The sequence below is a fragment of the Thermotoga sp. 38H-to genome, from assembly GCF_011057665.1.
In the GTDB taxonomy this organism is placed as follows: Bacteria; Thermotogota; Thermotogae; order Thermotogales; family Thermotogaceae; genus Thermotoga.
On record NZ_LNFZ01000001.1, the window covers coordinates 1 to 57,006 of the forward strand.

The window sequence follows — 57,006 nt, forward strand, 5'->3', positions numbered from 1 at the left end:
TGTTGAATTAATCAATAAACAATTTCCACACCTTTTTCCCTGAATATTTCATATTGATTTTCTGGAGGTTTTCTGTCGGTGATGAGATGATCGATTTTTTCTGCGGGTATCAGATGTGCCAGCGATCTTTTTCCTATTTTGCTGAAGTCAGCGAGTACGAAGATCTCTTCCGCTCTTTCCACGAAAATTCCTTTTATTCCCATTTCCATGGTGTTTATTTCGTAGGTTCCTTCTTCCGCAGTCACTCCTCTACAGGAGACAAAGGCTTTTTTCACAGAGAATTTTTTTCCACACTCTATCGTCAGAGAGCCTTCCACAGCCAGGTTCTCCGGATTCACCTTTCCTGTGAGCAGAACAACGCTTATATCGGAGTTCTTCGAGAGCTCCATTGCAGTGAGCAGGTTGTTTGTGATGACATGAACGGACTTTTGAGACGAGGCCAGGTGTTTGGCAAAGATATGCGCAGTGGTGCTTGCGTCCAGAAAGATAATGTCTCCATCTTCAACGAAGTTCAACGCAAGTTGGGCAATTTTTTCCTTTGCTTCTCTGTTTATTGAGAGCCGTTTCATGAAGTCTGTTTCCTTTTCAAAATAATTCACCTTCCTTATGCCACCATGTACTTTTTTTACCAAATTCCTTTTCACCAGTTCTGCCACGTCTCTTCTCACGGTGATCATCGAAACGCCGAGTTGTTCCTGAAGATCCTTCATGCTGATGAAACCGTTTCTGTCAACGATATCGAGGATTTCTTTCAATCTTTCCTCTTTCATATCAACACCTCCTTTCCTTTCGAAAAATTTTATCACAAATATCGTTGACTTTTGTGATTAATTTATGATAACTTTATGTATGAATTCGTACCCAGAGGTGATGAATAATGAACGGTGCCAGAAAATGGTTCTTTCCAGATGGTTACATTCCAAACGGCAAAAGAGGATATCTTGTTTCTCATGAATCTCTGTGTATCATGAATACGGGTGATGAAACAGCAAAAATAAGGATCACGTTCCTCTTCGAAGACTCTAAACCAGTTGTTCATGAAGTAGAAATTTCACCAATGAAGAGTTTGCATCTGAGACTGGACAAACTTGGTATACCAAAATGTAAGCCTTACAGCATAATGGCGGAAAGCAACGTACCTGTTGTCATGCAGCTTTCACGTCTCGACGTTGGAAAAAACCACTACACTCTTATGACAACCATCGGTTACTGGGAGGAGTGATAAACATGGAAAGGATTTTTAAGGAGCTGGACGAGTTGAAGTTCGAACTTCCCTCCTGGGCGTTCAGCGATGCAGGAACAAGGTTTGCTGTCTTCCACGAAGAAGGAGCCGCCCGGAACGTTTTTGAAAGGATAGAAGACGCTGCTCTCGTTCATCGTCTCACAGGTTGTTGTCCTTCCGTTGCCCTTCACATTCCCTGGGACAAAGTGGAAAACTGGGAGGAACTGAGAGAGTTTGCTGAAGAGAAAGGCTTGAAGATAGGTGCCATCAACCCGAATCTGTTTCAGGATCCTGATTATAAGTACGGAAGCCTCACGAATCCCAGCGAAAAGATCAGAAAAAAAGCGATCGCTCACGTAATGGAGTGCGTGGACATAGCCGAAAAAACTGGTTCAAAGGTGATCAGTCTGTGGCTCGCGGACGGAACGGACTATCCCGGTCAGGACGATTTCCGCTCCAGGAAGAAAAGGCTCGAAGAGTCCCTGAGGTACATCTACGAGAACATGCCGGCTGATATGTACCTCCTCATAGAGTACAAGTTCTTCGAGCCCGCTTTTTATCACACTGACATTCCAGACTGGGGAATGAGCTATCTCCTTTCGGAAAAATTGGGAGAACGTGCTCTTGTACTCGTCGACCTGGGGCATCATCCCCAGGGAACGAACATAGAGTACATCGTTGCAACACTTCTGTCTGAGAAGAAACTCGGTGGTTTTCACCTGAACAACAGGAAATACGCAGATGACGATCTCACGATCGCCTCCATAAATCCGTACGAGGTGTTTTTGATCTTCAAGGAGATCGTCTTTGCGAAGAGAGATCCTGAACTCTCTGATTCTGCAAAGAAGGTGGTTCTCATGTTCGATCAGGCCCACATCACAAAACCGAAGATCCTCGCGATGATACAATCTGTTTTGATCGCCCAGGAACTTTTCACAAAGGCACTTCTCATAGATGAAAATCGACTGAGAGAGGCTCAGAAAAACTACGACGTGGTTGAAGCAGAAGAAATTCTTCTCGATGCGTTTCGAACAGACGTAAGGCCGATTCTGAGGGAGTACAGAAGGCAGAAAGGTCTTCCGGAGGATCCGCTCAGAGTCTTTCGGGAAGAAGACTACATGGAAAAAAGAAGGAGAGAGAGACGATGAGAGAGACGATAAGAGAGATTCAAAAAGTAGCTTACTGGCTTGCCATAAAGGGCCTTTCCGAGGCGAACGCAGGGAACATCTCTGTCAGACTGGATGAAAGACCAGAAGGATACGAGGTCAAGAGTGTGAACGAATACGGGTTCGACTACGACGGGCCTGAGATGTACCTTCTGATCACGGCAACGGGCTCGAGAATGAGAGAAATCTACGAAGACGACAGCAAGATCTGTCTTCTTCACGTCCTTCCGGGAAAACACTACGAAATACTCCACGGGGACGGAAAGCCCACCAGTGAGTTTCCCACACATCTCATGATCCACGCAAAGTTCAAGCAGCTGTGTCCGGAAAAGAAAGCCATCGTTCACACTCACCCTCTGAACCTGCTCACTCTGATGAACCTGGAGGACTTCCAGGAGCTTCTTCCGAAGATGATGAAGATCCACCCTGAAGTTTTGATCTTTTTCCCGCAGGGAATCTCCGTCGTCGAGTTCGAAAAGCCCGGCAGTGTAGAACTCGGCCTGAAGACGGTGGAGAAATCAGAAGGGAAAGATGCAGTTCTCTGGGACAAGCACGGTGTTGTGGCTTTCGGAAAAGATGTCGCAGAAGCGTACGACAGGGTTGAGATCCTGGAAAAAGCGGCGGAGATCCTTTTGAGAGTGCTCAGCCTCGGGAGAAACCCCACGGGCGTTCCGGAGGGATGGCTGTGAAGGTGCTCTCGATCGATCTTGGGGCGACGAACGGAAAGATCTACGAGGTGGAGTTGAAAGACAGGTTGACGGTGAAGGAGATAAAGAGGTTCAGAACGGAAGGAATTTTCTTGCCCGGGAAGGATAGAGAGCACTTCGTGTGGGATCTTCCCGGGTTCTACGAGGAGATAAAGGGTGTCCTTGAGGCCTCTGATGCACTATCCGTTGGGGTGGACACCTGGGGTGTAGATTTTGCCTTACTCGACGAAAATGGAAGACTCGTATCTCTTCCCTATCACTACAGGGATGTGAGAACGAAGGGAGTCATGAAAAAGGCCTTCGAAGTGGTTCCAAAAGATGAGATATTCCAGAGAACGGGTATACAGTTCATGGAGATAAACACGCTCTATCAGCTTTACTCCATGGTGCTCTCGAACGATCCGTTCTTGAAGACGGCAAAGCACCTTCTGATGATCCCGGATGTGTTCAACTTCTGGCTTTCTGGAGAGACGGTGAGTGAGTACACCATCGCTAGCACTTCCCAGTGCTACAGCGTGCCGGACCGGGAATGGGCGTTCGATCTTCTCGAAAAACTCTCCATTCCCACTGAGATCTTTCCAAAGGTGGTTCCACCGGGTACCATCCTGGGAAAATGCAGAGTGAAAAAAGGAATGAACGTGATCGCCACCACCTGTCACGACACCGCTTCCGCCGTCGTTGCCGTACCGCTTGAAGGGGAAGGAATCTACATCAGCTCAGGAACGTGGTTTCTTGTGGGAACGGAGCTGGAAAGACCACTTTTGAGCAAACAGGTGCTGGAGAGAAATTTCACGAACGAGGGTGGGTACGGGAAGATCAGGTTTCTAAAAAACGCAACGGGCATGTGGCTCCTGGAAGAGTGTAACAGAATCTGGAAGAAGGATTATTCGGAGATCATCGAATCGGCCAGGAATGCCCCTGGTTTCCAGGCGTTTCTCGATTCCGATAGAGAAGAGTTTCTCCACCCCGGAAACATGCCGGAGAGGATCAGAAATTATCTTGAAAGAACGGGCCAGAAAATCCTGGAGGGGATCGGAGAGCTTTCCAGGCTCATCTTCGAATCCCTTGCGTTCAACTGCAGATGGATCGTGGAGCAGATCGAAGAACTCACCGGCAAAAGATACGGGAAGATCCACGTGGTGGGTGGAGCTGTGAGAAACGATCTTTTGATGAGTTTCATAGCCAGTGCGACGGGAAAGACGTTGGTGGCGGGTCCTGTGGATGCCACTCCCATTGGGAACGCACTCGTTCAGCTGATCACCCTGGGAGCGATAGCAGACATCAGCGAAGCCAGAAGGATCGTGAAAGAATCCTTCGAATTGAAAACGTTCGAGCCGGAAAATATGGAAGAGTGGAACGAGGGCTACGAAGAGTGGAAGAAATACAAAGAGGTGGAAATATGAACCTGGAAGAACTGAAAAATCCGAGTGTGTGGTACAGACCCGCTCCCTTCTGGAGCTGGAACGACAAACTGTGCGAGGAGGAACTTCTAAGGCAGATAGACGAGATGCATGAGAAGGGTTACGGAGGCTTCTTCATGCACTCGAGAGTGGGGCTTGTAACGGAATACCTCTCTGAGGAGTGGATGAGACTTGTGAGAAGCTGTGCAGAACACGCCAGAAAACTCGGGATGCTCGCTTGGCTTTACGACGAGGACAAATGGCCTTCCGGATTCGCTGGAGGAATCGTGCCCCTCGAAAAACCGGAATACAGGCACAAATACCTCATACTCTTGAAAAAGGATCGGCTCGAACCAGAAGATGAGATCCTGAAAAAGATAGAAAGAGACGGTGAAGAATTCTACGTGGTAAAACGCGTTATGAAGCTTGGTGATCCATGGTTCAACGGAACCTGCTACGTCGATCTGCTCTCAAGAGAGACCACAGAGGCGTTTCTCAGATCGACACACGAGAGGTACAAAAAATCGTGTGGTGATCTTTTCAGAGTCTCCATCCCCGGGATCTTCACCGATGAACCCACCTATCTGAGAGTGCATCACCCCAAAGAACCCACACTCCCCTGGACAGAAAGATTTCCAGAGGAGTTTTTGAGGCGAAAGGGATACGACATCAGAGACCACTTAGAAGAACTCTTCTTCAACGTGAAGGACTACATGAAGGTGAGGTACGATTTCTTCGATGTTGCGACGAGTCTGTTCATCGAAAACTTCACGATCCCGTACGCGAAGTGGTGTGAAGAAAACGGTATCTTCATGACGGGACACTACATGGCGGAAGACACACTCAGAGGACAGGTGGAGTGGATAGGTGCCGCGATGCCACACTACGAATACATGCAGATACCGGGAATAGACAAACTCGCCAGACACCTGGAACAGGTGGTCACGATAAAGCAGGTTTCATCGGCGGCAGAGCAGTTAGGGAAGAAATGGGTGCTCTGCGAAACGTTCGGTACAACGGGTCAGCACGTGAGTTTTCTGCACAGAAAATGGATAGCGGACTGGCAGGCGGTTCTCGGTGTCACGTACATAAACCCGCATCTCAGTCTTTACTCGATGAGAGGAGAGAGAAAGAGAGACTACCCACCGAACCTCTTCTATCAACAACCCTGGTGGAAGAATGAAAGATTCCTGTCGGATTACTTTGCAAGACTGAACAACATCGTCACACAGGGAAAGAGAGAGGTCAAAGTGCTCATGATACATCCCATCTCCTCAGCGTGGTGTGTGTATTCTAAGTTCGATGACGAGATCGACAAACTCAGCGAGCTCTTCGATACGATCACAAAGGAACTCGTTGCGAACAAGATAGACTTCCACTTCGGCGACGAGATGATCCTCTCAAAATATGGAAGAGTGAAAGAGGCAAAACTGAGAGTAGGAGAGTACGAATACGAAGTCGTGGTGCTGCCACCGCTCCTGAATCTGAAAAGTTCAACTGTGGAACTTTTGAATTCACTGGCAGAAAACGGCGGTAAGGTCTTTGTTTTGAAGGATTTCAGGTACGGCAGGTTCTTCCCGGAAAGAGTGGAAGGAAAGAAGGGAAGAATCGAATTTCTCAAGAAAGCTCGTGTTTTTGAAACGCTCGAAGATCTCATCGAAGAACTCAAACCCTTCTCTTCTGTGGATGTTCTGGATACGAAAACGAAAGAGAATGCAAAAGCGGTGATCGCGCAGAAGAGAGTGCTGGAAGACGGATCTTATCTTCTCTTTCTTGCGAACACGGACATCGACCGGGAAGTGCACTGCCATCTGGAACTGAAGGAAAAGAGAAAACACACGTACGCGATAGACTTGTTCGATTTCAAAATGGTGGAGCTGAAGGAAAACGAGTTTGTCATGTTCCCGGCGTCGAGTGTTTGTATCTGGGTAACGAACGAGGAGGTTCCTGCGGAAGATGAGAAAGTGGTTTCAACAGGAGTTCTTCTGGAGAAAGAGTTCGATTTCGAGACGGCACTGAACGATTTCGAAGTGAAGATGAATTCTTTCAACGTTCTTCCAGTGGACAGGGTGGAGTATTTTGAAGCGGGTGGAAGGGTTTTCAGGAACGAGTTCGTCTCGAAGATCTGGTACGAGTTCTACAGATTACCGGATGGTACACCGTTCAGGGTGGAGTACTCTTTCGAAATCAGGAAAAAGCCTCAAAAACTCTTTCTCGTCGTTGAGTGTGCGGAAAATCTCGACAGAATCACGGTGAACGGTCGAGAGGTGAGGTACGAAAGAAGAAGTTGCAATTTCAACGAGGAACAGAATTTCCTGGATGTGAACTTCGGAAAGATGGAGATCACAGATCTCGTCAGAGAAGGAAAGAACACGGTTGTTCTGGAGGGAAGAAAAGAAAACAACATCACAGGCCCGGGGTGTCACACGAGGGTGAAAGATCCAGAGAATCACAGACCAACAGAGGTGGAGACGATATATCTTGTGGGAGATTTTTCACTTTTGAACGTGGACGAGACGAGGTACGTGATCGGTGCACCCAAGGTACCGATTCACAGGGACATCACACGGGATGGGTACCCGTTCTATGTGGGATCCTTCACGCTCAAGAAGATATTTGAGTGTAAAAAAGACCCGGAGAGAAGATACTTCCTCAAGCTGAACGGTGTGGAGGCGGCCTCGGTCGAGGTGATTCTGAACGGAAAGTTCCTGGGTGTTCTCTTCTGGAGACCTTTCATGATAGATATTACAGATGCTCTGAGAAACGGAAAAAACGAACTCCAACTCGTTCTCACAAACACACTGTTCAATCTGGTAGAGGCGAACCACAAGGCAGACGTTCTCGAGGAGACCTTCAGAAGGCCGAAGAGCTTCATAGATTTCGAGCACCACACGGACAGATACATCCTACTGCCCTTCGGCCTGGAAAACGTCGTTGTTCTCAGCTCTTCTTCACGATGAACTTCGGTTTTCTTCTGAACTTGAATATCTTTCTCAGAAAAATCAGAAGAGGACATCTGAACGCCACAGTCTCACTCCTTTTTGGCATCGATCACCTGGAAGGTGCGGAGCCTGTTGTTTTTCGATTCTCTCCACTCGATCTCAATGGGGAAGGCGAACTCCGGCTGGAGCCTTCCCTCTTCTATCCATTTTCTTGATTCTTCATTCCTGTAGATCGCGGGACTGGCGAGTACCACGAGTTTTACGGGACTGTCGACCACGATGACCTCGTCTATCGTCTCTTCTGAAGAGAGTTTTTCGACGATCTCGTTCATCACCTCTTCTGGTGGAAGAGGTTTCACGTTCACGAGGGCGATGTTTCTGGAAAGCGGTCCGATGATCTTCACGTTGGCAAGTTCTGGTTTGAAATTGTGTTTTTCGAGGACCCTCAGAAGGATCTCGTTTGCAACGGAAACGGCTCTTCCGTGGTAATCAGGGTTTATGAGCATCTTCAAAAGATGCTTCAGTTTGCAGCCCTCTCTTCCCGCAGACTCACCGATCTTCTTCACTTCCAGTCCGAGGAACTTCAGCATCTCGTTTATCTCTTCTTTCCCGACCCTGTAGAGTGGTGAGTAGACACCGTCGAAGACCTTCAGGCCCGTTTTTCCCCAGCTGTCGGAGGCGTTTGCACCGCTCGCAACGAGGTGACCCTGAGCGTATCTCTTCACCAAAACGGTCTTCACGTCGCGGGTGCAGGCGTTGCAGGACGGCCCGTGTTTCCAAACCTTCTCCTGCATCCTGTTAGAAGGAATGAAAGTGTGCCTCAGGCCGTGTTTTTCTGCGAAGCTTCGAACAATCTCTCTCGATCTCTCGTAGGTGTAAGGGCCCCAGTCCACGGTGACGAGCTCCACCCTTTCTTCTCCGAGGGCCATCTTCGCCAGGATTGCCACCAGCGAACTGTCCTTTCCCCCGGAGAAGGCAACATAGAGCTTCCCGTCTTTCACGGTTTCTCTTATGTCCTCGACGATCTCTTTTACAAGGTCTTCAACTCGAATCGTACTTCACCCCCGTCCAGTTCAAGGACGGCGTAAGAGCCTTCAGCGAGGCTTCCCGGGTTCAGAAATCTCACACCCGATTTCACCGTGTCCTCCGGTTCGTGGGTGTGTCCGAAGAGGATCACCTGAGGTTTTTCGTTGAAGACCTTCAAAAGACGGTCTTTCAGATCCCACGGAGCGCCCCATCCGTGACACATTCCTATGGTGACGCCTTCTACAAGCAGGACTTTCGAGAACGGAAGGTGTTCTTTCACGTCTGGATAATCCATGTTTCCGTAAACTCCGTAGAACTCTTTAGAAAATTTCTCAAGAAGGATCACCGTGTCCAAATCCACATAGTCTCCAAGGCCTATCACGCCATCGTACTCTTTCAAAGAGTTCAGTATCTCATCTGGAAGACTGGCCATGCGCACGGGAACGTGTGAATCGGAGATCAAAAGGAACCTCTTCACGTTCTCACCCCAGGATCGTGTTATCTATGAGTCTCGCACTTCCAACCCAGGCAGCCACCGCGACGATCACCTTTCGATCGATCTTCTCAACCGGCTCCAGAGTCTCCTCGTCCACGATCTCCACGTAGTCTATCTTCACCTTATCGAACCTGGAAAAGTGCTTTATCATCTCTTCTTTTATCTTTTCTGCGTCTCTTTCACCGTTCAGATAGAGATTCTCTGCTATCTTCAGGGATTGATAGAGCGACAGCGCCTGCTGCCTTTCTTCGGGCGACAGATACACGTTCCTTGAGCTCATCGCGAGGCCATCCGGTTCTCTCACGATGGGACACTCGATCATTTCCACGTCCATGTTCAGATCTCTCACCATCCTCCTCAGAACCCTGAACTGCTGTGCATCTTTTTGACCGAAGTACGCCCTGTGGGGTTTCACGATGTTGAAGAGCTTCGTGACCACAGTGCACACTCCGCGGAAGTGACCAGGACGAGATCTACCGCACAGATGTTTTGAAAGTTTCGTCTCTTCAACGTAGGTGGAAAAATCGGGTGGATACATCTCCTCGACCGATGGATGGAAGATGCAGTCCACGTTTTCCTTTTCGAGGAGCTTTCTGTCTCTTTCGAAATCTCTCGGATATCTTTCGTAGTCTTCGTTCGGTCCGAACTGAGTGGGATTCACGAAGATACTCACCACAACCACATCGTTCTCAGCTCGCGCTCTCCTCACAAGAGATAGATGCCCCTCGTGGAGGTATCCCATGGTGGGGACGAATCCTATCGTTTTTTTCTTCTCTCTCATTTCCTCGGAGAATTTCTTCATTTCCTCTACGGTTTCTATGATTTTCATTCTTTCGCCTCCCCGATTTTGCAGAAAACATCATCACAGAATTTCTTTTCGATGAGATTCCACACGGTTTCTCCAACAGGATTTCCAACACCTGCCAGGTAATCCGCCAGGTGAAGGTGGAGGCACTTCACTTTCGAGAAATCTCGAATACCACCTGTTCCTACCTTTTCCAGAATTTCGCGGAAGGGATGTTCCCCAGTGAGGAGCCTTTTCCTTCTTTCTATCACTTCCAGGTGTGCCTTCCTCATCTTTTCTCGAAACTCCACATCGGACGCTATTCGATCTTCGAGTTTCTTTATGAGCCCTGCGCTCTCGAGTTTGGATACTTCTCTTTTCAAGTGAAGACAGGTGAGCCAGTAGAGAGTTGGAAAGGGCTTTCCATTCTTGATGGGCAGACTTTCGATCACAACCGGATAGCCGTATGGACAGCGATAAGCCACCCGATTCATGTTCGTGATCTTTCTTCCAATCTGCCACTCTACGATCTTTTCATCACGAGAGTTACCCATTCTCTCTCCTGCTTTCTCTCCAGAACGCTCCATCCGTGTTCACTGGCTTTTCTTTTCACCATGTCTTCTTTCATATCGATGATTCCTGATAGTATGAGCATAGAATCTCTGTGTGTGACTCGATTCACATCTTCGAGGAGTTTCATATGAATCTCCGCCAGAATGTTGGAGACCACAATATCGAAAGTTCCTTCCACCTCTGAGAGAAGATCAGACCATTTCACCAGTACATCTACATCGTTCTTTCGAGCGTTCTCCTCAGCCACTTCAGCGGCTTGCTCATCCACATCGACCGCTACCACCTGAGACGCACCGAGCTTTTTGGCAACGATGGCGAGTATTCCCGTTCCACACCCAACGTCGAGCACGCTGTTTCCTTTTTTCAGATACTTTTTCAGGAAAAATACACTCATTCTCGTGGTAGGGTGGAGCCCTGTGCCAAACGCCACACCGGGGGACAGTTTTATCACTATCGCATCGTTTTTGTTGATCTTTTCAGTTGGATCTATGAACACTCCCTCGACGATTTCGAAGGGTTCGAGTTCAACGATCCAGTCTCTGGGAGTGGTGATTCTCTCATCAACAATCTCCCAATCCTTCAAAAAATCAGGAAGGGGATCACCCTCCCGAAGGTAGATCTTCAACATTCTGTTTCCCTTCCCATCTTCTTCTATCGCGAAATTGAAGAAACCCTCTTCGTAAAATTTTTCTACGAGTTCCTCCTCTTCAATTTTCAGAGGAAAGATCAGCTCTTTAAACCTCATCGATCTTCCTGATTCTCCTTTCGTGTCTTCCTCCATCGAAGGGTGTTGAAAGGAAAGTATCCACTATCCAGAAAGCGAGCTCTGATCCAATGAGTCTTCCCGGAAGAACAAGGATGTTTGCATTGTTATGGGCTCTTGCAAGTCTTGCCATGTCCGGGAAAAGACAGAGAGCTGCCCTTATACCCCTGTACCTGTTCGCGGCAATCGACATTCCGAGCCCTGTCCCACACAAAAGAATTCCAAAATCTACTTCGTTCGACAAAATGGATTGAGCAACCTTTTTCGCGTAGTCCGGATAATCAACGGATTCTTCGGAATAAGTGCCGTGATCTTCCACTTCTATTCCCTTGCTCAGAAGGTAGTTCTTCACCTTTTCTTTCAGTTCAAAGGCTGCATGGTCCGATGCAATGGCAATCTTCACTTCCTTCGCACCTCCTCCATGGCCTCCGATATCGTATCGTATATCTTCACTATACGATCCAGATTCGTCAGAGAAAGGACTCGCTCTACCTTCTCGTTTGGAGACACCAGTGCAAAGAAACCACCACTGCTGCTGATACTCTTCAAGATGTTTACAATGACACCCAAACTGAAGCTGTCTATGCTCTCCACATCCGAGAGGACCAGAAATACCTTGTTGTAACCCTTGTTCAAAAACTCGTCAAAAACCCACCTTTTGAACAGATGTGCGTTCTCTATGTTGAGCTCTTTGTTCGGCATCAATATCACCACGTCATCCACAATCTTGTAAGGAAACATTTTATCCCCCCTTATAGTTTTCTGAAAACCCCCACCACTTTACCCAAAATTCTCACCTTTTCCGCCCTGAAAAACATCGACGACATCTCTCTGTTAGCGGGCCTCAACTCTACCGTATCACCCCTCTGATAGAACTTTTTTAGCGTCACCTCTCCGTCAACCATCGCCGCCACGATATCCCCGTTCTGCGCCCAATCCTGTCTTCTCACAAGAACTAGGTCCCCATCACAGATGTGTTCTTCTATCATGCTTTCTCCTTTCACTTTCAACAAAAAGTGATCGTAGCCGTTCGAAAGAAAGCTCTCGGGAATTTCTACGTAATCTTCCAGGTATTCGATGGCTTCTCTCTTTTCGCCCGCACGAATCTCTCCGATCAGAGGTATTTTGTTCCTTATGCTTTTTGATACTCTCAGTGCCCGTGGCTTTCCGTTTTTCCTTTCGATGTAACCCTTTTTTTCTAGAGCGATCAAATGAAGAAGAGCACCACGTGGGGTGATCCTGAAGCGCCGCGCGATCTCCCTCACCGAAGGAGGATATCCATTTTTCTCTATGAACTCTTCTATGAACAGAAGCACTTTTCTCTGCTTTTCCGTGAGATCTTTCAAGTGTCGAACACCACCTTCGTTTTCAGAACATCGCCATCGTGCTCGAACTTCAGAAGATGGTATGTGAGGGCTTTTATTTCGGTCCCCTCTTTTTTTCTGATCTTCCTGAAAGTTACTTTTAGCTCGTTTCCTTCCCTTTTAATCCTCCAGGGAGCCCATCCTTTCGATATCTCAAGAATCCAGTCGTTCACCGTGTCAAAGAAAACGTCTTCCATCTCTTCAAGAGGATAAGTTTTCTCTTTCTCTTCGTTATCGAGGACAATCCCTTCTTCTTCGAAAAGGATGTTCCTCGCTTCTTCCAGAAGTTCTTCGTAAGAATTCCCGGATATCTCGTAAGCAATGTCAGCAGTGTGCTCTATGGGTTTCCTCAATCTTTCACCACCGCCACCTTCGATATGGTATCGTCTCCAAGTTCGATGAGTTTCACGCCTTTTGTCACACGACCGATGACACCGATTTCAGACGCGGGAAATCTGATCATCATGCCGTTTCTTGTGACCACCACTATCTCTTCGTCGCCCCTCACGTATCTCACGGCTACTACGTACCCTGTTTTGTTCACATCGGAGATGTTTCTGAGACCCGTTCCTCCTCTTCTCTGAATCCTGTACAGCTGAACGGGTGTTCTCTTGCCGAATCCCTTCTCTGTCACGGTGAGAATCTCTCCTTCGTCACCTGGAGGTATCACGTCCACACTCACCACTTCGTCTCCTGGCTGAAGTTTTATCGCCTGAACTCCGGCTGCATTTCTTCCCATCCTGCGAACATCGCTCACCGGGAATCTGACGGCCATACCCATCTTCGTTGCCACTATGAGTGTTTCTTTTTCGCTGTTAACAACCCTGGCGCTGACGATCTCATCTCCAGGTTCTATCTTTATGGCTCTGACACCGCGGTTGCTGGTGGCGTTTTCAAACTCTTTGAGAGCGGTTCTTTTGATCTTCCCAGATTTTGTAACGATCACAAGATCATTTCCATCACCGTTCAGAGAAGCGAGTGCTACGATCTTTTCTGTGTCTTCGAGATTCAGAAACGCGGTGATGTGCCTTCCTCTCGTGTTTCTTCCGGTGGTTTCCAGCTGATAATTCTTGAGAACATACGCCCGTCCGAGGTTCGTTATAAACAGGGTCGATGCGGTGTTTTTCGCGACCACAACGAACTCGACCTCGTCATCTTCAGTGAGTTTCGAGACGGTGATTCCTTTACCCCCGCGCTTCTGCGATCTGTAGCTGTTCAGCGGTGTGCTCTTTAAATAGCCGTTATGACTCAATGTTATCACCACGTCTTCTTCGACAATGAGTTCCTCTTCGTTGTACTGGATACTTTGATCTGTTATTTCTGTTCTTCTGGGATCCCCGTATTGTTGCTTCAAGTAGAGGAATTCTTCTTTCATTATCTCCTTTACTTTTTCGTCCTTCTCGAGTATTTCCTTCACTTCTGAGATCTTCCTGACCAGATCGGAGTATTCGTTTTGAAGGTTCTCTATTTCGAGGGAAGTCAGCCTCGAAAGTCTCATGTCGAGAATGGCTTTTGCCTGTTCTTCGGTGATTTCGAGTGTTTCCATGAGTGATTGCTTCGCACTTTCCACATCCTTGCTGTTCCTCACGATGTCCACAACAACACCTATCGCTCTTGCCGCCTTCAGGAGACCCTCGACAACGTGTGCCCTCCTTGTGTACTGTTCGTATTCGTACCTTGCTCTTCTTCTGATGACTTCAAAGCGGTGCTCAAGGAAAGCCTCCATCAATCCTTTCAAATTCATCAACCTGGGTCTTTTGTGTTTGTCTATGACCAGCATCTGAACGTTGAAGTAATCCTGAAGAGCAGTTCTCTTGTAGAGATTGTTTATTATGACCTCTTCGCTGGTGTCCTTCGGGATCTCTATAACTATCCTCATTCCGCGTTTATCGGATTCATCTCTTATGTTCCTGATTGGGAGTGATTCGTCGTCTTTCGCTATTTTTGCTATTTGTTCTATGAGACCCGCTTTACTGACTCCGTACGGAATCTCCGTGATGACGATTCGCTTTACTCTCTTTCCATCCTCGACGTGCACCTTTCCTCTGACGATGATCCTGCCTCTTCCCTCTTCGTAAACCTTCTTCAATTCAGAAGCGTTCACTACCACGGCTCCTGTGGGAAAATCCGGTCCTTTTATGAACTGCATGAGTTCTTCAACCGTGGCTTCTGGATGATCGATCAAATAAATCAGGGCATCCACGGTCTCGGAGAGATTGTGTGGAGGTATGTTTGTGGCCATTCCCACCGCTATACCGGAGGCACCGTTTATTATGAGATTTGGCACCTTGGATGGGAGGACTTCCGGCTCCTTCAGCGTGCCATCGAAATTGTCGACCATGTTCACCGTGTTCTTTTCTATGTCTTCGAGCATTTCTTCGGCAAGCTTCGTGAGTCTCGCTTCCGTGTACCTCATCGCGGCCGGAGGGTCTCTGTCTATGGAACCGAAGTTTCCCTGACCCTCTATGAGTGGATACCTCATCGTGAACGGCTGAGCCATCCTCACGAGGGCATCGTACACGGGTGCGTCACCGTGAGGATGGTACTTACCCATCACTTCACCGACGATTCTCGCACTCTTCTTGGTGGGTGAGTTGTGTTTGAGACCGAGTTCGTACATTCCATAGAGAATTCTCCTCTGAACGGGTTTGAGGCCATCCCGAACGTCCGGAATGGCCCTTCCCACTATAACGCTCATCGAGTACAGAAGATAAGACTCAACAAGTTCATCCTCTACGGGTTTGTTTATCAGGATCTCTGGCATTCACATCCCTCCGTCAGGACACCTTCGCACCTGGTGTGATTTCTCCATCTACAGTCAAAAGTCTCAAGGTATCGCCGGACTTTGCGGCGAGGAGCATTCCCTGAGACTCTATGCCCATGAGTTTTGCGGGTTTTAAATTAGCGACAACGACGATCAGTTTTCCTACGAGTTCTTCGGGTTTGTAGTGTTCTGCAATTCCCGCCACTATCTGTCTCTTTTCCGTTCCAAGATCGATTATCAATCTGAGAAGTTTTCTGGAATTTGGAACCTTCTCCGCTTCGAGGACCTTTGCAATTCTGAGATCTACTTTGGAAAAATCATCTATTGTGATCACGTTCTGTTCGACCGACACCGTCTCCACCACCTTTTTGAAGTCTTTCGCGTCGATTTTTCTGAAGAGAGGTTCGCCGTGGATCACTGTGGAACCAGACTTCAGAACTCCCCAGTTTTCCAGATGTTCCTTCGAAGGCTTTTCTTCAAAGGACACTCTCCTGAACACTTCTTTGGAGGTGTCTGGCATCACCGGGAGTGTCATCAGAGCCACCTTGAACACGGCCTCCAGTGAGTTGTACAGCACCGTTCCGAGCCTTTCCATATTTCCCTCTTTTCCAAGTATCCAGGGCTTCGTGTCATTGAAGTACTTGTTCACATCTGCTATGAACTCCCATATCTTGTCCAGGGCTTCTGTGAGCCGGTAGGAATCCATGAGTTCATGGTAAGCGTCTTTTGTTTCGAAGAATCTCTCCTTCAGCCAGCTATCGAGCCCTTCCTGAGCAGAAGGAGAAGGAAGTCTTCCGTTGAAATACTTCTTTATCATAGCCGTGATCCTGTGAAGGAGATTTCCGTAGTCGTTCGCGAGATCGGAATTCAATCTGTGGACGAGCCTTTCCTCCGAGAAATCGCCGTCTTTTCCGAACATGATATCCCGTATCAGGTAATACCTCACCACGTCGTTGCCGTATCTCTTCACGAAGAATCTGGGGTCTATAGCGTTGCCGAGGGACTTACTGATCTTCTGGCCGTTCACCGTGAGCCACCCGTGTGCGAACACCTTTTTTGGAAGTGGGAGTCCAACCGACATGAGCATCGCAGGCCATATGATGGAGTGGAATCTGTTTATTTCTTTTCCTATCAGATGCAAATCTGCAGGCCACCATTTATTGAACATCTCATCGTTCCAGCCGTATCCTATAGCGGATATGTAATTTATGAGCGCGTCCACCCACACGTAGATCACGTGTTCCGGATCGTCCTTCATGGGAACGCCCCATTTGAAGGTCGTCCTGGTGATGCTCAGGTCTTTGAGACCACCTTCGAGAATCTTCAGCATCTCGTTTCTTCTGAAGTCCGGTTCCACAAAATCGGGATGCTCCTCGTAGTACTTCAGGAGAGGATCTCTGTATTTCGAAAGTCTGAAGAAGTAATTCTCTTCCTCCACCCATTTGACGGGTCTTTTACACTCCGGACAGAAACGTTCTTCTCCTTCCTTTATAACCTCGTCCTCGTTCCAGAACGTCTCACAGGGGACACAGTACCATCCCTTGTAGATGCCCTTGTAGACGTCTCCGTTTTCTTTCATCTTCGCAACGAATTCCTGGACGGTTTTCATGTGCATTTCGTCTGTGGTTCGGATGAAATAATCGTTCGTGATCTTCAGTTCTTTCCAGAGCTGTTTGAACTTTTCAGCCAGTTCGTCACAGAATTCCTGCGGGTCCTTTCCAGCCTGCTGGGCTGCCTGCAGGACCTTCTGGCCGTGTTCGTCCGTTCCCGTGAGAAAGAACACATCGTAACCCATGAAACGTTTGTAGCGAGCGATGATATCGGCTACAATAGTGGTGTAGGCACTTCCTATGTGAGGCTCAGAATTCACGTAGTAGATTGGGGTGGTGATGTAAAATTTCAAAGTGTCACCTCCTTGTTTTCCCTATCTACTCAATGATACCACACACTGGAGGTGAGATTTGTGAGAACTAACAAAGACAGACTCGTTCGAATTTCGGTTGTTGGAGAGATCGCTCCAGCGAAAATGAGGTCTCCTTACAGTGTAACAACCGAAGGGACAGTGAGGGTAATTCCAGTGCTTGGGGGCATCACCTACAACGTGAAAGTGGGTGACAGTGCTTACGGATGGGCAGGAGACCACGTAGAACCGGGTGTTTCTGTCATGGCAAGGAATAAGGAAGAGGAAATACCGCTGATGACCCTTTCGTGTATAGGAAACGAAGTGATCGTGATGTCTGGAGACGCGAAGGGAAGCAGAGGGTTCGTCACGGGAAAACACGGAGGTGTGAACCACGTTCTCGTTTATTTCGAAGAAGAAGTACTCGGAAAGCTTATGGTGGGGGATAAGATATTGATAAAGGCCTGGGGGCAGGGACTGAAGCTTCTGGATCATCCGGATGTGAAGGTGATGAACATCGACCCAGATCTCTTCGAAAAACTTGGGATACAGGAAAAGAATGGGAAAATCCATGTACCTGTTGTTGCGAAGATTCCAGCGCACATGATGGGATCTGGGATTGGCGCTTCGAGCAGTGCTTCCACCGACTACGATATAATGGCATCGAATCCTGAGGATCTTGGAGTAGCGGATCTGAAACTTGGAGACATCGTCGCAATTCAGGACCACGACAATTCCTATGGAGTTGGAAAGTACAGAAAAGGGGCAGTATCGATAGGTGTTGTGGTACACTCTGCCTGCGTTTCAGCAGGACACGGTCCGGGCGTGGTTGTGATCATGACGGGAGACGAATCGAAGATATTACCGGAAGTGGTGGAAAGGGCGAACATATCTGACCATCTGATGAGGTGATATCGTGTTTCCTCTTTACGATGTTCTCCCAAGTAGAAAGAAGCCTTACGTAACGATAGCTTTGATTTTGATAAACGTGGTTGTTTTCGTGTATGAACTCATGTTGAACGACAGAGAACTTCTCCTGTTCATGTACAGATATGGCCTCGTGCCAGCTCGTTATACGGTTGAGAGAGTAAAAGAAGCGCTCGGCTTTTCCCTTCTTCCTTTCATAACTCACATGTTTCTCCACGGAGGGTTCTGGCACATCCTGGGTAACATGTGGTTTCTCTGGATATTCGGAGACAACACAGAAGACGAGATGGGCCATGTTGGCTACACTCTGTTTTATCTATCTGCCGGTATTTTTGCCGCACTCACCCAATTCGTTTTTGCGTTTCATTCAACAACTCCCATGGTTGGAGCATCCGGAGCGGTGTCCGGCGTTATGGGAGCTTATTTCGTGCTGTTTCCGTACTCGAGGATCGTGACTCTGTTTCCAATTTTCTTCTTCCTCACACTCGTGGAAATACCGGCGTTCTACTATCTGATGATCTGGTTCTTTATCCAGGTTCTGAACGGCCTTGTTGGATCCTACGGAATAGCGTGGTGGGCACACATAGGTGGATTTGTCTACGGGATGATTTGGGGATATATTTTAAAGATGAGAAGGATTCACAGGTACAGATATTGAAGGTGAGGGAGTTAACAGTATGTCAAAAAAACAGAAAAGCAAGTACATCGTGATATTCGGCTGTGGAAGACTTGGATCGCTGATAGCAAATCTTGCTTCCTCTTCGGGACACAGTGTCGTGGTCGTGGATAAAAACGAATACGCGTTTCACAGGCTCAACTCCGAGTTTTCCGGTTTCACCGTGGTGGGAGATGCCGCGGAGTTTGAAACTCTGAAAGAGTGTGGTATGGAGAAGGCAGACATGGTGTTTGCGTTCACGAACGACGACAGTACGAATTTCTTCATCTCGATGAACGCAAGGTACATGTTCAACGTGGAGAACGTGATCGCCAGGGTCTACGATCCGGAAAAGATAAAGATTTTCGAAGAAAATGGAATAAAAACCATCTGTCCCGCCGTTCTCATGATAGAGAAAGTAAAGGAGTTCATCATAGGGAGTGAAGAAGATTGAAAGTCATAATAATCGGTGGAGAAACGACGGCGTATTACCTTGCGCGTTCCATGCTGTCACGAAAGTACGGTGTAGTGATCATAAACAAAGACAGGGAACTCTGCGAAGAGTTCGCCAAGAAATTGAAGGCGACGATCATACACGGAGATGGAAGTCACAAAGAGATACTCAGAGACGCCGAGGTTTCGAAAAACGATGTGGTGGTGATCCTCACTCCAAGAGATGAGGTCAATTTGTTCATCGCACAGCTTGTTATGAAGGACTTCGGGGTAAAGCGGGTAGTGAGTCTTGTCAACGACCCGGGAAACATGGAAATATTCAAAAAAATGGGTATCACAACCGTCTTGAATCTCACCACTCTCATAACGAACACGGTGGAGGCTCTCATCTTTCCAGATGAGTTCTCCAGCATCATACCGCTGGAACAAGGTATTGAGTTTCTAAGTGTGAACGTGGAAGAAGACAGTCCGGTTGTGGGAAAGAAGTTGAAGGATCTTCCGCTTCCAAGGGATAGTATCATCGCTGCCATCGTCCGCGGTGGAGTGCTTGTGGTTCCGAGAGGAGATACGGAGATCCTCTCCGGTGATAAACTGTACGTGATCGTAAGTGCAGAAGCCAAAGAAACAGTCGAAGAGACACTGCTTGGAAGGTGAGAAAAATTGGAAGACCTAATGACCAGTACCAAATACAGACTCAAGGTGATTTTCTGGTACGTAGGTCAGCTTTTGATATGGTTCCCTGCGATCCTTCTTCTGCCAACAATTTTTGTGATTTTCTATCCTGAAGAGTGGATATACATCGAGTCTTTTTTGGTTCCCTCAATCATTTCCTTTGCCTCTGGTGTTGTTCTTAAAAAAGTTTCAAAATTGAACGAGACTCGTGTGGTGGGATACCAAGAAGGAGCGGTGATAGTTGTCACAACGTGGTGCGCCGCGGTAGTCCTTTCAGCACTTCCGTTCGTTATAGAGGGTCTTTTGAATTTTCACCAGGCAGTATTCGAGGCCACAAGCGGCTGGACCACAACGGGGCTCACCATGTTTTCTGACGTGGAGAGTCTTCCCCATGTGTTTCTGGTGTGGAGAAGTGTCATGCAGTTCATTGGAGGTGCGGGATTTGCCGTCATAATGCTCGCCACATTGATCGGACCTCTCGGAGCTTCCCTTTACAGTTCCGAAGGTAGGGTGGACAACATACTCCCAAATGTGACCCACTCCACGAAGGTGATCATGGTCATATACGTGGCGTACGCCGCCGCTGGTATGTTCTTTCTTCATATGGCCGGTATGCCCTGGTTCGATGCCTTCAACCATTCTCTCACGGCTCTCGCAACGGGTGGTTTCTCGGTGAAAAACGCGAGTATTGGATACTACAACAGTGTATCGATAGAAGTGATAACCATCGTTCTCATGCTGCTCGGTGGAACGGGTTTTGGAATCCATTACACCCTCTGGAAGGGAAACTTCAAAGCCTTCGTCAAAAACGGGGAACCCTGGATCATGGGATCCACCATTGTCATCGCATCGCTGTTTCTACTGCGACCAGCCAGGAAGGTTTTTCACGAAAAGGCGCTCAGATACGTGGTGTTTCAGGTGGTCTCCGCAATAACGGGTACCGGGTTCTCCAACGCCGATCTTGTTCCGTGGGTTACTCTCTTTCCAATCGGCGTGTATCTTCTCACCGTTATCATGATGCTCGGTGGAATGATGGATTCAACGGCTGGTGGTTTGAAACAGTTCAGAGTGTTCGTCACACTGAAATTGATATATCGATCTATCATCAATTTCATGGGACCGAGGCGAAAGGTTGAAAAGATCATAGTTTGGAAAGGTGAAAACAGGAAAACCATAGACGATGGGATCATAAAGGACATGTTCGTCTTCTTTGGTGTCTACGCTCTGACCTATCTGGTGGGAACCTTGATCCTCATGAGTTACGGATACGATCCACTGGTTTCCATGTTCGAATTCTCCTCCGCAATGAATGGAGTAGGTCTCTCGGTGGGGCTCACCAGTCCGAATCTTCCGGTGGGTGTAATATGGACCATGACGGTGGGCATGTTCCTCGGAAGACTGGAATTCCTCGTCGTCTTTTACGCAATTGTGAGAATCATAAGAGATGTGAAGATTCTTCTCGAGGAAAGGGGAGGTGTGAATAGTTGAAATACAGAAGGATAAAGGGAACAAACGATATCTTCGGTGAAGAGATATGGTACTGGAGGTACGTCGAGGAAACCTTCAGAAATGTGTGCGAAAGCGCGGGAATAGAGGAGATCAGAACTCCCATATTCGAACAGACGGAACTTTTCGTTAGAAGTGTGGGAGAAGAATCGGACATTGTTCAGAAAGAGATGTACACCTTCCAGGACAAAGCGGGAAGGAGCATCACTCTGAGACCAGAAGGTACCGCGCCCGTCGTCAGGGCTTTTCTGGAGAATTCTCTGATAGACAGGGGGTTTCAGCAGAGATACTACTACATAGGTCCCATGTTCCGATACGAAAAACCACAATCGGGGAGATTGAGACAGTTTCACCAGGTGGGTTTCGAGATCATCGGCCCCGAATCTCCAAAAGCGGATTTCGAGGTGATCATGCTGGTTGATACCTTCTTGAGAAGGCTCGGACTCACGAAATACAAGATTCACCTGAATTCCATAGGCTGTCCGGTGTGCAGGAAAAACTATCGCGAAGCCCTCAAAGAGTATTACGGTCAAGTTCTGGACAATCTCTGTGACGACTGCAAAAGACGTTACGAGACGAACATTTTGAGACTGCTCGATTGCAAGGTGGACCACGAATACTCTCTGAATGCACCAAAAAGCGTCGACTATCTCTGTGATTCCTGCAGGGCACACTACAAGAAGTTGAAAGAGTACCTCAACACTTTCGAGATCGAATACGTGGAAGATCACACCCTGGTCCGCGGGCTCGACTACTACACCAGAACGGTTTTTGAGGTGAGGCACGAAGGTCTTGGAGCCCAGAGCGCCATCGCGGGTGGTGGAAGGTACGATGGCCTTTTTGCGGAACTTGGGGGCTCTTCCGTACCCGCCCTTGGTTTTGCAGGTGGTATAGAGAGAATTATACTCGCTTTAAAAGCAGAGGGAATAGAAATCCCGATGAAAAATGTTCATCTTGTTTACATCGCAACTCTTGGTGAAAAAGCCTTTATGGATGGTGTCCAGCTTGCGGGTGAATTGAGAAAGAAGGGCCTGAGTGTGGATGTGGACATCATGGATAGAAAGCTCTCCGGTCAGCTTAAGCACGCCAGCAGAATGGGATCGAGGTATGCGGTCATTATTGGTGATGAAGAACTGGAAAAAGGAATCGTCATTCTCCGCGACCTCGAGACGGGAGACCAGGTTGAAATCGATCGGGACTTCGCCGCTGACTACATCGCTGAAAGGGTTTCAAAAGATTGATGCTATACTTGAAATGGGTGGATCAAGTTGAAAATTCTGGTTGGATCACCCGTATCTCTTGAGGAGTTTGAAACAATAGACCTTTTCATATCATGGCTGGATGTGATTCCAGACAACGCCAGATTTTCCATTGTGGGTACCAGCAAATTTTTCATCATCGGAAAGAACGGAAGGGAATGGAAGAAGGGTTACGAATTCGGAATCGTAGATGCTGACATAAATATTTTTGTGGTGGGTGGGGATCTTGCTCTCTACCCGGAAGTCTTTTACATTGCAAAAGAGAACGGTGCGAAACTGGTGGTTGGTTTCTGTGAGATTCAAAACTTCATAGATTTTAATTTTGTAAAGGCAAAGTTCTGGGCACACACGCAGGAAACATCTCTGGCCTCCATAGTCTTGTTGAATTTCCTGGGAAAGGTTCACAACAATATCTACTTTCCTCTCGAAAAAACAAAAAACCAAACGGGGGTCGTGGCAGAGGGAGTAGCTCCCGTTTTTCTGGAGTTGAAAAAGAATTTCTTCTCTTCGGAGGAAGCCGAAGATGTTTGAGAACATTCTCTGGAAGATGGTGAAAAAAAGGTTGATCCCGAAAAGAAAAATCTCAAGAGTGCACCGAAGCAGAAAAGGTGTAAAAAGGGTAGTGTGCGTCGCGTTTCCTCTGGACCAGATGTTCAAATCCGCGGACGATTTCATAGATGCTCTGATGGAAATCTTGCAGGAGGATCTTCCTTTTGTGGACCTTCTCATTTTCCCAAGACTGACAGGTAATCTCCTCGCCGGGGTTTCTCCGATAAGAATAGAGAATTTTGAAAAACTCGATCCATTTTACACAGATCTGCTTCGATACATTTCGAAAGGACTGGACGTACCAATTGTCGCTCCAGGTGTGGAGACTTTTCGAACATCTCCCGATGTGCTGGTGATAGAAAACGGTGAAGTGTTACATCGATACACCCTCAGAGAAAGGTTCGCAGTTGCGGATTTTGGGGAATGGTACGCCGCAGTTCTCAGAAAGGAAGACACACTCTCTTCAAAGGCTCTGAGGCCGCTCGTGGAAAAGAACGTCTTTGCTTTCATCCACTTCGATCTGGAAACGGAAGAAAACGACTGGTGGAAAGAGAAAAAAGGTCTATGGGCACGTTCCCAGAGTCTCGAGGTTTTTGGAATCAAAGTTTCTCCAAGAGGAACTTTTCTTGGAAAAACTTACCGAGGGAAAAGCTACGTGAGCGCACCTATCCCGCTCACCCCGAACCTGACGGGTTTTCTGCGACAGGATTGTGGTGTGAAAATGTCCGTGGACCTCGAACTGGATCTTCTAAAGGGAAAGAGGCACAGGATAGATACGGTGAAACACATTCTCTTCAGAGGGTAACAGATCAGCAGAATCCGAAACATGGAGGTGCGGTAGAGTGCTGGTGAACGCGATCAGGCAAAAGGTGTCCGAAGTCATCTCTAAAGCGTACGGTTCAGAAATCGAATTCGAGGTCGAAATTCCACCCAGAAAGGAATTCGGAGATCTGTCCACCAACGTTGCTATGAAGCTCGCAAAAACTTTGAAGAAAAACCCGCGGGAGATAGCTAAAGAGATCGTAAAAAGTCTCGATGAAGATCCCTCGTTTGACAGGATAGAAATCATGGGACCCGGTTTCATAAATTTCTTCCTGTCGAACGAACTGCTCCGTGGAGTGGTTAAAACCGTGCTGGAGAAAAAAGACGAGTACGGGAGAGAAAACGTTGGAAATGGAATGAAGGTGCAGTTCGAATACGGAAGTGCAAACCCAACGGGACCATTCACCGTTGGACACGGCAGACAGATCATCATAGGTGACGTGCTTTCCGAGGTTTACAAAGAGCTCGGTTACGATGTGACGAGGGAAATGTATATAAACGACGCTGGAAAACAGATAAGGCTTCTCGCTCAGTCGCTCTGGGCAAGGTACAATCAGCTTCTCGGAGTTGAAAAAGAAATTCCCGAAGGGGGCTATCGCGGGGAATACCTCGTGGACATCGCGAGGGATCTGGTGAACGAAATCGGAGATAGATACAAAGATCTGTGGAACGAAGAAGTGGAGGAGTTTTTCAAACAGACAGCGCTGAACAGAATGCTCTCCTCCATGAAAGATACCCTTGAAAAGATTGGTTCTTCGTTCGATGTGTACTTCTCAGAAAAGAGTTTGATAGAGGATGGGACTGTCGAAGAGGTGCTGAAACTCCTCAAGAACAAGGACGTTGTTTACGAAAAAGACGGTGCTGTGTGGTTGAAAGTCTCTGCCTTCATAGATGAGGAAGACAAGGTTCTTGTGAGAAGCGACGGTACATACACGTACTTCATGACGGATATCGCGTATCACTACAAGAAATACAAGAGAGGTTTCAGGAAGGTTTACGACATCTGGGGTAGTGACCATCACGGCCACATACCAAGAATGAAGGCAGCGATGAAAGCCCTCGACATTCCCGACGATTTCTTCAACGTTATACTGCATCAGTTCGTTACTCTGAAACGTGGTGGGGAAATCGTTCGCATGTCCACGCGAGCGGGAGAATTCGTCACTCTGGACGAACTTCTCGACGAAGTGGGAAGAGACGCCACCCGATATTTCTTTGCGATGGTGGACCCCAATACCCACATGGTGTTCGATATCGATCTGGCGAAGGCCAAATCCATGGACAACCCAGTTTACTACGTTCAGTACGCACATGCCAGGATCCACAATCTCTTCTCCAACGCGGAAAAGAAAGGTGTGAAGTTTGAAGAGGGAAAACACCTTGAACTGCTTGGAAACGAAGAAGAAAGGGTTCTGATGAGAAACCTCGGTATGTTCAACACCGCTTTGAAAGAGGTCGCGCAGATGTTCGCACCGAACAGGCTCACGAACTATCTCCAGTCGCTCGCCGAGTCCTTCCACGCGTTCTACACCAAACACGTGATAGTGGATCCTGAGAATCCCGAACTTTCGAACGCGCGACTCAACCTTGCCCTCGCAACGGGTATCGTTTTAAGAAAGGGTCTGAAACTCATAGGAGTTTCCGCACCAGAGAGGATGTGAAAGATGCTGGAGCAGGTGAGGATACAGAAGATGATCAACGGAGGTTACGGCCTTGCCCATCTTTCGAACGGCAAGGTAGTTCTCGTAGAAGGAGCGTATCCCGGTGAGGAAGTCCTGATAAAAACCTACAGAGAGAAAAGGGATTTTTCTTTTGGAAAGGTAGTTTCCCTTCTGAAAGAATCCGAAGATCGAACAAAACCACCCTGCAGATACTTTGGAAGATGCGGTGGCTGTCACTGGATGGATGTGAAGTATGAAACCCAGCTTCGTTACAAAAAGGAGGTATTGATCGATCTTTTCGAACGCTCAAATCTGAAGGTAGAAGTGGAAGATGTGGAGCCGAGTGATCTTGTTTTTCACTACAGGACGAAAATGGAGTTTCATTTTCAGGGAAGAAAATTGGGGTTGAAAAAGAGAAACTCCGATTTTGTGATTGACATAAAAGACTGTGAGGTGGCACCGGAAGGCACGGGTGAGATTCTGAACACTGTAAAAGAGGCCGTTCAGGTACTCAACATTCCTGTTTACAACTGGGAAACGAGGAAGGGAGTGCTCAAGCACCTCGTGATCAGGTACGCATTCAGCACGGACCAGTTCATGGTGATCTTTGTGACGAAGACGGAATCCTTTCCCTGGGGAAGGGATCTGGTTCGTGCTGTATTGAAGAGATTTCCAAAGATTCACTCCATCATCCATGTGATGAACTCCAAAGATTCTGTGGTCCTAAGGGGACCGTACAAAACTCTCTACGGTGAGGGTGTAATTGTAGAAGAGTTCGACTGGGAAAGGTTTCAAATTCCACCGACCGCCTTTTTCCAGAGCAACTACTCCATCACATCCAAACTGATAGATCACGTGTACAGGGAACTATCACTTCAGGGTAACGAGATGGTGCTGGACCTGTATGCGGGTATCGGTACGTTTTCCATGAGGACTTCCTTTTCGGCAGCGAGGGTGATCTCTGTTGAATCCAGCAGAGTCGCCGTGAAAGCTGGAAAGGCGAACGCAAACATAAACAGCAGAAGGAACATAGAATACGTGGAACAAGATGTGCTGGACTTTCTGAGAAACTACAGCGGAAGGGCAGACAGGATAATACTGGACCCACCGAGATCAGGTGCGGGTCCAGAAGCGATGAAAGAGATAGTTAGACTTTCACCCGAAAGGATTGTTTATGTTTCCTGTGAGCCCTCTACTTTAGTGAGAGACCTCAAGGTGCTGGTGGAAAACGGCTACTCTATTGTCAGGGTGAAGCCCTTCGACATGTTTCCCCAGACTTATCATGTGGAAACTGCCGTGACTCTTGTGAAAGGGGATCGATGATGTTAGGCCTGGGACTTTCACTGATCTTCGCCGTTCTTTCGTGGGAAGACAGCGCTTTTGTATCGATACTCGCTCTTATCGCTTCCGTTGTTTTCTTCTTCACCAGAAGTGAGAGAGAAAAGACCCTGTTTCATGTGAGTCTGATCTTTCTCCTTGTCCTCGAGGGGTTCGAATATTTGAAAGGGACAAATTACGATCGAGCAGAGTTGTTTCTGGTGCTGTCCTTTTTTCCTCTGATCGTCACCAGTTTTGCGAAGAAAAAAGCTGCAAACGTACCTTTCAAATCGCTTTTCTGGTTTCTCGTTGCGATGGCGTTGTGGAAGGTGGCAAGTATTAAATATCCAACGGCTTCTTATCTTGTTTTTCCTGTTGTTGCGCTTGTGTTCATAAGAGATCTGTTTGGGAGGGAAAAAGATGGTAGAAAGGTATTCGCTGTCACCGATGAAGGATCTTTGGACGGAGGAAGCGAAGTACAGAAGATGGTTGGAAGTGGAACTGGCAGTGACGAAGGCCTACGAAGAACTGGGAATGATTCCGAAGGGAGTGACAGAGAGGATAAGAAGCAACGCTAAGATAGATGTGGAACTGTTCAAGAAAATAGAAGAGAGAACGAGCCACGATGTGGTGGCGTTCGTCGAAGGAGTCGGCTCGATGATAGGAGAAGACTCGAGGTTCTTCCACTACGGTCTCACCTCGTCAGATGTTCTCGACACCGCAAATTCCCTCGCTCTTGTGGAAGCGGGAAAGATCCTGTTAGAGTCTCTAAAAGAATTCTGCGATGTGCTCTGGGAAGCTGCAAATCGATACAAACACACTCCCACCATTGGAAGAACACACGGAGTCCACGCGGAACCCACCTCTTTAGGCTTGAAGGTCCTCGGATGGTATTCCGAGATGAAAAGGAACGTCCAACGCCTTGAGAGGGCGATAGATGAAGTTTCTTACGGTAAGATCAGTGGTGCCGTTGGAAACTATGCAAACGTGCCACCGGAGGTGGAGGAGAAGGCACTTTCGTACCTGGGATTGAAACCTGAACCCGTCTCCACACAGGTTGTTCCGAGGGACCGCCATGCTTTCTACCTGTCCACACTCGCGATCGTGGCAGCGGGAATAGAAAGGATCGCTGTCGAGATCAGACACCTCCAGAGAACGGAAGTGCTCGAGGTGGAAGAACCGTTCAGGGAAGGTCAGAGGGGCTCGAGCGCCATGCCCCACAAGAAGAATCCCATCACCTGCGAGCGCCTCACGGGACTTTCCAGAATGATGAGGGCGTACGTCAATCCTTCCCTTGAAAACATCGCTCTCTGGCACGAGAGAGACATCTCACACTCCTCCGTTGAAAGATACGTTTTTCCTGACGCCACACAGACTCTTTACTACATGATCGTCACGGCTACAAACGTAGTGAGGAACATGAAAGTGAACGAAGAAAGAATGAAGAAGAACATAGATCTCACAAAGGGACTCGTGTTCTCCCAGAGAGTCCTGCTGAAACTCATAGAGAAAGGACTCACGAGGAAAGAGGCTTACGATATCGTCCAGAGGAACGCTCTGAAAACCTGGAACTCCGAAAAACACTTCCTCGAGTACCTCCTCGAGGATGAAGACGTTAAGAAACTAGTTACCAAAGGGGAGCTCGAAGAACTCTTCGATATCTCTTATTACCTGAAACACGTGGACCACATTTTCAAACGCTTTGAAAAGGAGTGAAGCGAATGAACCGCGTTGTGGTGGGACTTCAATGGGGAGACGAAGGAAAGGGCAAGGTGGTAACGTATCTTTCCAGATACCACGATATTGTGGCGAGATTTTCAGGCGGAGCGAATGCCGGGCACACCGTGAATTACGGAGATTTCAAGGTGATACACCACCTCCTCCCTTCGGCTGACTTCACGAAAAACAAAGGAGTCGCTATAGGAAGCGGAGTGCTTTTGGATCCTCAGGTGCTGACAGAAGAATTGAGGGAATTGAAAGAGAAATTTCCCGATTATTCGGGTGAAATTTTCATCTCTGAAAGCGCACACGTGGTTCTTCCAGTGCACAAAGAAATGGACAGGATAATAGACGAAGTGTTGAATATAGGTACTACGAAAAGAGGGATAGGTCCTGCCTGTGCCGACAGGGTTATGAGGGTGAATGTGAGAGTCGCAGAGCTCGGCAACGAAGAAAAACTCAGATATTTCCTCGAAAAGAACCTCTCTTTGAAGAAGATCTACGGGGTAGATTTCGCCGCAGAGAAAATTATGGGAGATCTTTCCACCTTTTATGAAACGATAAAAAACTTCGTCGTTTCACCGGTCCAGCTGAAAAGAATCCTCGAAGGGAAGAGCGTTCTCTTCGAAGGAACACAGGGGGTTCTTCTGGATCTGGACGTGGGAACGTATCCGTATGTCACGAGCATGAACTGTTCCTCCTCGGGTGTGAGTGCGGGAATGGGTTTTCCTGTGGAAGTAGATGAAGTTTTAGGCGTCTTCAAGGTGTACACAACGCGGGTTGGAGAAGGCCCCTTCCCGACGGAGCTCACAGGAGAGGAAGGGGAGAAGTTGAGAGAAGCGGGACACGAATACGGTTCCACGACCGGTCGGCCGAGAAGATGTGGTTGGCTCGATCTGCCGCTCCTCAGGTACGCCATTGAAATCTCCGGTGTCGATTCTCTGGTCATGACCAAGGCAGACGTGCTGAACGGTTTTGAAAAGATCAAGGTCTGTGTGCGCTACTCCGATGGAAGAGATCTCGTTTCACTCAGGGATCTAGAAAAGAAAGAGCCCGTCTACAAAGTCTTCGATGGCTGGAAATCCCTGGAAGACAAGAACTTCGAACGCTTTGTTGATTTCATAGAAAGAGAGACAGGAAGACCAGTGAAATACATATCCACAGGCGAAAAACTCGAGGATATAGTGGAGGTGTGAAGTGTGTCTGTGAATCTGAAAGGGAGATCTCTTCTCACTCTTCTTGATTTTTCTCCTGAAGAGATCAGATACCTTCTCGATATCTCAAAGCAGGTGAAGATGGAGATCAGATCCAGGCTGAGAACCGAAAGGTTTAAAGGACTGACTCTTGCCATGATCTTCGAGAAGAGGTCAACAAGAACGAGACTCGCCTTTGAAACCGCTTTCGCAGAAGAAGGAGGGCATCCGATCTTTCTCTCACCGAACGACATACACCTTGGAGCGAAGGAATCTCTCGAGGACACCGCGCGCGTTCTTGGAAGAATGGTGGACGCCATCATGTTCAGAGGTTACAAACAGGAGACTGTAGAAAAGCTGGCTGAGTACTCCGGTGTTCCCGTGTACAACGGACTCACCGACGAGTTCCACCCAACACAGGCGCTCGCCGACCTGATGACCATAGAGGAGAATTTCGGTAGATTGAAGGGTGTAAAGGTTGTTTTCATAGGGGATACCAGAAACAACGTTGCGACCTCCCTCATGATCGCCTGCGCAAAGATGGGGATGAATTTCGTGGCGTGTGGTCCCGAAGAACTCAAGCCTAGATCTGACATATTCGAAAGGTGTCAAGAAATAGTGAAGGAAACCGCTGGGAGCGTCTCTTTCACATCAAATCTGGAAGAAGCACTCGCAGGTGCCGATGTCGTTTACACGGACGTGTGGGCATCCATGGGCGAGGAAGACAAAGAAAAGGAGAGAATAGCTCTTCTAAAACCTTATCAGGTGAACGAAAGAGTGATGGAGATGACAGGTAAATCGGAAACTATCTTCATGCACTGCCTCCCCGCGGTGAAGGGCCAGGAAGTCACCTACGAAGTGATCGAAGGAAAACAGAGCAGGGTCTGGGATGAAGCGGAGAACAGAAAGCACACCATAAAGGCGGTCATGATAGCAACACTGCTGTGAGGTGAAGCTGTGAGCGTTTTCTATTCGATAATAGCCCTTGCTTTGTATCTTGCGTTCATGTTTTCAATAAATCTCTTCAGGATACACCGATTCGAGAAGGCGATCTTCTATCAGTCCCTGCTGGGACTCGCCGGTGCTGTGACGGTGTGTGCGGCCTTTCGATACGTTCCATCGTTCAGAGTAAGCTTTGTCGATCTACACTGGTTCCTGATTCTCCTCTTTGTGAACGTGTTTTTCTTGGGGGGCAGTGAAGCTCGGTTTCCACCCTTCATGAACCGCTTCATCGTGATGGTTTCGGTGGTGTTTCTGTCTCCTTTCTCGGAGGAGTTGTTCTTCAGAGGAGTTTTTTTGAAACTGAACGGAAATGACATATGGACCAACGCACTCGTTTTTTCTCTTCTTCACCTCTTCAACGTGATCGTGGGCTTCGAAAGATTTTCCTTTGCGAACCTCGTATACAGATTCATAGTTGCGCTCATATTCGCTCACAGCGTGGCTGTCAGTGGATCTCTGTTTCCTGCTGTTCTGTACCACACCTCCAACAATCTTGTCGCTTTCATCCTTATGACCAGGAGGGAAAGGAATGTTCATAACGTTCGAAGGAATAGACGGATCCGGGAAGAGCACACAGATCAGGCTTCTGGCTCAATACCTGGAAAAGAAAGGAAAGAGAGTAATCCTGAGAAGGGAGCCGGGCGGAACGGAAACGGGGGAGAAGATCAGAAAGATTCTTCTGGAGGAAGAAGTGACTCCCAAAGCTGAGCTCTTCCTGTTCCTTGCCTCAAGAAATCTCCTTGTGACAGAAATAAAACGGTATCTTTCCGAAGGGTGCGCCGTTCTTCTTGACAGATATACGGACTCCAGTGTTGCATACCAGGGTTTTGGAAGAAATCTGGGAAAAGAGATCGTGGAAGAGCTGAACGATTTTGCCACGGATGGTCTGATTCCTGACCTGACTTTCTATATAGACGTGGACGTCGAAACGGCCCTCAAAAGAAAAGGAGAACTCAACCGCTTTGAAAAAAGAGAGTTTCTCGAACGTGTGAGAGAAGGTTACCTCGTGCTTGCCAGAGAGCATCCTGAAAGGATCGTGGTGCTGGATGGAAAACGCTCCATAGAGGAAATCCACAGAGACGTGGTGAGGGAGGTTGAAAGAAGGTGGAAACTCGATGTTTAGGATAACTGTCGTGGAACTGAAGAGGATTTTGAAGAAAAGATCTTCACTGATGATGATCATCACTGCACCCGTTCTGGTTGTGCTGATCTCTCTTCTCTTCATGCAGGGCTACAACCTTCAGACGATGAAGCTTGGAATATACAACGAAGACAACAGCATATGGTCTTCCCTCGTCATGAGATTCATTGGAACCATCCTGAGACAGGAAAACATAGTGAAAGTCGATCAAAACTACGAAAAACTTTTGAAAGAAGGAAAGCTGAACGCGGTCATAATTATTCCAAAGGGCTTCGCGGCGAAACTGTATTCCAAACAGCCAACCCAGATGATCTTCATCCCGAGTCCCATCGATCTTCACCTCGCCGCCGCGATATACAACGTTCTCGATTCCGTTCTGGCAGATTTCCAGGGGAGTGCCTTCTTCGATCCCAAGGTGCTTCGGTACATATTCACAGAGTCCGATTATCCCGTACCCAGATTGACATTGAAAGATTCAGAACTCAGATTTTCCGATCTCATCTCCCCGTTCGTCGTCTTTTTCACGGCAATTTTGATAACCGTATCACTAGCGAGTGTCTCCACCTTTCTCGACAGAGAGAAGAACCTGCACGAGATGTTCCTCGTGTACAACCTTCCGGCATGGAAATACGCCTGCGGGAAGATACTCGCTTACACCGTCGTTGGAGCATCCGTTTCTTTCATAGCCTACACCCTGACGGTGATACTGACAGGAGACAGCCTGGGTTTCCTCATTACGTCTGTACTCATTCTTCTCAACGCGCTTCTTCACACGTCTGTGGGTTTTCTGGTTTCTTCCATTTCTCCTGACAAGAGCCTTGCAAACATACTTGGTGTTTCTGTTATAGGAATATCCCTGTTCTCGAGCGGTTTCGCCATTCCTGTAAGCAATTTGCCAGATATCCTTCGAAGAATCACCATGTCAACGCCTGTGTTCAGAACCATGTACGCCCTCAGGGTGCATCAGCTGGAACACACTGTCGATAATCACTCGATCTTTGTCGTTTTGCTCTGGACGGTTGTTTTGTTCTCCATTTCCGTTTTATCTGGAAAGTTCGTTATCAGGAGGGGTTGACTTTGAGGATTCTTGTGATATCGGATACCCACGGTTCACTGTCTCTCACAGAGAAAGCCTTGAAGAGTGCGGAGAATTTCGATGAAATCTGGCATCTTGGTGATGTTCTCTACCACGGTCCTCGGAATCCACTTCCCGAGGGATACAGTCCAAAGGAACTCACTTCATTTTTGAAGAAACACCGTGTGAAGTACATACGCGGAAATTGTGATGCGGATGTGGACATAAGGGTTCTGGAAATTCCGGAAATGCCCAGGATTGGAATGGAATTCCTGGGAGATGTGAAGATACTCCTTGTTCACGGCGACCAGTTCGAATACGAAGGAGGAGATCCTGTGAGCCTGGCACAGGCTCATGGATGCAGTGTAGTTCTTTTCGGTCACACTCACGTTCCTCTGGCAGAAAGGTGCGAAGGGGTGCTGCTTTTGAATCCGGGATCGGTTTCTCTTCCAAAATCTGAGGCCGGTCCGACTTTTGGTATCATCGATATGGATGAGAAAAAATTCTACCTCTGCTCGCTGGAAGGTGATGTTTTGAAAGAGGTGATGCTCGTTGAACGAGAGTGAGAGAAAGATCGTGGAGGAGTTTCAGAAAGAAACTGGAATCAACTTCAAGAACGAAGAACTTCTCTTTCGGGCTCTGTGTCACAGTTCTTACGCGAACGAGCAAAATCAAGCGGGAAGAAAGGACGTGGAATCGAACGAAAAGCTGGAGTTTCTGGGGGACGCCGTTCTAGAACTCTTCGTGTGCGAAATACTATACAAAAAGTATCCAGAAGCGGAAGTGGGAGACCTGGCCCGGGTGAAATCCGCAGCGGCGAGCGAAGAAGTTCTCGCCATGGTTTCCAGGAAGATGAATCTTGGCAAATTCTTGTTTCTTGGAAAGGGAGAGGAAAAAACTGGTGGACGTGATAGAGATTCCATACTCGCCGACGCGTTCGAAGCGCTTCTGGCTGCCATATACCTCGATCAGGGCTATGAGAAGATAAAGGAGCTATTTGAGCAGGAATTCGAGTTCTACATAGAAAAAATCATGAAGGGTGAAATGCTCTTCGACTACAAAACGGCTCTCCAGGAAATAGTCCAGAGCGAACACAAAGTGCCTCCGGAATACGTGCTGGTGGGAACGGAAAAGAATGATGGTGACAGGATTTTTGTTGTGGAAGTGAGGGTGGATGAAAAGCCCATCGCCACGGGCAGAGGCAGAACGAAGAAAGAAGCGGAAAAGGAGGCCGCAAGAATCGCCTACGAAAAACTTTTGAAGGAGAGATCATGAAGATAATTCCCATTTTTCTTCCATACGCAGGTTGTAAGAAAAGATGTGTCTTCTGTGATCAAATAAAAGCCACGGGACAGACAAAAATCCCGTCTCTTGATGATATTGCACGAATCATAGAAGAGTACTCCAGAACGTCGAATGAATACGAACTGGGATTCTACGGAGGATCGTTCACCGGTCTTTCAGAGGAAAAGATGGAAGAGTACCTGAGATTCGTGAAGAGATTCCCTGTGGTGAAGTCGATCAGAGTCTCGACGCGCCCGGACGAGATAAACGAAAGAAAACTGAAGATTCTGAAGAAATACGGTGTGAACATGATCGAAGTGGGAGTACAGTCTTTCTTGGATGAGGTGCTCGAGAGGTCGAAGAGAGGATACACCTCCGAGGAAGCTGAAAAAGCCTGCAAACTCATCAAAAAGAACGGATTTATTCTCAGTGTTCATCTGATGGTAGGACTTCCGGGAAGTGATCGAAAAGGGGAAATTCTGTCCGCGCTGAGGACCGTGGAATGTGGAGCGGATATGGTGAGAATACACCCGACACTCGTTTTTGAAGGAACGGAACTCCACAGGGTGATGGAAGAAGGAGAGTACACACCTTTGAATGTCGAAGAAGTGGTAGATATTTGTTCTGATCTAGTCTGCATTTTTGAGGGCTGGGGGACAAAGGTGATCAGAATAGGATATCACGTTCCTGTTGAGCTGAGAAAGTACGTGGTCGCGGGGCCATTCGATCCATCTCTCGGTGACAGAGTGCGGAAGAAAACGATGAAGAAGGTGATTGAAAGTTTGAAACCATCGAGGATTTTTGTTCCGGAGAATTACCTCGTCTGGTTCGAAAGTGCAGAAGTAGAAGTGGGAGATGAATTCAGATTCGATGACCTTTCTTACGCGGACGCTCTCTTCTTTACTGGAAAAGAGGTGATCGAGAAGTGGCTGAACGGTTGACTCTTCTTCTTGTCCTGATTGGACTCTTAGGAGTTCTGATCAACAGAGATCTGATAAAGAAAATCATCTCGCTAGATATCATGGGAACGGGTGTTGTCAGCTTCTTTGTCCTCATCTCCAGAAAGCAGGGGGAAGCTGTTCCGATACCGTTTCAACAGAACTCAGCCGACCCTGTCCCACAGGCTCTGATCATCACATCGATAGTGATAGGGTTCGCCACCGTAGCGCTCCTTGTCACCACTGCGAGCGTGATCGCTTCCAAGTACTCTTCTGTTTCTTCCGACAGGCTCGACAGAGAAGGAGGAGGAAAGAAAGAGTGATCTTTCTCGTTTACAATTTCCTCATTGTATCGCTTGGGATTGTCTTTTTCTTCTTGAAGAGGAAAGCTCCTTGGTGGGCAACACTGGTGAATCTTCTTTTCGTAGTCACGATGATGCTTTTAGGATATCGTTTCGATCTTGTTTTGACCGGAAATTTCGGCGTTCACCTTCTGTTAGATCAGACATCGTATTTCTTTCTCATCCTCACAGCTGTGGTTCTTCTTGCAGTTTTCACGAAAGACCTGAACGTCAGTCTTTCGAACCTTCTTCTGATACTTCTTGGAGCGTTGAACCTTGCGTTCGTGAGTTACGATCTTTTCAACATATACGTTACAGTTGAGGTGATATCCCTCATTACCTTCCTTCTCGTCGTGGAGGGAAAAAAGAAGATTCAGTACTGGTCCGCTTTCAAGTATCTGATCCTGGGGACTGTTGGTATGAATTTGTACCTGATAGGAATCGGTGTTCTATACGCGGAAAACGGCACACTCTCGATCTCTGACATCTTGAAGGTTGATTCGTTTGCCTCCGCTCTCGTTGCGGTTGGACTTCTTTTGAGAGCTGGTGTGTTCCTCTTCAGTATGTGGCTTCCACAGGTTCATTCGGAGGCAGAAACACCCGTTTCAGCGGTTCTATCCGGTGTCGTTGTGAAGAGTGCTGTGTACGCGCTCGTTCGGCTGGAACACGTGGTGAATTGGAATGTGGTGAAGATCTTTGCCATTTTTTCGGCGCTTTCAGGTGTTTTGTTTGCCTTTCTTTCGAAAGATTACAAGAGGATTCTTGCTTACAGTACCCTTTCACAGATAGGGATCGTCCTTGCGTCCCCCATCACCGCTTCTGTATACGCCCTCGCACATGGAATTTTTAAATCCTGGCTTTTTCTTTTGAAAGATGAACTTCCAGAAAGGGATGTGACGAAGTGGAAAAGGCTCGATTTCTGGACGTGGCTGTCACTTTCACTGGCAAGTCTTTCGATCATGGGATTTCCAGGCCTTGCGGGTTTTTCGAAGAATCTGGTTCTCGAACAGCTTCACAGATGGGAGAAGATCTTGATGGAAGTTGTTTTTGTTGGCACCGCGGCTTCTTTCTGGAAATTTCTTCTGAAACCTTTTGAATTCAAAAGAAAGAAATTACCAGGGGTGTACAATCTCGTTCTGTTCATTGCTTCTCTGACGATAGGACTCTACTTTGCAAATTGGGGAAAGGCTCTTGAAAGCTGCCTCTTAATGGGTGCGGGGGTTCTGGTTCATTTTCTCTTCAAGAATTTGAAGATAGAAAAATATCCGCTTGAAGACTTCGAGTCCATGCTCGGGGTCTATCTTCTGGGGGTGGTGGCTTGTCTTTTCTTGTCGCTGTGATAACGGGAACCGTTTTCTTCATGGTTTTGTCTCAGAAAGCGACTCTGACAACAATCGTACTTGGAAGCTTGATGAGCGTTGTCACGTACATCTTCACAAGGCCCATCCACTTTGAGAAGTTTCCCTTTCTTGTGTTGAAACTCTTCTACAACGTTCCAAAAGCGGTTTTTGAATCGATCCTGGTTTTGCTCTTCCACAACGAGGCTAAAAAGGCTTACGAAGTTCCGGTGAAAGATGAGTGGGAGGAACTCGAAAAAACACTTACTATCACCCTCACTCCGAAAACACTGGTGATCGTCTCAGAGGAAGGTTATATGGTGGTCCATCAGGTGGGAGAGAGAAAACCATGAGATGGCTTCTCATTTCTCCGTTGATCCTGAGCGTTCTTCAGGTGCTTCTGGGGAAAAACCAGTGGGAAAAGCTCCTGGGGATTTCGTCGCTTTCAACGAAGGTCGGTGTTTTTATCTACGCCCTTTCGTACCTCGTTCCGGGGCTATCTCAGGTAAGGGATGTCGCGGTGTTCTATCTGCTCGCTGGTGGAAGCGGAATTATTCTGTTCTCCTACTTTCTGAGGAGGAACAGAGGATGATCTACATCGGTTTAGTTTTGATGTTTCTCGGCACTCTTCTTTCGCTTTTGAAAAAAGACTTCTTTCTGAAGATTCACCTTATAGGAATCTCAGACACAATGGGCTCCCTTTTCATCGTACTCAACTTCTGGGAAGACGCTTCGAGAACAATCCTCATGGTGGTACTCCTTCTTGTATGGGGGCCTTTCGTTTCACACGTTATAGCGCGCATGTACACGGAGGGATCGTCTTGATAGAAAATCTGGTACTGATTCTGATGGTCTCTGTCTCTCTGTACACGATCTTCACCTCGATAAGATTGAACGCAGTCATTGGAAGAACGGCTTTGAGCGTTCTGGCGGTTCTTTTGTACACACTCTTTTCTTCTCCCGATGTGGCCATAGCGGAGGCACTTCTTGGGGCACTTCTCACCACTCTTGTTTATCTGATTGCTCTAAAGTCGAGGGATCGAGTGAGGATCGGTTTCACACCTGTCAGACTCCTGTTCGAGAAATTGGGAGAGGCGTTTATGGGTTTCGAATATGAACTTCTGAAGAGATTCTGTGAGAAGTACGACTACAGATCAGAGTTCGTCGAGTTTTCTTCTCTGGAAGATCTCCTTGAAGCTTTGAACAACGGAAGGGTAGATGTTGCCTGTGGCGGAGTGTTCAGTGAAGACAAAAAAGGCTATCTGGAAACAAAGATCTTCTACCTCGAGGATGAAAAACTCGATCTACTGAGGTACACAGAGAGGGTGTACAGGGGCGAACGATTGAACCACGTCTTACACAGAGATGGTAGCTACCACATTCTTTTCGCGGACGAGGAATTGAGAATGAGATTCAGAGAATTTCTCAGAACCGAAAAGGAGTTCGTAGAAGAATTGAAAAAGAAATACTTTGGGGAGGAGATCGGATGAAATGGATGTGGATCACCATCTTCGTTGTTTTTTGTTTTGTTGTTCTGTTGAACGGAAGTTTCGAAAAGGTTCAAGTGAACTTTGAAAACCCCGTGGTGAAAAATCCCATCACCCAGATCTACCTTCTGAACAGGGTGTACGATACTGTCTTCGAGGTTCTTGTTTTCTCGCTCGCAGTGCTTGGAGTTTCTCTCCACATGGCCTACCTTCCTACTCCAGAGGAGATAAAAGGCATATCGGACGTCACTATCAGGATCTTCGCCAGATTCATAGCGTTCTTTCTCCTCGTGGGATCGCTGTACCTTGCCCTCGAAGGCCATGTGAGTCCAGGCGGTGGATTCTCTGCTGGGGTTGCGGGTGGAACGGCGCTCGCTCTGATCGCCATGGTGGAAGATTTTGAAAACTTCGAGAGGAAGTTCGAAAGAACGCAAGCGTACTTTCTGGAGAAGTTCATCATGATCGTTTTTCTTTTCCTCGTTGTTCTGATAATCCCGGGAAGAAACCTCATAGTTCCGGCGAACATGGTGGTGTACCTGAAAGTGATGCTGGGTAGCTGGATCATCGTCTACTACTTCATAAAACACAGAGGGCTACTCTGAGATCCCAAGGTCATAGATAGTGTCTCCTATTGTTACGGAGAATACCTTCCCTTCCTGTGAAAAGTGAATTTCCTTTTTTGTTTCTATCAGGTAGTTGTTTCCCTCTCCGCTCAGACCGAAACGAACGATTTTGTACAGGCCGTCCTTGAACATCACAAGATAAGAAATCTTTCCACTCTTTTTATCGTAGTTCGCGTTAAAAATCAAACTGTTCAATGTGACAGAAACAGAAGAAGACGCCGCGGCTTTCACCTCGTATTCGTGTCTCATAAAATCCACCGCGTAGAATTCGTCGGTTAGAAGATCGATGTCGTAAACGAGGCGGGCGCGTGTTTTCATGGCAAGAGACAGGGAGAAAAGGCCTACCATCACAACCGTGCAGATGCAGAACATGAGGGCTAACGTTTCAACGAGGGAGTAGCCAGAAGAAAAATGCACCACGCACCCACCGTCGACTTCTCCAGACCGGGGCGTGCGTGATCGGAAAGCTCCGACCGGGCTCCCCCACGGCACACGGAGACACCTGCTTATGGCTGCTCCCTTCCGGGCCTGACCAGGTTCACAGGGCCCCGTTGCGTGGGACCCGGTCTTCACCGCCCCCGAGTCACGCCGTTTCCCGACCCGAAGAGCCTCGGGTGGGAATTCGGCCCCGCGTACGGCGGATTTCGGGTACAGGGGACCGCCAGCCCCCCGCCTAGCGTGGTGCATCAGTATTCTACAACACTTTCCGGAAGGTTTCAAGTTCAGAAGAGGTTGTAGTGCTTTCTGACTGGCTCTATAACCTTCCACCTGCACCTCAAACCTTTCGGGAAGGTGACAAGGTCACCCTTCTCTATGACGTACTTTTTTCCATCTTCTGTTATGACTTCCACCTTGCCTTCCAGTATGTAGCAGGTCTCGTTTGTGTCGTAGTACCAGTTGAACTCACTGACCTCTTTTTCCCAGATGGGCCATCTCTCCACACCGAGTTCCTTGAGTTTTTCAGGGGTGGGCTTTTCTATCTTCACTTCCACGCCTCTCACCTCCCGTTAAAAGTCTACCAGTTTTTATTGTTTTTTCATTAAACACTCATTGAAAATTTCTTCCAATTTCAACCCTGTTTCATTCTTTTGAATAGAGTTTGAAACGTAGGAGGCGGTACCGTGAGAAAGTGGGGATTGGGGATACTCATTGTTTTTCTTTTCGCTTTTTCTTTTTCCACAACGATCTACAAATATAACAAAGAACTCGGGAGGTGGGAAAAGGAGGTCAAAAAAGACGTGTTCGTTCTCCCACCTGCTCAGAGACAAACCACAGGGAGCGTAGTTGAAATGAACTCCTATCGCGGAAAGGGTCAGTGGTATTACTACATGGAATACGAACTGGGAGATGGGGAGAAACTTTTCAGCTTCTGGGCAGGCCAGAACACAGTGGTGGGAACCGTCACCGTCTGGAACGATTCAGAATACCTCTACGTCAGAGTGGATATCGACGATGAGTGGTATCTGGAAGAAACACATCTCAACGTTCTCTCCGAAGAGCCCGAGGGAAATCAGGCGCCGGGTCAGTTTCCGTTCAAGGAAGAATTCGACTCACCCGTGAACATCTACACCTTCGAGGTTCCGCTCTCCTTTCTCTTCCAGAACAGTTTCACCAGGTTGAACAGGCTGAACAACAAATACTACATCCTCCTTCATGGAGTTGTAAACAGCAGCGGAAGAGAAGAAACCGCATGGGGAGGTAGACTCTCGCGTTGCGTAGAGATCCATCTGAGCGGTACAAGGGTCACCTGGTTTGTGAAGAAACCCGGCGTGTACGTCGCGAAAGTGCTCGAAGTTGAAGCGAACACACACCTTTCCATCTACGTGAATTTTCCCGATCCTTCGAACGAGAAAGATAGTGTGGATCTGAAAGTGGCCTATGGTGACGAGATTCCCACAGAGTGGTTCGACGACCTCAGTTTTCTAGAAAACAGCTTCTCTCTGTGGCAAAAAATCAACGTTCCAAGGAGTCTGTCAGCGGACACCTACACCAGCACGGGTGTTATAACCTTCACCATCAACAACTCTAAACTGTACGTCGATACCTCACCATAAGGTGAGTAGAAGGAGGGGTTTGTATGAGAAAGTTACTTTGGTTAGTTCTTATGGGAGCACTGTTTTCTTTTGTACTGGCACAGACACCACTCGAAGTTTGGAAGTACGAGGATGGCCAGTATATCAATCTGCCAGCAACAAACGATCTGGCAAGAGCTTTTAGTGCGTTCCCTAAGGATGGATCTTGTAACAAACCTGAGTGGCAGATTGAATTCACAACAGAGGTTCAGGTTGCTCAATGGCTCGAGTGGAGTCTGAACGCAACGAAATGGACCTGGTTTGTGAGAAAACCTGGAGACTACTACGCAAACGCTATCGTGGGGACCGTTGCCAGCAATGGAGATGTTTTGGTGACTTTCAGCGGCTTTGATGACCCAACCTACACAGGAACAAGCAGTGTCAACCCGGAGATTGAAGCGTACTACACCGTTATGACCGATGAAGGAATACCAAATCCTGAAAGCTGGGTAAGAGCACCTGAGGTGAACAATCTTTCCTACACGCTGACAGACAGCCAGGAACTCCACAATGGTATGACCTTCTATCTGTGGAACAGGATCAAGGTAGTTGAATGTAACAGCGCATCTACCTACAGAGACACCGGGTATATCTATCTCACACTTCAGAATCAGAAACCATGGATCGACGAAGAAGGAAACTACGTAGAAAATCTGGAAAATTACGTGACCAACGAAAGGTAAGTTGGTAAAGTGTTACATCGCGAACAATTGAGGAGGGGATTGATATGAGAAGACTTCTGTTGATAACGATGGTTTTGATAGTGGGTTCTTTGTTTTTTGCCCAGCAAGAAGTACCGGTTTACGCATACGAGGGTAATACTGACAACGCAAGAGCGTTTATCAGTGAAGGAATGAGCGGAAGTTGTAACAGGCATGTATGGGAAATTCCCATGACTTTGGAAGTTCAGGTTGCCCAATGGGTGAAATGGAGCCTCACAGGAACGAAGTGGACCTGGTTTGTGAGAAAACCTGGAATCTACGTTGCCAACTGTATAACAGCAACTCTTCAGAGCAACAGCGATCTTGAGATCAGATTCAGTGGATTTGATCACTTGAAATACGCAACGGGTACAAGTGTTGACGACACGATCGAAGTGGACTACGCGTTCGGACCACAGCTTCCCATACCAGAAGATATATGGACACCCGCTCCAAATCTCAACGACGTGACCCTACTGGTACCTGACAGCCAAATTCTCCATAACGGTGCGACCTACAAACTCTGGAATAGAATTCATGTTGAAAGGTGCAACAGTGCATCCACTTACAGAGATAGCGGCACAATTATACTCACGCTTAAAAACCAGAAACCTTGGATCGACGAGGAAGGAAACTACGTGGAAGATCTTGAAGAATACGTGAACAGCCAGAGATAAATCTTTCAAAAAAGGAAGGCGAGGGGCTTCCCTCGCCTTTTATTTTTTATGGGAGAGTGATGGGGATGAGAAGGATAAGTTTAATTGTTCTGATTCTGATGAGTAGTGTTTTTCTCGCGCAGGGTATCTCCGTTCGAATGGATCCCATTGTGGTGAGTAAAACCGTGAACCCGGGAACGAGTTTCAGCTACGAAATTTTCCTGGAGAACGACAGCGAATTCGAATCCATCACACTGAAAGCGATGGTGATGGACATAACAGAAACTGAGGATGGAGCGTACGACCTGAAACAGCCGGGAAGCACAAAATATTCGATCGCAAGATGGGTGAAGGTGGAACCCGACACGATCACCGTTCCTCCCCAAGAAACCAAAACGATCATCGTCACGGTGAACGTTCCAAGGGGTGCTTCTGGAGGACTCTACGGTGCTGTTACCTTTGAAATCCAAACACCTCAATCGCGGGAGACACAACGACCCCCTGAAGAGGGAGCATATGGTGAGATCGAATTCAAATACAGGATGGCGAGTTTTTTAGAAGTTGTTGTCTCCGGAACAAGTCAGAGGGTGGAAGCATTTCCCGCTTACTTCAAAGTGGAAAGATCAGATGACATTCCTTCAATAAGGATGCAGATTGGAAACGGTGCCCTTGTCTTCACGCTCGGTGTTTTGAACAAGAGCAACGTTCACATCGTCGCGAAAGGCACACTCACGATAAAGACAAAAGAAGGTCGAACAATAGCGAAGATGCCGCTTGGTGGGGGAAGAGGTATTGTTCTCCCCGACAGCACGGTTAATATGAGAACGATCACAAGAAGATTCTTTCCTCCCGGAGAATACGTCGCAAGAGCCGTTGTCGATTACGGTGGAAGAAGACCGATCGTGGTAGAGACCACCTTCACAGTAACTTCAGAAAAAGTGGAAACCGAAGAAGAGAAGAAGGAAGCAAATCCTGTGATGATCACAGTAGATCCAGCAGACATCGAAATCAAAGCTGTTCCAGGATCTTACCGATCATCGATAGTGAAAGTATCGAATCTGGGAGAAGAAACCCTTCAGGTGGAAGGAAAGATCTTGCCTCTGGTTTACGACCTCTACGGAGAGATCCTTCCGGAAGAAGAAAGGGGTACTCCTCCTAACTGGATCAACCTCACTCCATCTTCTTTCAGCTTGAGACCTGGACAGTCCAGGAACGTACGTGTCGCCGTGAGAATTCCAAAAGATTTCACGGGAGGTTACTACGCGGATGTGGTCTTCAAAACAGAAGGCGATTTACAGACGGAAGTGGGGGCAAATCTTCTTGTGTTCGCTGGAAGAGACGAAGATATAACTAAAGAAGCAAGCGCCGATCTGGTTTACACCGTGAAGGAAGATGGTATTTACGCGGACATCGTCTTTGAGAACACGGGGAACTATCATCTTCTGCCAAAGATCACTTTCGGTTTGAACAGGATCACGTCTCAGCAGGTGACGAACGAAGGTCTCATAATACCGGAGAAAATGGAAAGTCTCATTCAGGAAGAGATCTCGTCAACGAATCCTGTGCTTCCAGGAACGAAGAGGATCTTCAGCATCTTCATACCAGTCGTGTTGGAAGAGGGACAGTACGAACTGCTCGCGAGGTGCGACTACGGTAGGGCACCGATCGTTTTGAGAAAGTCTTTCCGGATGGAAGGGAGGAATGGGGAATGAGAAAACTCGATTTCGCTTTATTTGTGTTGATAACAGCGGTGATGGTGGCACAGGAGGAACCCTTAGTGAGCAACATATTCCAGGATACCTATATTCTGGATGCCCTCGCTGATATATCTGCACAGACAGGAATCCCGATCATAGCGGACACAACCGTGACTGGTTTCATCACTATGGAACTCAACGAAGTACCCTTAGAGCAAGCACTGAAGATGATCCTCATGCCTGGAGGATACGTTTTCAAAAAGATGAATGGCTTTTATTTTGTGGGATCACCGGACCCGGCGAATCCTGCATTCAGATACCTTGCAGTTACAAAGACCTACAAGCTGAAATACATAACCACAGCCGACGTCCAGGAACTTCTACCAGTAGTTTACAGGAGTTACGTCAAATTCAACGAGAAGAACAACATGGTAACCATCACAGCACCTGAAGAGATCACGCAGGAGTTCGAGGAAGATCTCAAGAAGATAGACATCCCGATACCACAGGTGAAAATCAGCGTGATCGTCACAGAAGTTTCCAAAGATTACTCGAACGAGCTGGGATTGAACAGTTTAGATTACTCCTTCGGTTCTGATCAGGAATTCAACGAGAACTGGGCGGCTACTCTCGGTCTGGTAACAGGACTCATCAATATTCAGACGGATGTCTTTGGTCAGATCCTAGCGAAGCTGAAACTTCTCGAAGAGAATCAGAAAGCAAAGATCACAGCAGACCCCTGGATCATCGTGAAGAGTGGAGAAAAAGCTTCTCTCTTCTTGGGAGAAAGACAGGTGGTTCTCCTTGAGGCTGAGGGAGCGGTGAGCAGGATCGAGTCCATAGACGTTGGAGTGAGTATCGACATTCAACCACGTGTGATGGACAAAGAAGAACTCGAGCTTACACTCTCGCCAAAGGTCAGTCACTTTGCAGGAGAAAAACTCGGAGCATTCGTTGTAAAACAGAACGAACTCTCTACAACACTTTTCCTGAAAAATGGTCAGACCGTTGTGATTTCCGGCGCCACCATCGAAGACAGCGCCCAGACCAGTTCCGGTGTACCCATACTGAACAAGATTCCACTCATAAGATACTTCTTCGGTGGTACGACGAAAAAGGATTCCCAGAAAGAACTTTACATATTCATCAAGGCGGAAATCCAGGGAAGTGAGTGATCATGAAATGGTCGCTGATGATCTTTCTGATTCTCACTGTTGCAACGGTGTTTTCGGAGCCCATGATCATGTATCATTTTGTAATGGCAGAAGTGAAAGAGAGTACCGGAACTAGAGTCTCTCTGGAGGAGCTCTATCTCAGTACCGATGAGTCCAACGAGGGTTCAATACACTACTCGAGTGATACAGTAGAATTGAAGTTTTTTCCACTTTCCATAAAAGTGAAATTCCCCATGATACGCGATTCTTATAGAATTCTTTCAAAACCCTGGATCCTGACTGTTCTCGGGAAATCGGCCGTTGTGCGTATAGGAAGGGAGGAGATTCTTACAGTAACACAGGGAATGACAACGGTGCAGGAAATGTACCTTTCGATAACACCACAACAGTTGGATAAACAAAGTGTTCTATCTGATATCGAAATGAAACTGGACGGCGCATATCTTCGAACAAAGATCTGGATCTCTCAAGAGGATTTTCAACCGATTGCTTATTCCAAATTCAAAACGGATGAGAAAGAACACAGAATGATCGTTTTCTGCAGGGCTCTCGTTGTAGAAAAACCGCCTGAAGAAAAAGTTTTCGTCGCGGGGGATATTTCTGGGCTTGAGAAGTTCATGGGTAAAGAAGAAGAAAAATCTGAAGAGAGTTTCATACTGATTTCCTCTTATCCAGAAGCCAGAATAAGTCTCTGGTTGAACAAAAGCATCCATTTTTCTGCTTCTTTTCCCGATGGACTTCTTGTAGAAACGAAACTGTTTGGAGAAGAATTGAAACTCGGGGTTATCTACTGGCGGTTCAAATACTTGGGAGCTGGATTTTCAGATCGTACCAGTGTGGGAAATCTTTCACTCTCAGCTGGTGTGTACACACTCTTCGATCTCACAAAATTCTCTGGAATACTTTGGTGGGGTAGGGGGGATCTGAAACTCAACAGATTTTCTGTGAGCCTTTCTTTCAGAAGTTACTGGACACTCGAGGAAACACCATGGGAGGTGTTTCTAAGTGCAGGATATTACCCCAGTAAGAGTATAACTGTTCTTTTGGGAGTATCATATGACTTTACAAACTACAAAATTTTCGTTGGGGTGAGGTACTCATTTTGATCCTTCTCTATCCCCATTTCTCCCAATACATTCATTAAGTACATTTCTTTGAGCGTCGCTGCTTCAAATGCGAGGTAGCGGCGCTATTTTTTGATCTGTGTTTTCAGGAAATTTCGTACTGGTTTTTATTCACTCCAATTTTCTCGAGTGCATTTACCACACGTTTTTCTATTGTTGGACGACGTTGTTCAGGACAGTGGAAAAGAATTCGGATAGTTTCGTCTGAGAAGGTCATCACGTCCCCCTTTCGAAGCTGAGATGCTAATCTTTGGGAGACATCTTCAGTGCTGATACTCTTATCTGTCAGTTTCACCTCGACGATGACAAAAGATTTTTCTCTCCTTCGACTCTCCAGAAAGAGGAATCTTTCAAAGAGCTTTTCATCAACCACCACTGCTTTGTTACCGTTCATCATGAATTCTGAGTCTCTTTTGGAGAGAAAATCTTCGAATTTCAATCGAGGCTTGATCCCTATCTCCGTAAGATGACTTGAGAGTTTGTCGTATACACGTTTCGCCCTCGTGATATCACCCTTTTTCAAAAGAACTTCAATGGCTCTGTAGTACATATCCTCATCGTAAGGCTCTCTCTGAAAATAAGCGTTTACCATCTCAAGAGCAGCGTCGTAATCTTTTCTCGACAAGTACAATTCGAAGAGTTCTTTCAGAACATCCGAGTACCACGATTCGTAGATTTCTCTGATTTCCTGAACCCATTCTGCGAAAATGTCTTCGATTAAAAATGGCCCAGTGTAAATCTCGAACATCCTCTTAAGGAGCTTTTCACGTTCAGCATCTGACGTAGTTTTCATCAGTTTTCTGTGACACTCTTCGAAAATATCTGCGTCTATGGTGATTTCATCTCCCGGGAAGAAACAGCAGAGATCTCTCTTCACAAAGAGCTGTTCGCTTGTTATTCCGGTGGTTTTTCTTATGATATGGAGCGTGGTGTTCAGGTTGGATTTCGCGAATGCATCATCCATGTCTTCCCAAAAGAGGTTGTAGATCTCTTCAACGGACACTTCTTCGTTCCTCCTGAAAATGAGATACCTGAACAGGGCAAACGCCTTTTGCGATGGCCAGTCTCTTGCATTCACGATATCATTGTCCTTGATAACTTTTGTCCCGCCAAAAGTTTTCACAAAAACATTCATAATTCCCCTCCCAATTTTTTTAGAGTTTTATTTTTTATTTAAGAGTTATTTTACTATTATTATATCACAGGTGGAATATTTTTTCTTCATTGATATAGCAATCTCTGTGTTGTAAAATACTGTTGTAAATGTTGTAAAATACTAAAGCACGGGGAGGAAAACAAGAGAAGCAACCCTGGATGGGTTGCTTTTTGTTTTTAGAAATCAGTCCTATTCAAAGGGGGGATATGTTATGAAGAAATTTTTTATTCTTCTGATGCTTCTTCTCGTAGTTATCAGTTTAGCAAAGGTCAAGATTCAGTTCTGGCACGCCATGGGAGGATGGAGGATCGAACTTCTTCAAAACATGGCAGAGGATTTCATGAAGATCCATCCAGACATTGAAGTAGAAGTGCAATACACCGGAAGTTACAGGGACACACTGAACAAACTTGTGGCAGCTGTACAGGGTGGAACTCCTCCACACGTTGTTCAGATATACGAAATTGGCACCCAATTCATGATCGACAGTGGTATAGCTGTTCCAATCGGTGATTTGATTGAGAAGGATCCCTCTTTCGATATTGGAAAATTCCTCCCACAGGTTCTGGACTACTACCGAGTGAAAGGAAAACTTTACTCAATGCCGTTCAATTCTTCAAATCCTATTCTCTACTACAACAAGACCCTCTTCAAAGAAGCTGGTCTCGATCCAAACAATCCCCCAAGAACATTCGATGAGTTAATAGAATACTGCAGAAAACTCACAGTTAAAGATGAAAAAGGAAACATCGTTCGTGCTGGTATCACCTGGCCACTTCATAGCTGGTTCTTCGAGCAGTTTATAGCTCTTCAGAACGCTCCTTTAGTTGACAACGAAAATGGAAGAGCAGGAAGACCAACAAAGGCGGTATTTAATCACGAAGCGGCGCTCAGGTTCCTTAGACTCTGGAATACACTTACAAAAGAGGGTCTTATGATCAACACAACAAAAGAGGACTGGACAGGGGCAAGACAGCTTTTCATTTCTCAAAAAGTCGCCATGCTCATCACCTCTACTTCTGACGTGAAACTGATGATGGATGCTTCTAAGGAAAACGGTTTCGAACTTGGAACGGCGTTCCTTCCAAAACCAGAAGGAGTTAAGCTTGGAGGAACACCAATAGGTGGGGGAAGCTTGTGGATCATAGGAGACCATCCAGAAGAGGAGATAAAAGCAGCCTGGGAGTTCGTGAAATGGATGGCGGAGCCAGAACAACAGATACGCTGGCACCTTGGAACAGGTTACTTCCCGGTAAGAAAAGATGCGGTAGAAACACTCCTTTACCAGGGTTATTACGGTGAGTATCCTCATCATCTAACGGCGCTTTTGCAGCTTCTGTTGTCGGTTCAAACACCGAACACCAGAGGAGCTGTCATAGGACCGTTTCCAGAGGTGAGAGACATAATAGAAACCGCTATTGAAAAAATGATTAATGAAGAAATGACACCCGAAGAAGCTCTCGCCTGGGCTGAAAAAGAAGCTACAAGAGCCATTAAAGAATACAACGAACTTTATGAGTGAGGGGAGTTCCCCTCACTCCTTATTATTTTTCTGGGGGGATTAAATTGAAAAGAGTTCTCCCGTACCTACTTCTTTTTCCAACTTTTGTGATCATTACTCTTTTTATCTATTGGCCTGCTGCTTATTCTTTGAGGTTGAGTTTTTACAGAATTACCCCATTTGGAAACAGAATGGTGTTTGTGGGGCTGAGAAACTTCCAGAGGTTGTTTCAAAACCCAGAGTACTTAAACGCCATAAAAGTGACAGTTGTTTACGTTCTTGCATCCCTCTTTCTGACTATATTTCTTGCATTCTTTATAGCACTGCTTCTGAATATGAACCTCCCTGGAAACAGAATTTTCAGGGCATTGATTTTTACTCCTTACGCTATTTCTCCAGCGATAGCAGGTGTTCTCTGGTCTTTTCTGCTTAACCCTGTTGTAGGGCATGTCAACTACATTCTTTCCAAACCCTTTGGACTGCAGGTGGAATGGCTTACCACAAAGCCGTACGCACTCATAGCAGTTATAATAGCTACTGTCTGGAAAACCCTTCCTTTCGATATCATCTTTTATCTTGCAGGTCTTCAGGATATTCCTCAGGAATTGATAGAGGCCTCTCTTGTGGAAGGAGCCAATTCCTGGGCCAGAACCTGGAAAATTGTCTTTCCGCTTCTTTCACCGATCACCTTCTATCTTGTTATCATGAATCTTGTAAGTTTTATGTTCTCCTCCTTTGCTATCATCGATGTCACCACAAAAGGTGGACCGGGAAATTACACGACCACATTGATATACAGATTGTATCTCGACGCCTTCGCTTTCCAGAAAACAGGTCCTGCAGCAGCACAGAGTGTAATTCTTTTTCTGATAATGGCGATCGTTACGATCTTCTATTTCAAATTCGGTGAGAGAAGGGTCCACTATCAATGATGGGGGAGAGAACGTGAGGAGGAAAAGATCCATCACAATCCTCTACGAAATAATTCTTATACTGGTGACACTCATAATGGCTCTGCCATTGTTTCTTGCAATAACCATAAGTCTTCAAAGACCAGAGGTTGTTTTTTCCTATCCTCCGAAGTTCTTTCCAACGAGTTTTTACTGGAAGAATTATGTAGAAGCCTTCAAATATGTTCCGATGGCAAGACTTTTTTTGAACAGCTTAATCGTAACATCACTTATAACGCTTGGAAAACTTGCCACCGGAGCGCTCGCCGGTTTCGCTTTTTCTCATTTCAATTTCAAGGGTAAAAAAGTCATGTTCGCAGCTTTGTTTGCCACTCTATTCCTTCCCGCAGAAACTGTTATGATTCTCCCTCTGTTTTTAATCATGAAAACTTTCGGCTGGGTCAATACTTACTGGGCTCTGACAATTCCTTTTATGGCAAGCGCAACAAACACCTTTCTCATGAGACAGCATTTTCTCACGATTCCAAAAGAACTCCAGGATGCTGCACTCATAGACGGAGCGAGTTACATGCAATTTTTCTGGAAAGTGCTGATCCCCCTCTCAAAACATATGCTGGCAGGTGCCTCTATAATAAACTTCGTCTATGCCTGGAACATGTATCTCTGGCCTTTGATAGTGAGTATGGAAGACAAAATGAAAACGGTCCAGGTAGGAGTGAAGATGCTCATGCAGGCTGAATCAGCCAACAACTGGGGTGTAATAATGGCGGGTACCGTGGTTGCTCTAGCGCCAACCGTTGTGATGTTTCTCGCTCTTCAGAACCTGTTTGTGAAAAGTCTTGTGAGAAGTGGCATGAAAGGGTAATCACTTGTTGTTACTGCCCTGCAACGCTTGAGAGATCCAGCTTCCCTGGGACTGAAGCTGAGAGATCACTTCCTCCATGGCCGAAAACTTCCTCCAGAGTTCCTGTTCTCTCTTGGAGAGCCTTTCGATCCAGCTCGCTATCTGTGTGGCGAGGAATCTCTGTTCTCTTTCTATTCGACCGCTTATTCCCGCGACCTGATCGATCCTGCCGTTGAATTTCACCAGTTCCCATAGATAATCGTCGAGCTGTGTGGCAAAACCGTTCTCCCCACCGAAGAATTCCCACACCTTGTCTGGATCCTCTTCCACTATCTGCCTCAGTTTCTCCTCATCCACTTCGAGATGACCCTTCATCATGTTCTCGTATCCGGTTCCTATGTCTCCTGTGCTGATCCCAAGTTCCCAGAGGTAGTTTATGTCTCCTTCAACTTTATACGTGATGAATCCTCTGAGACGGGAGAAGATCTCTTCTAACAGATCGTCTCCTTTCAGAACCCCTTTCATCTTCTCTTCTTCTGTCATCTCTTCTTCGGATTTATCGGTTATCGGCTCTTCTGTGAGCTTTTCGTTCAGATAATCCATCGTTTCGTTCCATTTATCCACGAATTCTTTTATCTTTTCAACTATCGCATCCGTGTCGACTCTCACATCAACGGTGATCGTCTCGGATGTCATTCCAGAGATGTGGAAAGTGACACCGTTGTACTCCACGTCATTCGTGTCTGAATACACATCCGCCCAGTTCGTGCCGTCCATACTGATCTGAAGATGAGCCTTCTGACCCACGTAGAGACTGTGATTTTCTATTCCAAGAAGCGAGAACAAACCCGTCCCGTATGTGTCTTCCAGGGTGATGGCCTCGGGACCAGAGGTCTTTGAAATGATCACAACTCTGTTCGCATGGTAATCATAACTGGCGGTAACCCCGGCTTCGCTGTCGTTTATCTTCTCTATAAGAGAAGACAACGTGTCGTTCTGATCCACATCTATCTCCACACCGTTTATCTTCACCTTTCCGCTTATTATGGTCTTTGAAGTGTACGTAGCAATCTGCTGAAGAGTTTTCGCTGTGGAAAGCCCGCTCACAGAGGCGGTGCTGGTGAAAGAATAATTTCCTCCACTGTAGTTCAGACTGGCTTCATCCAGATGAAATACCTTCGTGAAGTTTCCTGTGATGTCAACGAGCGAGAAATTCTTATCGGAAGTGATGCTGATTTTGCCGGTGCTGGTATCGTAGCTGACGCTTCCCGTTATTCCAGCAGAGGAAAGAGCGGTGTTCAACTTATTGACAATATCGTCTATGGTATCTGTGGAGAGAACCTGGACTTCCACGTAGTTTCCCGTTTCGTTGTTGTACAGTCTTACAGTTCCTTCCTGAGGTGTGTACATGTAATCGAGTTCCCCAAACGTCTTCGTTGAATCGGGAGGTGGAACAACTTCACTCGCTCCAGCCAACGTGGTGTAAGTTGCGGTCTGAACGATCTTCACATGGTATACACCCGTGACGGCCACAGAGGAAGCCTCAGCTGAAAGAAGAGAGCTGGAAGAAACGGCTGTTTTCTGGACAACGGTACTCTGGAGTTTGAAACTGTAGACCAGATCTCTGAACTCTCTGAGTTTGGTCTTCACTTCTGTGTAGGCTTCTTGCATGAGCTCGTACTTTTCGTACTTTTCTGTGAGATTTTGAAGCGGCTGGCTTTCTGCTTCGAGAATAGCGTTTATGATGGACTGGGTGTCGAGTCCGCTGACAGCTCCCCCCACCTGGAAACCACCCAGCTGTGAGTAATATCTCATATTTATGGTGCTCGCTATTTTACTCAGGTCCATGCGATCACACCCTTTCGTCTACGAGAATCCCAAGCAGTTCGTTTATACTCTTTGCGATTTTCACCATCACCTCAGGAGGAATCTGCCTTATGATCTCCCCAGTTTCGGTGTCTTTTATCTTCACGATCACCATGTTCAATTCGCCGTCGTACCTGAATTCGGCTTCTCCTCTGAAGATCTTTCTCAGTTTTTCCAGCTTCTTCGAGAATTCTTCTATAGCTCTCTGAACGTCCTCTTCCTGCTGTTTTTTCATCTCAGCGACGGGTGTTGATCCGTTCTCTTTCACATGTAGTTCCCTTCTTGTTATTTCTCTATGAAGCACCTCGTTTCCTTTCCCATCCGTGGGATCGATCCTCATCGTGGATCCCTCCACATCCAATTTTCCATTTATATATATCGGTCAGTTGGCAGGAAAATTTAATCCCCTATTATAACAATTCTCTCTATTGAAGCTCCTTCGTTGATTTTTATCTTCAACGTGATTTTTTTGTATTTCACATCACTGCTGCTGGGCAAAACAACATCCTCAACGGTTGAACCCGAAGAATCAATATGAGGAAAAGGAGGATTTTGATCGTTCCATTTGTCTTTCCAGAATTCTCTGTTTATCTCTTCGTACACACCTTGTTCTATCAAATGTCCAACCCCGTACTTGGAAAGAAAATCGTACGCAAAGTTGGTAAAAAGAAAGGTTTCAATGGATTTTTCGGTGAGTGTCACATTTTTTGCCACTCCCACAATGATCGTTGTGAATATAACGACGGTGAGAAGAATGAGAAACAGACTTATCAAAGTTTCAACTATAAGACTCCCATTTCTCATGTCAATACACCTCTCTCACATTGAGTATGTTCGATTCCTTCGGCACAGTGGGGGTACCAAACACAGAAAACCCCTTGAGGATTCTCCAGTCGTAGATGTAGTTTTTACGGTAACCTGTTAAAACAACGGGTTTTCTATCCTTCGACCACCACGCCGAAGTGAAAGTTCCAACGGCTCCTCTCACGTATTGCGCAAGAGAACCAAAAATGGTGAGCTCGCCAACAGGATCTCCCCTATCGTAATCTTTCACATAAAAGCTTCCGGTGAAAGCGTATATACTGGCGAAAATCTTCATGTTGGGCTTTTTGTCGGTGATCACCACATTCTTGTACGCCACAAGATTGAGGAAATCGTCTGATTCGTGATTCTTCAAAAGTTCTGAGTAGTCTTCTTCGATGTTTCCGTTCTTATCGAGTTTTCTGATCAAAACCTGTGCAACTTTTTGATCGGAGTTTCCTTTTATTCCTTCCTTATCGGCAATTTCTTCCAGAATTTCTCTGTAATCGTTGTAGATGATGTGGTCTTCTATGTAGATGTTGTTCGCAACGATGGTGTACCTTCCATCGACGAACATGGGTTTTATGTTTTCTTGGTTTTCTTGACTGCTTGCATTTCTTAGATAAACATCACTGTCTGTTTTGATAACACCGTTGAAGTAGATATCGTACTCGTTTCTGTCGAGATCAAGAAGTCGTCTTGCTTCCTCCCCCTGGAGAACAAGATGGTACTGATCGCTGTTCGGTTTGGGTTTGATGTGGAAAAGATTAACTTCTCTACCTTCGCTTTCTTGAATGAAATACCAATCCTTTCGATTGTTGCTTAAGTATTCTCTGTAAATTTCTTTGTATTTTACTTTTATTAGATAGTCATTTCCACTGTTTCCCCTCGGTGCATTGAATTCGATTATATAGACCGGCTCCAGCTGTTTCTTGTAGTATCTCCATTGATATTCTCCCCACCAGTACCAACCTTCTTTTTCTTCAACGATCATAGCTGACGGAAGCTCGATCCCCACTGGTTCACTCGAAAGAACAACTTCAGACGCTGGCTTCGCTATCCTTTCGATTTCTCTCGCGTAATAGTCTTTTATCTTTTCTATGTTGTATTTCTGTATGTCTTCGTCAGTCAGATACTTCGGAGGCGGATTTTCGTACCTTGGGCCTTCTCCTGCTTCCAAATCGATATCGATATCCTTGAACTCCACGCTTCCCTTGAAAAGAGGCTTTCCTTCCACGTGTATCACATCGTTGGATCTGAAAGGCCCATCGATAATATCTTGGGTGATGAAGTATATCTTATCTCCATCCGGTCTTGTTTCTTTTTCTGTGAAATACGCGTACTTGTTCAGAAAGTCTGAAGAAAGAACAGCGTATTTGTAAACCACAGCCTTTCCGACTTGTGCTCTTACAACAAGCAGAGCAAAGAACGGGTTGTTCTCGAACGGAATGGCTACTGCTTCAAAGTTAGAAAATCCCAATTTTGATGCTTCAGTAGAGAAATCGATGTCTGAAGAAAGATTGTAGTATTTTTCTGTGTCCAGCAATGAGAAAACATTCTCCCAGGCATCTCCATCTGACTGAAGCAGAACTCTCTTTCTGAAATCATCAAACCATGTCACACTTCCAGTGGACCAGTTGATTTCCATTCCTGAAAAACCGAAGTGCTTTTTTAGACAGGCAACACCGAGACTCAGGATATTTGAAGCTCTGTAAGTAGCCTCCAGTCTCTGAGCGGTCAATCCCACATTTTCACGATATTGATTGAACGCGAAGAACACAGAGATTCCCAGAACGGAAACGATGACCAGAATTATCACAGTGGTCACAAGAATGGAACCATTCCTCATAAAGATCACCCCTTCACTTCAGATTGGGAAGGGCTACGCTCATGAAATAGGTTCTTTCGATGTTGTGTTTTTCTTTTCCTATAACAAAGGAGACAGTACCGGCACCCGCCAAAAATGTGCAGGTTGAAACATCCGTTACGAGTATCCTCGTATCTGTGCTGTTCGAATCTTCCTGGAAGATGTACAATTTGATGTCCGGTTTTTCAAATGTGATAGTGTATGTGTAGTTCCTGGAATAGTACTTTTCTCCACCGAAAGGAACATTCACAAGGAAAGAAATTTTTTCAGGATTCTCCGGATCAAAATAAATCTGATCCGCTCTAGGTCCAGCTTTCAGGATTTCCTTTCTTATTTCCATCGCTGCCTTCAAAAGATCGTCCGCTAACTCGATCGTGGTAAACGACTGAACAGTGGCAACAATTGTTCTCGTTGTGAATCCCAGAACCAAGAGTATTCCGATGAGAAGAACAGCTATAGTTATCAAAAGCTCCACGATCGTGAAACCATTCCTCATAATTTCACCTCCATTTCGATTATTAACAGAAAAATGTGGCAAAAGTGTGGCAAGTGGTAGAATTGTACAGTAGGAGGTGAGATGATGGTTATCTCAGAAAAAGTGAGAAAAGCGCTCAACGATCAGTTGAACAGGGAGATCTACTCTTCCTATCTCTATCTTTCGATGGCAACTTACTTCGATGCTGAAGGATTCAAGGGTTTTGCCCACTGGATGAAAAAGCAAGCGCAGGAAGAACTAACTCACGCGATGAAGTTCTACGAATACATCTACGAAAGAGGAGGAAGGGTCGAACTCGAAGCCATAGAGAAGCCACCTTCGAATTGGAACGGAATAAAAGACGCCTTTGAAGCGGCTCTGAAACACGAAGAATTCGTCACCCAGTCGATTTACAACATCCTGGAACTCGCTTTGGAAGAGAAAGATCACGCCACCGTGAGTTTCCTCAAATGGTTCGTTGACGAGCAGGTGGAAGAAGAAGACCAGGTGAGAGAAATCCTCGATCTTTTAGAAAAGGCAAATGGTCAGATGTCTGTGATCTTCCAGCTCGACAGGTATCTTGGACAGAGAGAGTGAAGGGGCACTGCGCCCCTTTTTCTCATCTGGAGGTGGGAACGTGATCCTGGTTCTCGGTGTGTTCAAGATAGAAGTGGAACCCATGCTTAAAGAGATGGAAGTCCTGGAAAAAGGACGTCTCTTGAAAAGATACTACCAGCGGGGAGTTGTAGGAAGAAACGAGGTGGTCGTGAGCTACGGTTTCATCGGGAAGGTAGAGGCCGCGCTCGTTACTCAGGCTTTTCTGGACAGGTTCAACATAGATGCTGTTTTCTTGACGGGAAACGCCGGTGGTCTGGAAGGTGTTGAAGTTGGGGATGTCGTGATAGGAGATTCCTACGTCGAGTACGATTTCGAAACGGCCCTTGGTGATGAAGGAATCATCGTCTCGGGCAGTGAAGATCTCGAAGACAAGGTGATCGCTTATTCAAACAGAGAAATCAAGACAGGACTGATAGCAAGCGGAGACGCCTTTGTGACAGCGAAGGAGAAAGCCGAGGAGATAAAAAGAAGAAC

Annotated in this window: 62 protein-coding genes, 1 other RNA gene and 1 pseudogene (1 of these 64 only partly in view); 42 read left to right on the forward strand and 22 right to left on the reverse strand. The window is 46.7% G+C overall.

Annotation, left to right across the window (positions count from 1 at the left end; translation table 11 throughout):
• Positions 1 to 11: 11 nt before the first annotated feature.
• Complete coding sequence (locus AS158_RS00005; RefSeq protein WP_004080418.1) at positions 12 to 770, reverse strand: DeoR/GlpR family DNA-binding transcription regulator; 759 nt, start codon at positions 768 to 770, stop codon at positions 12 to 14.
• A gap of 107 nt (positions 771 to 877) precedes the next feature.
• On the opposite strand from AS158_RS00005, the gene AS158_RS00010 reads away from it, so the two are divergent.
• The 5 genes from AS158_RS00010 to AS158_RS00030 are packed head-to-tail and all read left to right on the forward strand — an operon-like array spanning position 878 to position 7,455.
• Positions 878 to 1,222: a sensory rhodopsin transducer gene (locus tag AS158_RS00010; protein ID WP_004080417.1), complete on the forward strand. Its 345-nt coding sequence runs from the start codon at positions 878 to 880 to the stop codon at positions 1,220 to 1,222.
• A gap of 5 nt (positions 1,223 to 1,227) precedes the next feature.
• On the forward strand, positions 1,228 to 2,370 hold the full coding sequence (gene rhaI, locus AS158_RS00015; protein WP_004080416.1) for an L-rhamnose isomerase: 1,143 nt from the start codon (positions 1,228 to 1,230) through the stop codon (positions 2,368 to 2,370).
• Positions 2,367 to 3,077: a rhamnulose-1-phosphate aldolase gene (gene rhaD, locus AS158_RS00020; protein WP_165304263.1), complete on the forward strand. Its 711-nt coding sequence runs from the start codon at positions 2,367 to 2,369 to the stop codon at positions 3,075 to 3,077. Before rhaI ends, rhaD begins: the two co-directional genes overlap by 4 nt.
• The gene (locus AS158_RS00025) at positions 3,068 to 4,498 is read left to right on the forward strand and encodes a rhamnulokinase family protein (RefSeq protein ID WP_165304264.1); all 1,431 of its coding nucleotides are present in this window, start codon (positions 3,068 to 3,070) and stop codon (positions 4,496 to 4,498) included. The genes rhaD and AS158_RS00025 overlap by 10 nt, the downstream gene beginning before the upstream one ends.
• The gene (locus AS158_RS00030) at positions 4,495 to 7,455 is read left to right on the forward strand and encodes an alpha-L-rhamnosidase (protein ID WP_165304265.1); all 2,961 of its coding nucleotides are present in this window, start codon (positions 4,495 to 4,497) and stop codon (positions 7,453 to 7,455) included. Before AS158_RS00025 ends, AS158_RS00030 begins: the two co-directional genes overlap by 4 nt.
• A 71-nt stretch (positions 7,456 to 7,526) precedes the next feature.
• Here the strand turns inward: AS158_RS00030 and AS158_RS00035 are convergent, their stop codons facing one another.
• Genes AS158_RS00035 through metG form a run of 11 tightly spaced genes read right to left on the reverse strand, consistent with a single transcriptional unit; the run spans position 7,527 to position 17,110 of the window.
• Positions 7,527 to 8,438, reverse strand: a complete 912-nt coding sequence (locus AS158_RS00035) for an ExsB family protein (RefSeq protein WP_241241215.1) — start codon at positions 8,436 to 8,438, stop codon at positions 7,527 to 7,529.
• A gap of 29 nt (positions 8,439 to 8,467) precedes the next feature.
• On the reverse strand, positions 8,468 to 8,941 hold the full coding sequence (locus AS158_RS00040; RefSeq protein WP_008195716.1) for a metallophosphoesterase: 474 nt from the start codon (positions 8,939 to 8,941) through the stop codon (positions 8,468 to 8,470).
• Between the two features lie 4 nt (positions 8,942 to 8,945).
• Entirely contained in the window at positions 8,946 to 9,788 is an 843-nt protein-coding gene (gene panC / locus AS158_RS00045) for a pantoate--beta-alanine ligase (protein WP_165304266.1), read from the reverse strand.
• The gene (locus AS158_RS00050) at positions 9,785 to 10,297 is read right to left on the reverse strand and encodes a DUF501 domain-containing protein (protein ID WP_038051086.1); all 513 of its coding nucleotides are present in this window, start codon (positions 10,295 to 10,297) and stop codon (positions 9,785 to 9,787) included. The genes panC and AS158_RS00050 overlap by 4 nt, the downstream gene beginning before the upstream one ends.
• A complete protein-coding gene (locus tag AS158_RS00055) occupies positions 10,267 to 11,061 on the reverse strand; it encodes a 50S ribosomal protein L11 methyltransferase (protein ID WP_165304267.1) in 795 nt (264 codons plus the stop codon). Before AS158_RS00055 ends, AS158_RS00050 begins: the two co-directional genes overlap by 31 nt.
• Entirely contained in the window at positions 11,051 to 11,482 is a 432-nt protein-coding gene (gene rpiB / locus AS158_RS00060) for a ribose 5-phosphate isomerase B (RefSeq protein WP_165304268.1), read from the reverse strand. Before rpiB ends, AS158_RS00055 begins: the two co-directional genes overlap by 11 nt.
• A complete protein-coding gene (locus tag AS158_RS00065) occupies positions 11,479 to 11,820 on the reverse strand; it encodes an anti-sigma factor antagonist (protein ID WP_165304269.1) in 342 nt (113 codons plus the stop codon). The genes rpiB and AS158_RS00065 overlap by 4 nt, the downstream gene beginning before the upstream one ends.
• Before the next feature lie 11 nt (positions 11,821 to 11,831).
• Entirely contained in the window at positions 11,832 to 12,425 is a 594-nt protein-coding gene (lexA, locus tag AS158_RS00070; RefSeq protein ID WP_165304270.1) for a transcriptional repressor LexA, read from the reverse strand.
• Complete coding sequence (locus AS158_RS00075; protein WP_012896606.1) at positions 12,422 to 12,796, reverse strand: archease; 375 nt, start codon at positions 12,794 to 12,796, stop codon at positions 12,422 to 12,424. The genes lexA and AS158_RS00075 overlap by 4 nt, the downstream gene beginning before the upstream one ends.
• Positions 12,793 to 15,207 carry a DNA gyrase subunit A gene (gene gyrA, locus AS158_RS00080; protein ID WP_165304271.1) on the reverse strand — a complete coding sequence of 805 codons (2,415 nt, stop codon included), beginning with the start codon at positions 15,205 to 15,207 and terminating at the stop codon, positions 12,793 to 12,795. The genes AS158_RS00075 and gyrA overlap by 4 nt, the downstream gene beginning before the upstream one ends.
• 13 nt (positions 15,208 to 15,220) lie before the next feature.
• Complete coding sequence (gene metG / locus AS158_RS00085) at positions 15,221 to 17,110, reverse strand: methionine--tRNA ligase (protein ID WP_011944073.1); 1,890 nt, start codon at positions 17,108 to 17,110, stop codon at positions 15,221 to 15,223.
• A gap of 60 nt (positions 17,111 to 17,170) precedes the next feature.
• Here metG and AS158_RS00090 point away from each other — a divergent pair, with 60 nt between their 5' ends.
• The 13 genes from AS158_RS00090 (at position 17,171) to argF (ending at position 30,788) form a co-directional block, all read left to right on the forward strand.
• Positions 17,171 to 18,019, forward strand: coding sequence for a DUF4438 domain-containing protein (locus tag AS158_RS00090; RefSeq protein WP_012311307.1), 849 nt, complete (start codon positions 17,171 to 17,173; stop codon positions 18,017 to 18,019).
• A gap of 4 nt (positions 18,020 to 18,023) precedes the next feature.
• On the forward strand, positions 18,024 to 18,692 hold the full coding sequence (locus AS158_RS00095; protein WP_038053497.1) for a rhomboid family intramembrane serine protease: 669 nt from the start codon (positions 18,024 to 18,026) through the stop codon (positions 18,690 to 18,692).
• A 19-nt stretch (positions 18,693 to 18,711) separates the two neighbouring features.
• Positions 18,712 to 19,143 (forward strand): NAD-binding protein, encoded by a 432-nt coding sequence (locus AS158_RS00100; RefSeq protein ID WP_004080386.1) that lies wholly within the window; start codon positions 18,712 to 18,714, stop codon positions 19,141 to 19,143.
• A complete protein-coding gene (locus tag AS158_RS00105) occupies positions 19,140 to 19,796 on the forward strand; it encodes a TrkA family potassium uptake protein (RefSeq protein WP_004080380.1) in 657 nt (218 codons plus the stop codon). The genes AS158_RS00100 and AS158_RS00105 overlap by 4 nt, the downstream gene beginning before the upstream one ends.
• 18 nt (positions 19,797 to 19,814) lie before the next feature.
• A complete protein-coding gene (locus AS158_RS00110; protein ID WP_038053595.1) occupies positions 19,815 to 21,302 on the forward strand; it encodes a TrkH family potassium uptake protein in 1,488 nt (495 codons plus the stop codon).
• A complete protein-coding gene (gene hisS / locus AS158_RS00115) occupies positions 21,299 to 22,561 on the forward strand; it encodes a histidine--tRNA ligase (protein WP_038053493.1) in 1,263 nt (420 codons plus the stop codon). Before AS158_RS00110 ends, hisS begins: the two co-directional genes overlap by 4 nt.
• A 27-nt stretch (positions 22,562 to 22,588) precedes the next feature.
• Positions 22,589 to 23,110, forward strand: coding sequence for a hypothetical protein (locus AS158_RS00120; RefSeq protein WP_004080370.1), 522 nt, complete (start codon positions 22,589 to 22,591; stop codon positions 23,108 to 23,110).
• A complete protein-coding gene (locus tag AS158_RS00125; protein WP_004080369.1) occupies positions 23,103 to 23,933 on the forward strand; it encodes a hypothetical protein in 831 nt (276 codons plus the stop codon). Before AS158_RS00120 ends, AS158_RS00125 begins: the two co-directional genes overlap by 8 nt.
• 37 nt (positions 23,934 to 23,970) lie before the next feature.
• Entirely contained in the window at positions 23,971 to 25,611 is a 1,641-nt protein-coding gene (argS, locus tag AS158_RS00130; RefSeq protein WP_012311301.1) for an arginine--tRNA ligase, read from the forward strand.
• Positions 25,612 to 25,614: 3 nt separating this feature from the next.
• A complete protein-coding gene (rlmD, locus tag AS158_RS00135; protein ID WP_165304272.1) occupies positions 25,615 to 26,934 on the forward strand; it encodes a 23S rRNA (uracil(1939)-C(5))-methyltransferase RlmD in 1,320 nt (439 codons plus the stop codon).
• Between the two features lie 414 nt (positions 26,935 to 27,348).
• Positions 27,349 to 28,644: an adenylosuccinate lyase gene (gene purB, locus AS158_RS00140; RefSeq protein WP_165304273.1), complete on the forward strand. Its 1,296-nt coding sequence runs from the start codon at positions 27,349 to 27,351 to the stop codon at positions 28,642 to 28,644.
• Between the two features lie 5 nt (positions 28,645 to 28,649).
• Complete coding sequence (locus AS158_RS00145; protein ID WP_165304274.1) at positions 28,650 to 29,843, forward strand: adenylosuccinate synthase; 1,194 nt, start codon at positions 28,650 to 28,652, stop codon at positions 29,841 to 29,843.
• A gap of 3 nt (positions 29,844 to 29,846) precedes the next feature.
• Positions 29,847 to 30,788, forward strand: coding sequence for an ornithine carbamoyltransferase (argF, locus tag AS158_RS00150; RefSeq protein ID WP_165304275.1), 942 nt, complete (start codon positions 29,847 to 29,849; stop codon positions 30,786 to 30,788).
• Between the two features lie 110 nt (positions 30,789 to 30,898).
• On the opposite strand, the gene AS158_RS09245 is transcribed toward argF, so the two are convergent.
• Positions 30,899 to 31,159 (reverse strand): hypothetical protein, encoded by a 261-nt coding sequence (locus AS158_RS09245; RefSeq protein ID WP_162179033.1) that lies wholly within the window; start codon positions 31,157 to 31,159, stop codon positions 30,899 to 30,901.
• On the opposite strand from AS158_RS09245, the pseudogene AS158_RS09275 reads away from it, so the two are divergent.
• From AS158_RS09275 to AS158_RS00215, 13 genes and pseudogenes are all read left to right on the forward strand, one after another.
• Positions 31,077 to 31,280 (forward strand): annotated as a pseudogene (locus tag AS158_RS09275) (CPBP family glutamic-type intramembrane protease); the annotation flags it as partial. The gene AS158_RS09245 and the pseudogene AS158_RS09275 sit on opposite strands and share 83 nt — an antisense overlap.
• A 91-nt stretch (positions 31,281 to 31,371) precedes the next feature.
• Complete coding sequence (gene tmk / locus AS158_RS00160) at positions 31,372 to 31,965, forward strand: dTMP kinase (protein WP_165304276.1); 594 nt, start codon at positions 31,372 to 31,374, stop codon at positions 31,963 to 31,965.
• Positions 31,958 to 33,058, forward strand: a complete 1,101-nt coding sequence (locus AS158_RS00165; RefSeq protein ID WP_165304277.1) for an ABC transporter permease — start codon at positions 31,958 to 31,960, stop codon at positions 33,056 to 33,058. Before tmk ends, AS158_RS00165 begins: the two co-directional genes overlap by 8 nt.
• A 2-nt stretch (positions 33,059 to 33,060) precedes the next feature.
• Complete coding sequence (gene yfcE, locus AS158_RS00170) at positions 33,061 to 33,624, forward strand: phosphodiesterase (protein ID WP_165304278.1); 564 nt, start codon at positions 33,061 to 33,063, stop codon at positions 33,622 to 33,624.
• Positions 33,611 to 34,333 (forward strand): ribonuclease III, encoded by a 723-nt coding sequence (gene rnc / locus AS158_RS00175; protein WP_165304279.1) that lies wholly within the window; start codon positions 33,611 to 33,613, stop codon positions 34,331 to 34,333. The genes yfcE and rnc overlap by 14 nt, the downstream gene beginning before the upstream one ends.
• The gene (locus AS158_RS00180) at positions 34,330 to 35,283 is read left to right on the forward strand and encodes a radical SAM protein (protein WP_165304280.1); all 954 of its coding nucleotides are present in this window, start codon (positions 34,330 to 34,332) and stop codon (positions 35,281 to 35,283) included. Before rnc ends, AS158_RS00180 begins: the two co-directional genes overlap by 4 nt.
• A complete protein-coding gene (locus tag AS158_RS00185) occupies positions 35,268 to 35,603 on the forward strand; it encodes a sodium:proton antiporter (RefSeq protein WP_156105072.1) in 336 nt (111 codons plus the stop codon). The genes AS158_RS00180 and AS158_RS00185 overlap by 16 nt, the downstream gene beginning before the upstream one ends.
• Entirely contained in the window at positions 35,600 to 36,961 is a 1,362-nt protein-coding gene (locus AS158_RS00190) for a cation:proton antiporter (RefSeq protein ID WP_038053469.1), read from the forward strand. The genes AS158_RS00185 and AS158_RS00190 overlap by 4 nt, the downstream gene beginning before the upstream one ends.
• Entirely contained in the window at positions 36,940 to 37,311 is a 372-nt protein-coding gene (locus AS158_RS00195; protein ID WP_008195667.1) for a Na+/H+ antiporter subunit E, read from the forward strand. The genes AS158_RS00190 and AS158_RS00195 overlap by 22 nt, the downstream gene beginning before the upstream one ends.
• Positions 37,308 to 37,550: a hypothetical protein gene (locus tag AS158_RS00200; protein WP_165304281.1), complete on the forward strand. Its 243-nt coding sequence runs from the start codon at positions 37,308 to 37,310 to the stop codon at positions 37,548 to 37,550. The genes AS158_RS00195 and AS158_RS00200 overlap by 4 nt, the downstream gene beginning before the upstream one ends.
• A complete protein-coding gene (locus AS158_RS00205) occupies positions 37,547 to 37,783 on the forward strand; it encodes a monovalent cation/H(+) antiporter subunit G (RefSeq protein ID WP_008195665.1) in 237 nt (78 codons plus the stop codon). The genes AS158_RS00200 and AS158_RS00205 overlap by 4 nt, the downstream gene beginning before the upstream one ends.
• Complete coding sequence (locus AS158_RS00210) at positions 37,780 to 38,448, forward strand: Na(+)/H(+) antiporter subunit B (protein ID WP_165304282.1); 669 nt, start codon at positions 37,780 to 37,782, stop codon at positions 38,446 to 38,448. Before AS158_RS00205 ends, AS158_RS00210 begins: the two co-directional genes overlap by 4 nt.
• Positions 38,445 to 39,047: a Na(+)/H(+) antiporter subunit B gene (locus AS158_RS00215; protein ID WP_038053459.1), complete on the forward strand. Its 603-nt coding sequence runs from the start codon at positions 38,445 to 38,447 to the stop codon at positions 39,045 to 39,047. The genes AS158_RS00210 and AS158_RS00215 overlap by 4 nt, the downstream gene beginning before the upstream one ends.
• Here the strand turns inward: AS158_RS00215 and AS158_RS00220 are convergent.
• From AS158_RS00220 to AS158_RS00230, 3 genes are all read right to left on the reverse strand, one after another.
• Entirely contained in the window at positions 39,039 to 39,485 is a 447-nt protein-coding gene (locus tag AS158_RS00220) for a hypothetical protein (protein ID WP_008195660.1), read from the reverse strand. The genes AS158_RS00215 and AS158_RS00220 overlap by 9 nt on opposite strands.
• An RNA gene (gene ffs / locus AS158_RS00225) (signal recognition particle sRNA large type) lies at positions 39,485 to 39,750 on the reverse strand. The genes AS158_RS00220 and ffs overlap by 1 nt, the downstream gene beginning before the upstream one ends.
• A 40-nt stretch (positions 39,751 to 39,790) precedes the next feature.
• Positions 39,791 to 40,060: a cupin domain-containing protein gene (locus AS158_RS00230; protein WP_008195658.1), complete on the reverse strand. Its 270-nt coding sequence runs from the start codon at positions 40,058 to 40,060 to the stop codon at positions 39,791 to 39,793.
• Positions 40,061 to 40,189: 129 nt separating this feature from the next.
• On the opposite strand from AS158_RS00230, the gene AS158_RS00235 reads away from it, so the two are divergent.
• From AS158_RS00235 to AS158_RS00260, 6 genes are read left to right on the forward strand one after another with little or no spacing between them, the layout of a single operon-like run.
• Entirely contained in the window at positions 40,190 to 41,122 is a 933-nt protein-coding gene (locus AS158_RS00235; RefSeq protein WP_165304283.1) for a hypothetical protein, read from the forward strand.
• A gap of 23 nt (positions 41,123 to 41,145) precedes the next feature.
• Positions 41,146 to 41,823, forward strand: coding sequence for a hypothetical protein (locus tag AS158_RS00240; RefSeq protein WP_038053453.1), 678 nt, complete (start codon positions 41,146 to 41,148; stop codon positions 41,821 to 41,823).
• A 44-nt stretch (positions 41,824 to 41,867) separates the two neighbouring features.
• Positions 41,868 to 42,518 (forward strand): hypothetical protein, encoded by a 651-nt coding sequence (locus AS158_RS00245; protein ID WP_038053451.1) that lies wholly within the window; start codon positions 41,868 to 41,870, stop codon positions 42,516 to 42,518.
• Positions 42,519 to 42,577: 59 nt separating this feature from the next.
• Positions 42,578 to 44,209 carry a hypothetical protein gene (locus AS158_RS00250; RefSeq protein ID WP_038053448.1) on the forward strand — a complete coding sequence of 544 codons (1,632 nt, stop codon included), beginning with the start codon at positions 42,578 to 42,580 and terminating at the stop codon, positions 44,207 to 44,209.
• Positions 44,206 to 45,369 (forward strand): secretin N-terminal domain-containing protein, encoded by a 1,164-nt coding sequence (locus AS158_RS00255; RefSeq protein WP_165304284.1) that lies wholly within the window; start codon positions 44,206 to 44,208, stop codon positions 45,367 to 45,369. The genes AS158_RS00250 and AS158_RS00255 overlap by 4 nt, the downstream gene beginning before the upstream one ends.
• A gap of 2 nt (positions 45,370 to 45,371) precedes the next feature.
• On the forward strand, positions 45,372 to 46,475 hold the full coding sequence (locus AS158_RS00260) for a hypothetical protein (RefSeq protein ID WP_038053441.1): 1,104 nt from the start codon (positions 45,372 to 45,374) through the stop codon (positions 46,473 to 46,475).
• A 103-nt stretch (positions 46,476 to 46,578) separates the two neighbouring features.
• On the opposite strand, the gene AS158_RS00265 is transcribed toward AS158_RS00260, so the two are convergent.
• A complete protein-coding gene (locus AS158_RS00265) occupies positions 46,579 to 47,628 on the reverse strand; it encodes a BTAD domain-containing putative transcriptional regulator (RefSeq protein WP_165304285.1) in 1,050 nt (349 codons plus the stop codon).
• Between the two features lie 232 nt (positions 47,629 to 47,860).
• On the opposite strand from AS158_RS00265, the gene AS158_RS00270 reads away from it, so the two are divergent.
• From AS158_RS00270 to AS158_RS00280, 3 genes are read left to right on the forward strand one after another with little or no spacing between them, the layout of a single operon-like run.
• Positions 47,861 to 49,171 carry an ABC transporter substrate-binding protein gene (locus tag AS158_RS00270; protein ID WP_165304286.1) on the forward strand — a complete coding sequence of 437 codons (1,311 nt, stop codon included), beginning with the start codon at positions 47,861 to 47,863 and terminating at the stop codon, positions 49,169 to 49,171.
• A 44-nt stretch (positions 49,172 to 49,215) separates the two neighbouring features.
• Positions 49,216 to 50,082, forward strand: a complete 867-nt coding sequence (locus AS158_RS00275) for a sugar ABC transporter permease (protein ID WP_165304287.1) — start codon at positions 49,216 to 49,218, stop codon at positions 50,080 to 50,082.
• Positions 50,083 to 50,095: 13 nt separating this feature from the next.
• Positions 50,096 to 50,926, forward strand: a complete 831-nt coding sequence (locus AS158_RS00280; protein WP_165304288.1) for a carbohydrate ABC transporter permease — start codon at positions 50,096 to 50,098, stop codon at positions 50,924 to 50,926.
• Here the strand turns inward: AS158_RS00280 and fliD are convergent, their stop codons facing one another.
• Genes fliD through AS158_RS00305 form a run of 5 tightly spaced genes read right to left on the reverse strand, consistent with a single transcriptional unit; the run spans position 50,927 to position 55,935 of the window.
• On the reverse strand, positions 50,927 to 52,753 hold the full coding sequence (gene fliD, locus AS158_RS00285) for a flagellar filament capping protein FliD (protein WP_041434371.1): 1,827 nt from the start codon (positions 52,751 to 52,753) through the stop codon (positions 50,927 to 50,929). It lies immediately after the preceding gene.
• A gap of 4 nt (positions 52,754 to 52,757) precedes the next feature.
• Entirely contained in the window at positions 52,758 to 53,111 is a 354-nt protein-coding gene (locus tag AS158_RS00290; protein WP_012311276.1) for a flagellar protein FlaG, read from the reverse strand.
• Between the two features lie 59 nt (positions 53,112 to 53,170).
• Positions 53,171 to 53,575, reverse strand: a complete 405-nt coding sequence (locus AS158_RS00295) for a hypothetical protein (protein ID WP_012896578.1) — start codon at positions 53,573 to 53,575, stop codon at positions 53,171 to 53,173.
• A gap of 1 nt (position 53,576) precedes the next feature.
• On the reverse strand, positions 53,577 to 55,421 hold the full coding sequence (locus tag AS158_RS00300; protein ID WP_038053436.1) for a hypothetical protein: 1,845 nt from the start codon (positions 55,419 to 55,421) through the stop codon (positions 53,577 to 53,579).
• Between the two features lie 13 nt (positions 55,422 to 55,434).
• Positions 55,435 to 55,935, reverse strand: a complete 501-nt coding sequence (locus AS158_RS00305; RefSeq protein WP_012896576.1) for a prepilin-type N-terminal cleavage/methylation domain-containing protein — start codon at positions 55,933 to 55,935, stop codon at positions 55,435 to 55,437.
• 84 nt (positions 55,936 to 56,019) lie between these two features.
• Here AS158_RS00305 and AS158_RS00310 point away from each other — a divergent pair, with 84 nt between their 5' ends.
• Positions 56,020 to 56,511 (forward strand): ferritin, encoded by a 492-nt coding sequence (locus AS158_RS00310; RefSeq protein ID WP_012311268.1) that lies wholly within the window; start codon positions 56,020 to 56,022, stop codon positions 56,509 to 56,511.
• Positions 56,512 to 56,551: 40 nt separating this feature from the next.
• Positions 56,552 to 57,006, forward strand: the 5' portion of a protein-coding gene (gene mtnN / locus AS158_RS00315; RefSeq protein WP_012311267.1) for a 5'-methylthioadenosine/S-adenosylhomocysteine nucleosidase. 199 nt of this gene lie beyond the right edge of the window; the window shows 455 of its 654 coding nt (coding positions 1-455); the start codon lies at positions 56,552 to 56,554; the stop codon falls past the right edge of the window.

Excerpts from the sequence above, each read along its gene's own strand:
- AS158_RS00110 (WP_038053595.1), top strand. The coding sequence starts at position 19,815 with ATGACCAGTACCAAATACAGACTCAAGGTGATTTTCTGGTACGTAGGT.
- AS158_RS00065 (WP_165304269.1), bottom strand. The coding sequence starts at position 11,820 with ATGTTTCCTTACAAGATTGTGGATGACGTGGTGATATTGATGCCGAAC.
- rlmD (WP_165304272.1), top strand. The coding sequence starts at position 25,615 with ATGCTGGAGCAGGTGAGGATACAGAAGATGATCAACGGAGGTTACGGC.
- fliD (WP_041434371.1), bottom strand. The coding sequence starts at position 52,753 with ATGGACCTGAGTAAAATAGCGAGCACCATAAATATGAGATATTACTCA.
- AS158_RS00250 (WP_038053448.1), top strand. The coding sequence starts at position 42,578 with ATGGGGATGAGAAGGATAAGTTTAATTGTTCTGATTCTGATGAGTAGT.
- purB (WP_165304273.1), top strand. The coding sequence starts at position 27,349 with ATGGTAGAAAGGTATTCGCTGTCACCGATGAAGGATCTTTGGACGGAG.
- AS158_RS00305 (WP_012896576.1), bottom strand. The coding sequence starts at position 55,935 with ATGAGGAATGGTTTCACGATCGTGGAGCTTTTGATAACTATAGCTGTT.
- AS158_RS00265 (WP_165304285.1), bottom strand. The coding sequence starts at position 47,628 with ATGAATGTTTTTGTGAAAACTTTTGGCGGGACAAAAGTTATCAAGGAC.
- AS158_RS00260 (WP_038053441.1), top strand. The coding sequence starts at position 45,372 with ATGAAATGGTCGCTGATGATCTTTCTGATTCTCACTGTTGCAACGGTG.
- panC (WP_165304266.1), bottom strand. The coding sequence starts at position 9,788 with ATGAAAATCATAGAAACCGTAGAGGAAATGAAGAAATTCTCCGAGGAA.
- AS158_RS00310 (WP_012311268.1), top strand. The coding sequence starts at position 56,020 with ATGGTTATCTCAGAAAAAGTGAGAAAAGCGCTCAACGATCAGTTGAAC.
- AS158_RS00200 (WP_165304281.1), top strand. The coding sequence starts at position 37,308 with ATGAGATGGCTTCTCATTTCTCCGTTGATCCTGAGCGTTCTTCAGGTG.
- AS158_RS00255 (WP_165304284.1), top strand. The coding sequence starts at position 44,206 with ATGAGAAAACTCGATTTCGCTTTATTTGTGTTGATAACAGCGGTGATG.
- AS158_RS00005 (WP_004080418.1), bottom strand. The coding sequence starts at position 770 with ATGAAAGAGGAAAGATTGAAAGAAATCCTCGATATCGTTGACAGAAAC.
- AS158_RS00245 (WP_038053451.1), top strand. The coding sequence starts at position 41,868 with ATGAGAAGACTTCTGTTGATAACGATGGTTTTGATAGTGGGTTCTTTG.
- AS158_RS00100 (WP_004080386.1), top strand. The coding sequence starts at position 18,712 with ATGTCAAAAAAACAGAAAAGCAAGTACATCGTGATATTCGGCTGTGGA.
- rhaD (WP_165304263.1), top strand. The coding sequence starts at position 2,367 with ATGAGAGAGACGATAAGAGAGATTCAAAAAGTAGCTTACTGGCTTGCC.
- AS158_RS00050 (WP_038051086.1), bottom strand. The coding sequence starts at position 10,297 with ATGGGTAACTCTCGTGATGAAAAGATCGTAGAGTGGCAGATTGGAAGA.
- AS158_RS09245 (WP_162179033.1), bottom strand. The coding sequence starts at position 31,159 with ATGTCATTTCCGTTCAGTTTCAAAAAAACTCCTCTGAAGAACAACTCC.
- rhaI (WP_004080416.1), top strand. The coding sequence starts at position 1,228 with ATGGAAAGGATTTTTAAGGAGCTGGACGAGTTGAAGTTCGAACTTCCC.
- AS158_RS00125 (WP_004080369.1), top strand. The coding sequence starts at position 23,103 with ATGTTTGAGAACATTCTCTGGAAGATGGTGAAAAAAAGGTTGATCCCG.
- AS158_RS00165 (WP_165304277.1), top strand. The coding sequence starts at position 31,958 with ATGTTTAGGATAACTGTCGTGGAACTGAAGAGGATTTTGAAGAAAAGA.
- AS158_RS00055 (WP_165304267.1), bottom strand. The coding sequence starts at position 11,061 with ATGAGGTTTAAAGAGCTGATCTTTCCTCTGAAAATTGAAGAGGAGGAA.
- AS158_RS00215 (WP_038053459.1), top strand. The coding sequence starts at position 38,445 with ATGAAATGGATGTGGATCACCATCTTCGTTGTTTTTTGTTTTGTTGTT.
- AS158_RS00030 (WP_165304265.1), top strand. The coding sequence starts at position 4,495 with ATGAACCTGGAAGAACTGAAAAATCCGAGTGTGTGGTACAGACCCGCT.
- AS158_RS00300 (WP_038053436.1), bottom strand. The coding sequence starts at position 55,421 with ATGAGGAATGGTTCCATTCTTGTGACCACTGTGATAATTCTGGTCATC.
- AS158_RS00295 (WP_012896578.1), bottom strand. The coding sequence starts at position 53,575 with ATGAGAAATGGGAGTCTTATAGTTGAAACTTTGATAAGTCTGTTTCTC.
- AS158_RS00180 (WP_165304280.1), top strand. The coding sequence starts at position 34,330 with ATGAAGATAATTCCCATTTTTCTTCCATACGCAGGTTGTAAGAAAAGA.
- AS158_RS00290 (WP_012311276.1), bottom strand. The coding sequence starts at position 53,111 with ATGAGGATCGATCCCACGGATGGGAAAGGAAACGAGGTGCTTCATAGA.
- AS158_RS00010 (WP_004080417.1), top strand. The coding sequence starts at position 878 with ATGAACGGTGCCAGAAAATGGTTCTTTCCAGATGGTTACATTCCAAAC.
- AS158_RS00025 (WP_165304264.1), top strand. The coding sequence starts at position 3,068 with ATGGCTGTGAAGGTGCTCTCGATCGATCTTGGGGCGACGAACGGAAAG.
- AS158_RS00145 (WP_165304274.1), top strand. The coding sequence starts at position 28,650 with ATGAACCGCGTTGTGGTGGGACTTCAATGGGGAGACGAAGGAAAGGGC.
- AS158_RS00205 (WP_008195665.1), top strand. The coding sequence starts at position 37,547 with ATGATCTACATCGGTTTAGTTTTGATGTTTCTCGGCACTCTTCTTTCG.
- tmk (WP_165304276.1), top strand. The coding sequence starts at position 31,372 with ATGTTCATAACGTTCGAAGGAATAGACGGATCCGGGAAGAGCACACAG.
- AS158_RS00240 (WP_038053453.1), top strand. The coding sequence starts at position 41,146 with ATGAGAAAGTTACTTTGGTTAGTTCTTATGGGAGCACTGTTTTCTTTT.
- AS158_RS00270 (WP_165304286.1), top strand. The coding sequence starts at position 47,861 with ATGAAGAAATTTTTTATTCTTCTGATGCTTCTTCTCGTAGTTATCAGT.
- gyrA (WP_165304271.1), bottom strand. The coding sequence starts at position 15,207 with ATGCCAGAGATCCTGATAAACAAACCCGTAGAGGATGAACTTGTTGAG.